Origin of the sequence: Enterobacter sp. R-1.6.2 (assembly GCF_035064085.1) — a bacterium.
In the GTDB taxonomy this organism is placed as follows: Bacteria; Pseudomonadota; Gammaproteobacteria; order Enterobacterales; family Enterobacteriaceae; genus Enterobacter; species Enterobacter asburiae_B.
Map to the genome: position 1 here is coordinate 56,959 of NZ_JASEYI010000007.1, position 57,017 is coordinate 113,975.

Here is a 57,017-nt window from a genome sequence, read left to right on the forward strand (position 1 = left end):
CCCGTGGCGCTGCTGGCCATCGGGATGACGCTGGTCATCGCCACCGGCGGGATTGACCTCTCCGTCGGCGCGGTGATGGCTATCGCCGGGGCCACGGCCGCCTCCATGACCGTGTCCGGACACAGCCTGCCGGTGGTACTGCTGGCGGCCTTAGGCACCGGCGTGCTGGCCGGATTATGGAACGGCATTCTGGTGGCGGTGCTGAAAATTCAGCCCTTTGTCGCCACCCTTATCTTAATGGTGGCCGGGCGCGGCGTGGCGCAGCTGATTACCTCCGGGCAGATTGTCACCTTTAACTCGCTGAGCCTGGCGTGGATCGGGAGCGGCAACCTTCTGTTCTTCCCGACGCCGGTGATCGTTGCCCTGGTCACGCTCGTTGTCTTCTGGCTTTTCACCCGCAAAACGGCGCTGGGCATGTTCATTGAGGCCGTCGGGATCAACATCCGCGCCGCGCGCAACGCCGGGGTCAACACCCGTCTGATGGTGATGCTGACCTACGTGCTGAGCGGCGTCTGCGCCGCCATCGCCGGGGTCATCGTCGCGGCGGATATTCGCGGGGCCGATGCCAACAACGCGGGGCTCTGGCTGGAGCTGGACGCGATCCTCGCGGTGGTGATCGGCGGTGGATCGCTGATGGGCGGGCGCTTTAACCTGCTGCTCTCGGTGATTGGCGCGCTGATCATTCAGGGAATGAACACCGGGATCCTGCTTTCGGGGTTTCAGCCGGAACTCAACCAGGTGGTGAAAGCGGTGGTCGTGCTTTGCGTGCTGATCGTCCAGTCGCCGCGCTTTGTCAGCATCATTAAGGGGATCCGTGGCCATGATAAAACGTAATTTACCGTTGATGATCACGCTGGGCGTGTTTGTGTTGGGGTATCTCTACTGCCTCACCCAATTCCCCGGTTTTGCCTCGACCCGCGTGATTTGCAATATCCTGACCGATAACGCCTTTTTAGGCATCATCGCCGTCGGGATGACCTTTGTGATCCTCTCCGGCGGGATCGATCTCTCCGTCGGGTCGGTGATCGCGTTTACGGGCGTGTTCCTCGCGAAGGCGATCGGCTTCTGGGGCATCTCTCCGCTGGTGGCGTTTCCGCTGGTGCTGGCGATGGGCTGCGCGTTTGGTGCCTTTATGGGGCTGCTGATCGACGCGTTAAAAATCCCGGCGTTTATCATTACTCTCGCCGGGATGTTCTTCCTGCGCGGGGTGAGCTACCTGGTGTCGGAAGAGTCGATTCCGATTAACCATCCGGTGTACGACACGCTCTCCAGCCTGGCGTGGAAAATTCCCGGCGGCGGCCGCCTGAGCGCGATGGGGCTGCTGATGCTGGGCGTGGTGGTGATTGGCATCTTCCTCGCCCACCGTACCCGGTTTGGCAACCAGGTTTACGCCATCGGCGGTAACGCCACGTCGGCAAACCTGATGGGGATCTCCACCCGCAGTACCACCATCCGCATCTATATGCTCTCGACCGGCCTGGCGACGCTGGCGGGTATCGTCTTCTCGGTGTATACCCAGGCGGGCTATGCCCTTGCAGGCGTGGGCGTTGAGCTGGATGCGATTGCTTCGGTGGTCATCGGCGGCACGCTGCTGAGCGGTGGGGTCGGTACGGTGCTGGGGACGCTGTTCGGCGTGGCGATCCAGGGGCTGATACAAACCTATATCAACTTTGACGGCACGCTCAGCTCCTGGTGGACGAAGATCGCCATCGGCATTCTGCTGTTTATCTTTATTGCCCTGCAGCGCGGTCTTACGGTGCTCTGGGAGAACCGCCAAAGCTCACCTGTTACCCGCGTAAACACATCGGTAACAGAGCGATAACACGCTGAATTTGCTTAAAGTCTAAACATTTTCCGGTAGCGGCCGATACTCTTTTTTTATGCCCAGAAATATCTCGCTACCGGAAATAATATCATGCTTAAAACGCTATCGATTCGTACCGGCTTGCTCTCTTTACTGGCCGTTATGACCCTTCTGCTGCTGATTGTCAGCGGCATTGGCATTTATGCCCTCACACAGAGTTCTTCTTCACTGCAGCGTATTAATCACCTTCAGGGTGAGCAGATGGTGCAGCTTAATTCAGGCTACACGCTGATCCTGCGCGCGCGCAATGAGGCGGGTCAGGCCGTCCGCATGATGGAAATCGGCATGCTGGACGATGCGGCCAAAGCGGTAAAAAACATCAATCAGGAAGTTGCCCTGGCCCAGAAAACGCTGAAAGGCGTGATCGACGGCGGCGTGGCTGACGAGCAGGGGCAACAGCTGCTCAATAAAGTGGCGGCCAGCCTGGCGACGTATAGCCAGCAGGGGATCAACCCGATGCTGAAAACCCTGAATGACCAGAGCGCGGACGGGTATTACGATCTGCTGGAGAAGACGCTGATTCCGGTGGCGAAGCAGTTTGATAACGATATGCAGGCGTTTCAGAAATGGAGCGAAGCGCGTGGTCAGGCGGAAGTGAGCGCCGTGCAGGCGAGTAAAACCCGCGTACTGATCCTGATTATCGTCGCAGCGCTGCTGACGGCGGGCATTATCGTGCTCGCGTGGCTGGTGCTGCGCCATATGCTGCTCAAGCCGCTCTCTGCATCGATCGCTCAGCTGGAGAACGTGGCGGCGGGGGATTTAACCCATACGCTGAATGCCCCCGCGAGCCAGGAGTTTAACCGCCTCAATGCGGTGATAGAGGAGATGCGGCAGTCGCTGATGAACTCGGTTATGCGGGTTCGCGATGCCAGCTCGCAAATTGACACCGGTAGCCGCGAGCTGACGCTGGGAAACCGCGATCTTGCCGAGCGTACGGAATCTACCGCCACGTCGCTGGAGCAGACGGCGGCCAGCATGGAACAGATCACCGCGACGGTGAAGCTCAACGCCGATAACGCCGAGCAGGCGCACCAGCTGGCGAAGTCGGTGTCCGACACGGCCGATCACGGCAGCGAAATGGTCTGCTACGTGATTGAAAAAATGCGCGATATCTCGGGCAGCTCGGCGCGCATCGCCGACATCCTGAGCGTGATCGACGGTATTGCCTTCCAGACCAATATCCTGGCGCTTAACGCCTCCGTGGAAGCGGCGCGCGCGGGCGAGCAGGGGCGCGGGTTTGCCGTCGTCGCGGGCGAAGTGCGAAACCTCGCCAGCCGCAGCGCCGACGCGGCGAAAGAAATCCGATCGCTTATCAGTGATTCGCAGACCCACGTTAACGAGGGCAGCGAGCTGGCCCAGCAGGCCGGCGAAACGATGGACGAAATCGCAACAGAAGTGCTGCGCATGACCAAACTGATGCGTGAGATTGCGACCGCGTCTCAGGAGCAGAGCCGCGGCATTGAGCAGGTGAATATTGCGGTGAATCAGATGGACGAAACCGCGCAGCAGAATGCCGCGCTGGTGCAGCAATCCTCCGCCGCGACCCGCTCTCTTGAAGAGCAGTCGCGTCAGCTGATGGAAGCCATGTCATCATTCAAAGTGACGACTCAGACCGCTGCATAATATTATCCAGCCCCGGTACGTTCTGTGCCGGGGTTTTATTTTTTCCGGAATTAACTGCCGCAATATTATCGTGAATTTCACCCATTAATATTTCCAGCGAACTGGTTAAAGCTAACGCTTTTTCCGTCGGTTCAAGATATAAACCTTTGCGGAAAAATAACGGTTCATCAAAGAGTTGATTAAAACGCTTTAGGGCCAGACTCACCGCCGGACGTGACATCTCCAGACGCAAAGAGGCTTTAGCCATGCTGCCGCAGCGGACGATTTCAATAAATACAGGGATAAGATTTAAATCAATGCCGGTATTAGCACGGGAATAATTGTTCATTGCGATTCTGCTCCACGAAATATCTGTCAAACTGTTATGGAAATAATGCAGGAGCAGTGGTGAATATTAAAGCATGTTTTTTATAAACACTTATACGGTAAAATATATAAATGACCAGGGGAGCCAGAACGGCTCCCCTGTAGAGAGGCATTACGCGTCCGGATACTCACGGATAAAACGTTCAACGTCTTCAACCATGTGGTTGTTGCCGACGAAGAATGAACGGCGCTGGTGAAGGCTTTCCGGCACGATATCCAGAATACGCTCTTTACCGTCGCTCGCCTTGCCGCCCGCCTGTTCGGCGAGGAACGCCATCGGGTTGCACTCGTACAGCAGGCGTAGCTTCCCGTCCGGGTGGCTGGCGGTGCTTGGGTAGAGGTAGATACCGCCTTTCAGCAGGTTACGGTGGAAATCCGCGACCAGAGAGCCAATATAGCGGGACGTGTACGGGCGCTGGGTCGCTTTATCTTCTTCCTGGCAGAATTTAATGTACTTCTTCACGCCGTTCGGGAAGCGGATGTAGTTGCCTTCGTTGATGGAGTAGGTGTTGCCCTTCTCCGGGAAGCGCATGCGTTCCTGGCTCAGGCAGAAAACGCCCAGTGAAGGATCGTACGTAAAGGCGTGAACTCCGCAGCCGGTGGTGTACACCAGCATGGTGGAGGAGCCATAAACGACGTAACCGGCAGCAACCTGGTTAATGCCCGGCTGCAGGAAATCTTCTTCGGTCACCGGCGTGCCAACAGGCGTGACGCGGCGGTAGATGGAGAAAATGGTACCGACAGAAACGTTAACGTCGATGTTTGAGGAGCCGTCGAGCGGATCCATCAGAACAACGTATTTAGCGTGTTCACACCCTTCGAAAACAACAATTTCATCTTCTTCTTCAGAGGCGATACCCGCAACGATGTCGCGCGCGCGCAGTGCAGCTTTCAATTTTTCATTTGCGAACAGATCGAGCTTCTGTTGAACCTCGCCCTGAACGTTCTCGGCACCGCTGGCACCCAGGATATCGACCAGACCGGCCTTGTTGATATCGCGGTGGATGATCTTAGCGCCCAGCTTTATTGCCGACAGCAAAGCAGTGAGTTCACCGGTAGCATGAGAGAACTCGTGCTGCTTTTCGACAATAAATTCACCTAACGTTTTCATAACACTTTCCCTGCATCTTTGTGAGTAGAGCGATTGTATGTTCACTAAAACGACTAAAGCCCAACAATCTTAACAAACATTCAAATATTAGCGCAGAGGTGAATCGCGCCAGCAACATACGGATTTACCTGAAATGCGTTTCACAGCCGCTAACATGTGAGTAAAATGTGCGCCACATTGAAGAAGGATAGTGACGTATGCGCATTCATATATTGGGGATTTGTGGCACTTTCATGGGCGGACTGGCAATGCTGGCGCGCTCGCTGGGCCATGAAGTGACAGGTTCGGACGCCAATGTGTATCCGCCAATGAGCACACTTCTGGAGAAACAGGGCATCTCGTTAATTCAGGGCTACGATGCCAGCCAGCTGGATCCCGAGCCGGACCTGGTGATCATCGGCAACGCCATGACCCGCGGCAATCCGTGCGTCGAGGCGGTTCTGGAACGCAATATTCCGTTCATGTCCGGCCCGCAGTGGCTGCATGACTTCGTCCTGCGCGACCGCTGGGTGGTTGCCGTTGCCGGTACTCATGGCAAAACCACGACCGCGGGCATGGCGACCTGGATCCTCGAAGCCTGCGGCTACAAGCCGGGCTTCGTGATTGGCGGCGTACCGGGTAATTTCGACGTTTCTGCGCGTCTGGGTGACAGCCCGTTCTTCGTGATCGAAGCCGACGAATACGACTGCGCGTTCTTCGACAAACGCTCCAAGTTCGTGCATTACTGCCCGCGCACGCTGATCCTCAACAACCTTGAGTTCGACCACGCGGATATTTTTGACGACCTGAAAGCGATCCAGAAACAGTTCCACCACCTGGTGCGCATTGTTCCGGGCCAGGGGCGCATCATCCTGCCGGAAAACGACATCAACCTGAAGCAGACGATGGCGATGGGCTGCTGGAGCGAGCAGGAGCTGGTGGGCGAGCAGGGCCACTGGCAGGCGAAGAAACTCAACGCCGATGCCTCCGAGTGGGAAGTGCTGCTCGACGGTGAAAAAGTGGGTGAGGTGAAGTGGGGCCTGGTGGGTGAGCACAACATGCACAACGGCCTGATGGCTATTGCTGCGGCGCGTCACGTTGGCGTTCTGCCTGCGGATGCGGCCAATGCGCTGGGCTCGTTTATCAATGCCCGTCGCCGTCTGGAACTGCGCGGTGAAGCCCACGGCGTTACCGTGTATGACGATTTCGCGCACCACCCAACGGCCATTCTGGCAACGCTTGCCGCCCTGCGCGGCAAGGTCGGCGGGACAGCCCGCATCCTCGCGGTGCTGGAACCGCGCTCGAACACCATGAAGATGGGCATCTGCAAAGATGACCTCGCGCCGTCGTTAGGGCGTGCCGACGAGGTCTTCCTGCTGCAGCCGCAGCATATTCCGTGGCAGGTGGCCGAAGTGGCCGACGCCTGCATTCAGCCTGCGCACTGGAGTGCGGACGTGGATGCGCTCGCGGATATGGTGGTGAAAGCCGCACAGCCTGGCGACCACATTCTGGTGATGAGCAACGGCGGTTTTGGTGGGATCCATCAGAAGCTGCTGGACGGTCTGGCGAAGAAAGCGGAAGCGGCAGCCGCAGAGTAAAAAAAAGCCCGGTGGCGCTTGCGCTTACCGGGCCTACTTTCCCGTGTTTTCTCCCTCGCCCCTCCGGGGAGAGGGCCGGGGTGAGGGGAAGAGATTACTCGTCGTTCTCAGACAGCTCGCGCAGATACTGGAAAATCAGGCGCGCAGATTTCGGCGGCTTATTCCCTTCTTTCTCTTTCTTCGCGTTGCGGATCAAGGAACGCAGCTGCTGGCGGTCGGCATCCGGCCACAGGTTCAGCACTTCCGGTACGGCATCATCACCCTGTTCAATCAGGCGATCGCGGATCTGCTCAAGCTTGTGGAAAAACGCAACCTGCTGGTTGTGGCGGTTTTTCAGCTTGTCCAGCGCCTGGCGGATCGGATCGACGTCGCGCTGACGCAGCATTTTCCCGATAAGCTGAAGCTGGCGACGACGGCCTTCTTTTTTGATTTTCTGTGCCAGTTCAATGGCATCACGCAGATCCTGGTCGAGCGGGATCTTGTCCAGCGCGTTTTTACCCAGTTCTACCATTTCTGCGCCAAGCTGTTTTAACTCTTCGGCGTCACGTTTAATTTCACTTTTACTGACCCAGATGATCTCATCATCTTCGTCTTCGATGTCATCACCGGGAACGTCGTCGAGCCAGTCTTCGGGCTGCTTAGTCATGTCAGGCTCCTTAAAAAAAGAGGCTAATGTTACCAGTTAAGACGCGCACTGAAAAACGGTTCTCTGTTAGACTTCAGATAACTCTCTCTTACAGTATGGCATTTGCGATGAAAGTAACCTCACAAGTTGAAGCGCAGCGTAAGATTCTTGAAGAAGCCGTCTCCACCGCGCTGATGCTTGCTTCAGAAAAATCAGATGGCGCCGAAGTGGCGGTCAGCAAAACCACCGGCATCAGCGTGAGTACCCGCTATGGTGAAGTGGAGAACGTAGAATTCAACAGCGATGGCGCGCTTGGGATCACGGTGTATCACCAGAATCGCAAAGGCAGCGCGTCATCTACCGATCTCAGCCCGGATGCCATTGCCCGTACGGTGCAGGCGGCGCTGGATATCGCCCGTTATACCTCTCCGGATCCTTACGCAGGCGTGGCGGATAAAGACCTGCTGGCGTTTGACGCGCCGGATCTCGATCTTTTCCACCCGGCGGAAGTAACCCCGGACGAAGCGATCGAACTCGCCGCGCGCGCCGAGCAGGCTTCCCTGCAGGCCGATAAGCGCATCACCAATACCGAAGGCGGCAGCTTCAACAGCCATTACGGCATCAAAGTCTTCGGCAACAGCCACGGCATGCTGCAGGGCTACTGCTCTACCCGTCATTCGCTCTCCAGCTGCGTGATCGCCGAAGAGAACGGTGACATGGAGCGTGACTACGCCTATACCATTGGCCGCGCGCTGGGGGATTTGCAGTCTCCTGAGTGGGTGGGTAAAGAGTGTGCCGAACGCACGCTGTCACGCCTGTCGCCGCGCAAACTCTCCACCATGAAGGCCCCGGTTATTTTTGCCAACGAAGTGGCGACCGGTCTGTTTGGCCATCTGGTGGGCGCTATCGCGGGCGGCTCGGTTTACCGTAAGTCGACCTTCCTGCTCGACTCGCTGGGCAAGCAGATCCTGCCGGAATGGCTCACCATTGAAGAACATCCGCACCTGCTAAAAGGGCTGGCCTCCACGCCGTTCGACAGCGAAGGCGTGCGCACTGAACGTCGCGATATCATCAAAGACGGCATTCTGACCCAGTGGCTGCTGACCAACTACTCCGCGCGCAAGCTGGGGCTGAAAAGCACCGGACACGCTGGCGGCATCCACAACTGGCGCATTGCCGGACAGGGCCTGAACTTTGAGCAGATGCTGAAAGAGATGGGCACCGGTCTGGTGGTCACCGAGCTGATGGGCCAGGGCGTAAGCGGCATTACCGGAGACTACTCGCGCGGCGCGGCGGGCTTCTGGGTGGAAAACGGCGAAATCCAGTATCCGGTGAGCGAAATTACCATCGCTGGAAATTTGAAGGACATGTGGCGCAATATCGTTACGGTCGGTAACGATATTGAAACACGTAGCAATATACAGTGTGGTTCTGTACTTCTGCCGGAAATGAAAATCGCCGGTCAGTAATACCCGTAAAGGCGTTTTAATAATAAAAAAGGAAGTGAGCAATGCGTAAACATCTGTTAGCGATCGTCGCGGCTTCAACGCTGGTTCTTGGCTCTTCTGCGTTTGCTGCCGATCTTGAAGACGACATGGGCATCCTCGGTCAAAATCTGAAGGTGGTGCAGAAAACCGACAATGCGGCTGAAATGAAAGACGCGCTGACCAAAATGCGTGAAGCGGCGCTCGACGCACAAAAAGCGACGCCTCCGAAGCTGGAAAGCAAAGCGGCAGACAGCGCAGAGATGAAAGACTACCGCCACGGCTTTGACGTGCTGGTCGGCCAGATCGACGGCGCGCTGAAGCTGGCTAACGAAGGCAAAGTGAAGGAAGCCCAGGCGGCGGCCGAGCAGTTTGTGACGACCCGTAACACGTATCACCAGAAATACCGTTAACCGATCGCGCATCTGACAAACAAACAGCGGGGGCCAGTGGCTCCCGTTTTTTTTTGACGCGGTAATAAGTAAACCCTATCGCCATCACATTTTTGCGTCACCACGCCTGAACGTTTCGTTTCCCCGGCGCGCGTTTTGCCGCTGGAATACGTGATATTCATCACGCAAATACCGGGATTAATTCAGATTCACCGCATTTATGTGGCACAGATCACTGCTGCGGCTCGCCTTTCCACTTCGAAGTGGAAAACAACTCGCTACAAACAATTCCCCCCCAACGTTAGTTTTATTCCAGAGCCATTAACGGGGTAAGACCAGTGATTAACGGAGCGGTAATGAACGACGTTGGGGAACAGGCAGAGCAAACAGAACAGCTCGCGAACACCATGCTGCAGCAGGTTTATGCCCTGCTGGGTCGAAACAACATCATCCCCAATGCGGTACAGGAGCAGATGCTCACCTCCCACGTGCGCGCAATGGCGCACCGGTCCGTGACCGGCGAGCCGCTGCCGGAGGTTGAAGCAGAGCTGTTTGACGAAATTTCACCGGATTCAATGCGGCTCGCCCGTGAAGTGGTCGCGCAGTTTGGCAATCTTCCTGATGAAGAAGCCTGGCTGCTCTCCGTTCACTTTGAAGTCGCGAAAGACAACCTTTAAGGAGCAACACATGGAACAGATTACAGTCGTGATTGGCGATCGCCTGGGTAAAGGTCAGAAAGTGGCTGCCGGTGTGGAAAAAGCAGGTGGACGCGCGGTGGTTGTACCGGGCATGGCGGCGGACATGAAGCTCGGCGACGTGATGAAAGCGGAAAGCGCCACCTTCGGCATCTCCTTCTGCGGCAGCGGCGGCGCGGGTGCCATCACTGCCCAAACCAAATATGGCTACAAGGCCAAATACGGCATGCGTTCGGTGGAAGAGGGCGTGACCGCCATCAACGAAGGCTGCAACGTGCTGGGCTTCGGCTTTATGGATAAAGAAGAGCTGGGCGAGCGTCTGGTGCAGGCGTGGCAGAAGAAATACGGCGCATAAGCATGAAAGAACAGTTCACAACCACGGTGAGAGTGAAGGGCAAAGGCGACGCCAAAGCGCGCGCCTTTGCCGACGCGCTCAACCACGTTCAGGCCGCGGTGATGAAAGCCTCACCGCATATCTTACTGCGTATTGAGCCACAGGATGTGCAGGTCGTTCAGGCGCAAGAAGCGGTGCGAAAAGAAGCGTTTCTGTTCTTCTTTCTGCGCCGGGAAAGACGCACCTACAGCGTGGAGCTGGATGTGACCGTCAACGTGACCGCTATCAATCTTGACCAGGTGGATTTCGTCACGCAACGCTGATTATTCATAAAAGGGCAGACTGATGTTCTTAATTATATTAATAAAATCGCTCATCATTGGCGGCCTGGTTGGCGTCGGTGTCGGAGCCGGGGCTGCACGCATGTTTCATGCGCCTACCACTCAGGGTATGGGCGCGTTTCGTACGTTGGGGGAACTGAACTCCTGCGAAGGGGATCCGGCGTCCCACTTCTCCTTTGGGTTAGGTTTCTTCTTTAACGCCTGGGCCTCTTCCGTGGCCGCAGGTGCCTTCACACAGGACGTTGACCACCGCATCATCCCGAACTGGGGTGCTGCTGCACTGATGATCAAAAACCGTAACGTCGGCGAAACGCTGCACGACCCGCGCAAAATGGCAATTGCCTGCGGCGTGATTGGCATGCTCGTCGTCACCTTCCTGAACCTGACTGCCTCCTCCGTGCCGGCAGCGCTTCAGGTCACCGCCGTGAAGGTGCTGGTACCGGCGGCAAACCTGCTGGTGAACACCGTGATGCCGGTGATCTTCTGGCTGGCAGCTATCGACGCGGGTAAAAAATCGGGCTTCTGGGCCACCATCTTTGGCGGCGCGGCGCAGCTGATTATGGGGAACGCCGTACCGGGCCTGGTGCTGGGGATCCTGATCGGTAAAGGCGTGGAAGAGAGCGGCTGGAACCACGTCACCAAAGTGATGATGGTGGCGATCGTCCTGCTCTTCGTGCTGAGCGGCTTCTTCCGCGGCTTCGACATGAAGATGATCGAATCCTTCCATCTGACCGTGCCGAACTGGCTCGACATGATCCACAACTCGCTCAGCGGTAAATAACAGGAGCCTCTAAATGGAACAGAATAAAGGTTTTTGGTATGCCGACTGGTCGTTCCCGATCTTCGTTGGCCTGCTCTCCTCCGGCGTTTTCGCCGGGACGCACATGTACTACCTCTACGGCATCGGCGCGTTTAACGAAGTGGCCTTCGTGGCGATGCTGAAAGCGGGGATCGATACCGGGGTTTACGGCGCGGTGGCGGCGTTCGGCGCGAGCTTCCTGTTCGCCCGCATTATCGAAGGGTCGCTGGTGGGTATTCTCGACATCGGCGGCGCCATCCAGACCGGCGTGGGCCTCGGCGTTCCGGCGCTGCTGCTGGGCGCGGGCATCATGTTCCCGGTGACCAACTTCATTGCCGCGCTGATTACCGGCCTGGTGATTGGTCTGGCGATTGGCTACGTCATCATCCTGGCGCGTAAGTTCACCATCAACCAGAGCAACTCCACCTACGGTGCAGACGTGATGATGGGCGCGGGTAACGCCTCCGGCCGCTTCCTCGGGCCGTTGATTATCCTCAGCGCCATGACCGCCTCCATTCCTATCGGCGTCGGTTCCCTGCTGGGTGCGCTGGTGTTCTACATCTGGCAGAAGCCAATCACCGGTGGCGCGATCCTCGGCGCAATGCTGTTGGGCTGGCTGTTCCCGGTCGCCCTTTAATACCCGCGGGCGCTCAGGCGCCCGCCTTATCAGGAGATCCTCATGTTTGATTTACTCCTGCGCCGTGCGCGCCTTGCCGACGATACCCTGACCGATATCGCCATTCAGGACGGGAAGATCGCGGCGCTGGGCGAGATTAACGCCCCCGCGCATAAAACGGTTGAGCTGAACGGCGACGTGTTCGTCAGCGCAGGCTGGATTGACTCCCACGTTCACTGCTACCCGAACTCCCCGATTTACCACGACGAGCCGGACAGCGTGGGCATTGCTACCGGCGTCACCTCCGTGGTGGACGCGGGCAGTACCGGCGCCGACGACGTGGACGACTTCTATGACATCACCCGTAAAGCCTCCACCGAGGTGTTTGCCCTGCTGAACATCTCCCGGGTGGGGCTGATTGCCCAGAACGAACTGGCCAACATGGCGAATATTGACGCCGACGCGGTGAAGCAGGCGGTGAAGCGCCACCCTGATTTTATCGTCGGCCTGAAGGCGCGCATGAGCAGCAGCGTGGTCGGTGAAAACGGCATTACGCCGCTGGAGCGCGCTAAAGCCATTCAGAAAGAGAACGGCGACCTGCCGCTGATGGTGCACATCGGCAACAACCCGCCGAACCTCGACGAAATCGCCGAGCTGCTGAGTTCCGGCGACATCATCACCCACTGCTATAACGGCAAACCCAACCGCATTCTGACGCCCTCCGGCGAGCTGCGCGCCTCCATCACCTCCGCCCTGAAGCGCGGCGTGCGTCTGGACGTCGGCCACGGCACGGCGAGCTTCAGCTTTGAGGTGGCGAAACGCGCCATCGCGATGGGCATTCTGCCGCACACCATCAGCTCGGATATCTACTGCCGCAACCGCATCAACGGTCCGGTCGGCTCGCTGGCAAGCGTGATGTCGAAGTTTCTCGCCATCGGCATGTCCTTGCCGCAGGTGATTGACTGCGTGACCGCCAACGCCGCCGACGGCCTGCGCCTGGCGCGCAAGGGCCGCATCCAGCCGGGTCTCGACGCCGACCTGACGCTGTTCACGATTAAACGCCAGCCGACGGTGCTGACGGATGCCGAAAACGACAGCCTGCAGGCTGAACACATTCTGTTGCCGCTTGCCGCGATCCGCGCGGGCAAGGGCTATATGACCGAACAAGGGAGCACGGAACATGCCTTCGATTTATGAGAAGTACCATTTAAAGCAGGTTATCAACACCTCTGGCCGCATGACGGCGCTGGGCGTCTCCACGCCGCGCCCGGAAGTGGTGCAGGCGGCGATGGACGGCATGAATCACTATTTCGAGATGAAGGATCTGGTCAACAAAACCGGGGAATACATCGCGAAGCTGCTGGATGTGGAAGGCGCGACGGTGGTCTCCTGCGCGTCGGCGGGCATAGCCCAGTCCGTGGCGGCGGTGCTGGTCAAAGACAGCGACTGGCTGCTGGAAAACCTGCACGTGACCCCGATTGAGAACAACGAAATCGTCCTGCCGAAAGGCCACAACGTGAACTTTGGCGCGCCGGTGGGCACCATGGTGGCGCTGGGCGGCGGCAAGCTGGTGGAGGCGGGCTACGCCAACGAATGCTCCGCCGAACAGCTGGCGGCGGCGATCACCCCGCGCACGGCGGCGATCCTCTACATCAAATCGCACCACTGCGTGCAGAAAAGCATGCTCAGCGTCGAGCAGGCGGCGGTGGTGGCGCGCAAGCACGATCTCCCGCTGATCGTCGATGCGGCGGCGGAAGAAGATCTTCATGCGTACTACCGCTCCGGCGCGGACCTGGTGATCTACAGCGGCGCGAAGGCGATTGAAGGCCCAACCAGCGGGCTGGTGATCGGCAAAACCCAGTACGTTGAGTGGGTGAAGCGCCAGACGGCGGGCATTGGCCGCGCGATGAAGGTGGGCAAAGAGGGCATTCTTGGCCTGACCTGCGCCATCGAACACTACCTGACGGCGACCAAAGAGAGCGGGGCCGAGATGGTGGCGAAGATGACGCCGTTTATCGAGGCGCTCAACACCCTGAACGGCGTGACCGCGCGCGTGGTCTGGGACAGCGCCGGTCGCGATATCGCGCGCACCGAGATTAAGTTTGACGAAGCCGCAACGGGCGTCGGCACGGGCGATCTGGTGGCGAAGCTCAAGCAGGGCGAATATGCCATTTACTTCCGTGGCTACAAGGCCAACGAAGGGATTATCGAGGCGGACGTGCGCAGCGTGAATGCTGACCAGCTGAACATCGTGTACCGCCGCATTAGCGAAGTATTAGGACAGGAGAAAAAAGCATGAAACTGACCCCCAACTTTTACCGTGACCGCGTCTGCCTGAACGTGCTGGCAGGATCGAAAGCCAACGCCAGCGCCATTTACGAGGCGGCGGAAGGTCACGTGCTGGTGGGCGTGCTCTCCAAAAATTACCCGGACGTGGCGAGCGCCGTTGCCGATATGCGTGAATATGCCGCGCTGATTGATAACGCGCTCTCCGTCGGCCTCGGCGCGGGGGATCCGAACCAGTCGGCGATGGTGAGCGAGATCTCCCGTCAGGTGCAGCCGCAGCACGTCAACCAGGTCTTCACCGGCGTGGCCACCAGCCGCGCGCTGCTGGGGCAGAATGAGTCGGTGGTCAACGGCCTGGTCTCTCCAACCGGCACCGTCGGGATGGTCAAAATCTCCACCGGACCGCTGAGCAGCAACGCTCCGGACGGCATTGTGCCAGTTGAAACCGCGATTGCCCTGCTGAAGGATTTCGGCGGCAGCTCCATCAAATACTTCCCGATGGGCGGCCTCAAGTGCCGTGATGAGTACAACGCGGTGGCGGAAGCCTGCGCCCGTCACGACTTCTGGCTGGAGCCGACCGGAGGTATCGATCTGGAAAACTATGAGGAGATCCTGCAGATCGCCCTCGACGCGGGCGTGAGCAAAATCATCCCGCATATCTACAGCTCGATTATCGACAAAGCCAGCGGCGACACGCGCCCGGAAGACGTGCGTACGCTGCTTGCGATGACGAAGAAGCTGGTGAAGTAGTATCTGCCCTCACCCTAACCCTCTCCCAAAGGGAGAGGGAACTTTTACCTCCTCTCCCTTTGGGAGAGGGCCGGGGTGAGGGAAAACAAACCGCACAAATATAAAGGAGCCACCATGCACACCCGTACCCTGCTTGTTGCTTCACTCTCAATGCTCGCCACCGCCGCTATCGCCCAGCCGCAGTACGCCTGGGTGGGCACCTACAACCCCAACGGCGAAGGGCTGTACCGCTTTACCGTTGACCCGCAAAGCGGCGCGCTGGCGAATAAAACGCTGGTGAGCAGGCTGCCGAACGCCGCGCAGCTGGCCGTCTCGCACGACGGCAAAACGCTGTATCTGGCAAGTGAAGTGGAGCAGGGCGTGGTGCAGGCGCTGCGGGTGGGGGATAACGGCGCGCTGAGCGAGCTTAATCAGGTGGCCTCCGGCGGCGCGGGGCCGGTTTACCTGTCGCTGACGCCGAACGGTCGACATCTGCTGGTGGCTAACTATGTCAGCGGATCGATCGCCGTTTTGCCAGTCAACGCAGACGGCAGCCTGGGTGAGGCTACGGATAAACGTCAGGATCAGGGCGAACCGGGCGCGGCGAAGCCGGAAGCGGCTGTCGAAGGAAGCTTTGCCATCAGCGATCATAACGGCCCCCACGCGCACATGATCGCCGCCGATCCGAGCGGGAAATACGTGTTTTCCACCGATCTTGGGCTGGATCGCCTCTACCAGTACCGTTTTGACGATCGAACAGGGAAGCTGACGCCGAACGATCCGCCGTTTATCAGCGCCTCCTCAAAAGGCGCCGGGCCGCGCCACTTTGTCTTTACGCCAAAAGGCGATGCCCTGTGGCTGATTAACGAAGAGGCGTCTACGCTCACCCATTATACCGTGAACGCCAACGGCACCCTGAAAGAGGGCAAAACGCTCTCAGCCCTGCCGGAAGGTTACAAAGGCACCAGCTTTGCTGCCGGGCTCGCATTAAGCGCCGACGGTAAACAGCTGTATGTGGCTAACCGTTTGCATAACAGCATCGGGCACTTTACCGTAACAGCGGAGGGCACGCTGACGCATCAGGACGACGTGTGGACGCGCGGCGACTACCCGCGCACCCTGACGCTCGATAAGCAGGGACGCTGGCTGTACGTCATGAACCAGCGCAGCGACAACATTACCCGTTTCCGCGTCGGTCAGGACGGTAAGCTCAGCTTCGAGCCAGACTATACCCCGGTCGGCAGCCCATCCCAGATGGTCATTTCACCTTAAGCTGTAAGAGGACAAGCCCGTGCGATTTCCGAACCAACGTTTAGCGCAACTGTTCGATCTGTTGCAAAACGAGACGCTGCCGCAGGACGAGCTGGCGCAGCGGCTGTCGGTCTCCACGCGAACCGTCCGTGCCGATATCACCGCCCTGAACGCGCTGCTGGCAAGCCACGGTGCGCAGTTTATATTGAGCCGGGGCAACGGTTATCAGCTCAAAATTGATGATGCCCAGCGCTACCAGCAGCTGCAGGCATCCCACCCGCGCGCGCTGCGTATTCCCCGGACCGGGCCGGAGCGCGTGCACTATCTGGTGGTGCGTTTTCTCACCTCGGCATTTTCTCTTAAGCTCGAGGATCTGGCGGACGAGTGGTTCGTCAGCCGCGCCACGCTGCAGAGCGACATGGCCGAAGTCCGCGAGTGGTTTCACCGCTATAACCTGACGCTGGAAACGCGCCCGCGCCACGGCATGAAGCTGTTTGGCAGCGAGATGTCGACCCGCGCCTGCCTGACCGATCTGCTCTGGGAGCTGGCGCAGCAGGACAGCCTGAACCCGCTGGTGACCGACGTGGCGCTGAATGCAGGCGTGGCGGAGCAGATGGTGCCCGTGCTACACGAGGCGCTGACGCGTCATCACATCCGTCTGACCGACGAAGGCGAGCTGTTCCTGCGCCTGTACTGTGCGGTGTCGGTGCGGCGCATCAGCGAGGGCTATCCGCTGCCGGAATTCCATGCCGAAGACGTGGAAGAGAACGTGCGCGAGGCGGCGAAGGATATCGCCGTCACTATCCAGCAGCTGGCGGGCAAAGCGCTTTCACCTTCAGAGGAGAGCTGGCTCTGCGTGCACATTGCGGCGCGGCAGATCCAGGAGATAGCCCCGAGCGCCATTAACGCGGATGACGACGAAGCGCTGGTCAACTACATCCTGCGCTATATCAACACCCACTATAACTACAACCTGCTCAGCGACGCGCAGCTGCACGCTGACCTGCTCACGCACATCAAAACCATGATCACCCGCGTGCGGTATCAAATCATGATCCCCAATCCGCTGCTGGATAACATCAAGCAGCACTACCCGATGGCGTGGGATATGACCCTCGCGGCGGTGTCGAGCTGGGGCAAATACACGCCGTATGTGATCAGCGAAAACGAGATCGGCTTCCTGGTGCTGCATATCGGCGTCGGGCTGGAGCGTCATTACAACATCGGCTACCAGCGCCAGCCGCGGGTGCTGCTGGTATGCGACGCCGGGAATGCCATGGTCCGCATGATCGAGGCGGTGCTCCAGCGCAAGTACCCGCAGATTGAGGTGGCCCGCACGCTCACCCTGCGCGAGTACGAGCTGGCGGATTCCATCGGTGAGGACTTCGTGATTTCCACCGCCCGCGTGAGCGAAAAATCCAAACCGGTGGTGATGATCGCCCCGTTCCCGACCGATTACCAGTTAGAACAGATCGGCAAGCTGGTGCTGGTGGACCGCACCCGCCCGTGGATGCTGGATAAATACTTCGACGCGGCCCATTTCCGCATTATCGACAAGCCCGTTGACCAGCAAACGCTGTTCCGTGAACTGTGCGCGCAGCTTGAAGGCGAGGGGTTTGTCGGCGCGGAGTTCCTGGATTCTGTCGTCGAGCGTGAAGCCATCGTCAGCACCATGCTCGGCGACGGCATCGCGCTGCCGCACTCCCTCGGCCTTTTAGCGCAGAAAACCGTGGTCTATACCGTGCTCGCCCCGCACGGCGTTCAGTGGGGAGATGAAACCGCGCACGTCATCTTCCTGCTCGCCATCAGCAAAAGCGAATACGAAGAGGCGATGGCGATTTACGATATCTTCGTCACCTTCCTGCGTGAACGGGCGATGTCGCGGCTGTGTGGCTGCGGAGATTTTGCCGAGTTTAAGGCGGTGGCGATGGAGAGTTTGAGCCGGTTTTGAGGTAAGGGCGGACGGATAACATCCGCCTTTGTTCATCGCAAATGGTGCACAACCTGGTTGCTGCTGCCGCGCCAGATCAGGGCCGGGTCTTTTAAATCCTGCACGAACTTGCCGTCGACCAGGACGTTAATCAGATCCACTACTTCTCTTTGCTGCGCATTGAGTTCATCCAGCTTATATCCCGTCCAGACCCAAATATCTTTGCCTGCACATTCGCGGCGAATGCGTTTCACCAGCTTCAGGATATCCGGCACGTTTTGCGGGTGCAGGGGGTCGCCGCCGGAGAGGGAAATCCCCTGACGTTTGATGCGCGAATCGTTCAGGTCGTTGACGATCCGGTCTTCCATTTCGGCGGTGAACGGCATGCCGGAATTTAAGCGCCAGGTGCTTTTGTTATAGCAGACGGGGCATTCGTGGACGCAGCCTGAAACGAACAGGGTGCAGCGGGTGCCGGGGCCGTTGACGATGTCGACGGGGTAGTATTGATGATAATTCATAGCGTTAACCTGATGCCCTCACCCCGCCCCTCTCCCACAGGGAGAGGGAGAAAACCGGCGGCCGGCATAATAATGTGCTCGATCGGTTCCCTCTCCCTTGAGGGAGAGGGGTAGGGTGAGGGGGAGAACCCTGCGCAGAACTTACCCGATCTGCCCATTCCCCAAATGCTTCACGCGACGCTTCACCTCTTCCTGCTTGCCGGCGTTAAACGGACGCGCGTCCGGGCTGCCGAGATAGCCGCACACGCGACGGGTCACGGAGACGCGAGCCGCATCGTGGTTGCCGCATTTCGGGCAGGTAAAGCCTTTGCTCGTACACTCGAACTCACCGGTAAAGCCGCACTCGTAGCACTCGTCGATTGGCGTGTTGGTCCCGTAATACGGCACGTGCTGATAGCTGTAATCCCATACGTCTTCCAGCGCCTTCAGGTTGTGCTGAATGTTCGGGTACTCGCCGTAGCAGATGAAGCCGCCGCTGGCGATCGGCGGATAGGCCGCTTCGAAGTCGATCTTGTCGTACGGGTTCACCTTTTTCTCCACGTCGAGGTGGAAGCTGTTGGTGTAATACCCTTTGTCGGTCACGCCTTCCACAATCCCGAACTCGGCGGTATCCAGACGGCAGAAGCGGTCGCACAGGTTCTCGCTCGGCGTGCTGTAGAGGCTAAACCCGTAGCCGGTTTCCTCTTTCCACTGGTCTACCGCGTCGCGCAGGCGCTGAACAATCGCAATGCCTTTCTCACGCAGGGCCTCGCTGTCGTACATATGCGTATCGCCCGCCAGGGCGTTGATGGTCTCGTGAATACCGATATAGCCCAGCGAAATCGACGCGCGACCGTTTTTGAAGATCTCCGACACGTCATCGTCCGCTTTCAGACGTACGCCGCAGGCCCCTTCCATATAGAGAATTGGCGCCACGCGGGCTTTGACCCCTTCAAGGCGCGCGATGCGGGTCATCAGCGCCTTACGCGCCAGCTGCAGACGCTCGTCCAGCAGTGTCCAGAATTCCGCTTCATTGCCTTTGGCTTCCAGCGCGATGCGCGGCAGGTTCAGGCTGATGACGCCCAGGTTGTTGCGCCCGTCGTGGATCTGCTCGCCGTTTTCATCTTCGTACACGCCGAGGAAGCTGCGGCAGCCCATTGGCGTTTTAAACGAACCGGTCACTTTGACGACCTGATCGTAGTTCAGGATGTCCGGATACATGCGCTTGCTCGCGCACTCCAGCGCCAGCTGTTTGATGTCGTAGTTCGGATCGCCAAACTTGTGGTTCAGGCCGTCGCGAATGGCGAATACCAGTTTCGGGAACACCGCCGTTTTGCGGTTTTTACCGAGGCCGGAAATGCGGTTGCGCAGAATGGACTGCTGGATCAGGCGCGATTCCCAGCTGGTGCCCAGACCAAACCCGAAGGTTACAAACGGCGTCTGGCCGTTGGCGGTATGCAGCGTGTTCACTTCATACTCCAGCGACTGGAAGGCGTCGTAGCACTCTTTCTCGGTGCGGGAGTGCGCATAGCCGTCGGCGTCCGGGATCTGCCACTCTTCGGCCGTTTTACGATGCTTGTTGAAGCTTGCCGTCACGAACGGGGCCAGCACTTCATCAATGCGGTTAATCGTGGTGCCGCCGTAAATATGGCTGGCGACCTGAGCGATAATCTGCGCGGTGACGGCGGTGGCCGTGGAGATTGATTTAGGCGGTTCAATCTCGGCGTTACCCATTTTAAAACCGTGGGTCAGCATGCCTTTCAGGTCGATCAGCATGCAGTTGAACATCGGGAAGAACGGCGAATAGTCGAGATCGTGGTAGTGAATTTCACCACGCTCGTGCGCCGACACCACGTCGCGCGGCAGCAGGTGCTGACGGGCATAATGTTTGGCGACGATACCGGCCAGCAGGTCGCGCTGGGTCGGGATCACTTTACTGTCTTTGTTGGCGTTTTCATTGAGCAGGGCGGAGTTGGTCTGCTCCACCAGGCCACGGATCTCCTGGTTCAGACGACCGCGCTTCTCACGCTGCACGTCACGATCGTGACGGTACTCAATGTAGGCGCGCGCCAGCTGCTTGTAGGGCCCCGCCATCAGCTGGTTCTCAACCGCGGTCTGGATCTCACTGATATCGACCTGGCTGCGTTCGTTCATCTGGCTGCTAACGACTTCTGCGACGGTGGCGCAGTAATCTGCGTCATCGACTCCCGCTGCTTTAGCTGCACGCAGAATGGCTTCCTGGATGCGCTCTGATTTAAACGGCACTTTACAGCCATCACGTTTCATCACATGCGGTGTCATGATCACTCCATTTTTTGAAAACAGGTTATCCACAGAGGTGGAGAAGTAATAACCGGGCATATTCCCCGCCGGGCCAAAGACTTCCCGCGTTCCCAGCTCGTGTTATCCACAATTCCGGCCAGCGTAAGCGCCGTCTTGTTGTTGGAATAGTAGACGATAAATACAAGATGTTGGGTCGGCGTGCATTTTAAGTGCTACATATAGTGATTTGCATCAAACATGTTTGCGATTTATTTGATGCAGAACAAAGTAAAAAGACGAGAGTACAAACGACGGGCGCTACAGCGATTGTAAAGGCGCGAGAGAAAAATCTGATTATTTACTCAACAAAAACAGTAAAGTAAGCCGGGTGCTGAGCCGCACCCGGTAGAGAGAATTACTGCTGCAACCACCAGACGGCTTCAAACGGACGCAGCGACGTCGTTTGCGGTGCCGGGTAGTTACTCATCACCACCTGCGACCTATCGCTGAGAGCGTCTGTCTGCCATTCCTGCGGCGTATTACTCAGGTTCGCCGCCACCATCAGCGTCTGCCCCTGCCACTGACGACGGTAGCACCAAAGAGAAGGATGTTCCGGCAGAAGATCCTCATAATCTCCCCACGTCAGCACCGGCAGGGTTTTACGCAGGCCGATCAGCGACTGGTAGGTGTAGAACACCGAATCCGGGTCGTCGAGCGCGGCGCGGGCGTTCACCGTCTCGTAATTGTCGCAGACGCCAATCCACGGCTCGCCCTCGGTAAAGCCCGCATTGTGCGAAGCGTCCCACTGCATTGGGGTTCGCCCGTTATCGCGGGACTTACTCGCCAGAATCGCCAGTAATTCATCCGGTTCGCGGCCGTTGGCGCGTAGTTCTGCGAACATGTTCAGGCTTTCCACGTCGCGATAGTCGGTGATGCGGCTGAAGTGCGGGTTGGTCATCCCCAGCTCCTCGCCCTGGTAGATATACGGCGTGCCCTGCATGCCGTGCAGCACCATGCCGAGCATCTTCGCGGCCTGTACGCGGTATTCCCCTTCGTCACCAAAGCGCGACACGATGCGCGGCTGATCGTGGTTACACCAGAACAGCGCGTTCCACGCCCTGTTGTGCATCCCCTGCTGCCAGTGGCGGAAGAGGGTTTTCAGCGCCACAAAGTCCGGCTTCGCCTTCGTCCATTTTTCGCCGCCGGGGTAGTCCACCTTCAGGTGGTGGAAGTTAAAGGTCATCGACAGCTCGCGTCCGTCGAGCGAGGCGTACTGCTGGCAGTTCTCCAGCGAGGTCGAGGACATCTCGCCCACCGTCATCAGGTTGCGCGGGGTGAAGACGTCGCGGCTCATCTCCTGCAGATATTCGTGAATGCGCGGCCCGTCGGTGTAGAAGCGGCGGCCGTCTCCGGTGTTGTCGTCCGGGAAATCCTGATCTTTCGAAATCAGGTTAATCACGTCGAGACGCAGGCCGTCGACGCCGCGATCGGCCCAGAACTCGCACACCTTTTTCAGCTCGGCGCGCACTTCTGGGTTCTCCCAGTTGAGATCCGCCTGCTCCGGGGCGAACAGATGCAGGTAATACTGCTCGTTCTCGGCGTGCCAGCGCCAGGCGTTGCCGCCAAACTTGGAGCGCCAGTTGTTGGGAAGCTGCTCCGGCGTGCCGTCGCGCCAGATGTAGAACTGGCGGTACGGGCTCGCTTTGTTCAGCGACTCGCGGAACCAGGCGTGCTGCGTGGAGGTGTGGTTAAACACCATATCCAGCACGATGCGGATGCCGCGCTCGTGCGCCCGGGCAACCAGCTCGTCGAAATCATCCAGCGTGCCGTAAGCCGGGTCGATGGCGGTGTAATTCGCCACGTCGTAGCCGTTATCCACCTGCGGGGAGATATAAAACGGCGTCAGCCAGATGGCGTCGATGCCGAGGGTTTTCAGGTAGTCCAGCCGCTGCGTCACGCCGCGCAGATCGCCGGTGCCGCTGCCGGTGGTATCCTGGAAACTCTTTGGGTAAATCTGATAGATGACGCCGTTCTGCCACCAGTGAGGAAGGGTATTCATAATGCGTTCCTGCAAATGCGAAGGGGCGCAACTGCGCCCCGAAAGAAGAAGTTAAACAATCTGCAGCGAGCCCTGACGGAACTTACGCTGGTAAACCACGGTGGTGAGCGCCATTGGGACGATAATCGCGATGGCCATCGCCAGGGCAAACACCTGCCAGTAAGCCGGCTGGATGGAGAGAATGCCCGGCAGGCCGCCGACGCCAATCCCGTTCGCCATCACGCCGTTCAGACCACACACCAGGCCCGCCAGACCGGAACCGATCATCGCGCAGAGCATCGGGAAGCGGTATTTCAGGTTGATACCGTACATCGCCGGTTCGGTGACGCCGAGGTAAGCAGAGATGGCTGCCGGAACGGAGATCTCACGCTCGTTGTGCTTGCGGCTGACGATGATGATGCCGGTGACCGCCGACGCCTGTGCAATATTAGACAGGGCGATAATCGGCCAGACCGGCGTGCCGCCGAGGCTCTGGATCATCTGCATATCAATGGCCAGCGTGGTCTGGTGCACGCCGGTGATCACCAGCGGGGCGTACAGGAAGCCAAACAGCGCGGCACCGATTGGCGCAAAGCTGCCGGTCATCAGGTGACGCACCGCGAAGGCCACGCCGTCGCCGATCATGCGGCCAAACGGACCGATAAAGGCGTGCGCGAGGAACACCGCCAGGATCAGCGAGCAGACCGGCACCACCACCAGGTAGAGATAATCCGGCACGATGCGCTTCAGGCGCGTTTCAATAAAGCCCAGCGCCAGACCCGCCAGCAGGGCCGGAATGACCTGCGCCTGATAGCCCACTTTGGCAATGGTAAACAGGCCGAAGTTCCACACCTCAGGCACCTGCTGACCAAGTAAGTAAGCGTTCATTAACTGTGGAGAGACCAGCGTGACGCCCAGCACGATACCGAGAATCGGCGTGCCGCCCATTTTGCGCACCGCGGACCAGCAAATCCCGACCGGCAGATAGAAGAAGATCGCCTCGCCAATCAGCCACAGGAAATCGTAAACGGTTTTCAGCGCCGGATACATCTGCGCCAGGGTTTTGCCGTCGCTCATCGGCACATCGCCGATGACGTTACGGAAGCCTAAGATTAAGCCCCCGCTGATCAGCGCGGGCAGCAGCGGGAAGAAGATCTCCGCGAAGTGGGAAATCAGCTGCTCGTGCCACTTCATATTCTGGCGCGCGGCCTTCTTCGCCTGCTCTTTATCGGCAGAAGAGTGCCCGGTTGTCGCCAGCAGAGCCTGATAGTAATCGCCCACTTCGGTACCAATAACGACCTGGAACTGCCCGGCGTTGGTGAAGCAGCCTTTGACCATGGAAAGTTCTTCAATGGCCTTCGGGTTGGCTTTGGCCGGATCGTTCAGCACGAAGCGCAGGCGGGTAATGCAATGGCTGACGGTAGCGATGTTTTCGCGTCCGCCGACCAGGACGATCAGCCGATCGATATCTGCTTGTTTGACTTTACTCATCATGAAACCTCATGACAGATGGTGAGGGGTGTAATGACCTGAGCGCAAGCCTACTCCTTCAGCGTGACGGCGAAAATGGGAACGTTCCCGAAATCAGGCGAAGATCACAATAATCTGTTTTAGAGGGGTTACGAAAGGTGAGCGGGAATGACGATCTGACGAGGCTCTGAACGCCCGTTTATCTGCTCGATAAGCTGTGCTGCGGCCTGTCTGCCGGACTCGGCGTAGCCCGGATCGACGGTGATGATCTCCGGGTGCAGGAACTTCATCAGCGGCGTGCTGCCGACGCTCGCCACCTGCAGATTATCGATGCGCTGCTCCTGCAGATATTTGCTGGCACCCAGCGCCAGGGTATCCGTGGCGCACACCAGCGCCGTGGTCTGCGGCGTAAGAACGCTGGCGGCCTGCTCGTAGCCCTGCTTCATGCCCAGCCCCGGCAGGGAGGCCACGGCGGAGAGGTTGTGCTTTTTGCAAAAGGCCAGATAGGCCTCATGCCGACGTTTGCCGGTGGTGACGTCCGCGTGCGGGACGCCGAGGAAGCTGATGTGACGATGGCCCTCGTCAAACAGGCGCTGCATCAGGGTGATAATCGCGCCCTCATCGTCGTAGCAGACGGAGGCAAACCCGTGTGCATCGCGCGCCAGCAGCACCAGCGAAGGCTGCCAGGGTTTCAGCATCTCGTCCTTAATGCCGGTAAAACCGAACAGCACCACGCCATCAATGTTGCGCCGCTGGAGCATCCCCAGATGCTCTTCAACCAGCTGCACAGAGAACTGGCTCTCCATCATGATCGGATCATACCCCTGCTCATAGAAGGCGGGCAGCATGGTCTGCACGGCGAGATTTTCAGACAGAGAGTCCAGACGCGAGACAATGATGGCGACGACTTTGTCACTCTGCCCGCGCATGGCGCGCGCGGAGCGGGAAGGGGAAAACCCGTGCTGATTCATTACCGCCTCAACGCGCTCGCGGGTGCGTTCGCTAACGCCGCTTTCGTTGTTCAGCACGCGTGAGACGGTCGATTTCCCCACGCCGCTTAAACGCGCGATGTCTTTAATCGTAAGGCGGTTCTGCATGCTGTATTCCCTGTAACAACGACGATGTAGTGAATTGAGCCTAATGCTATAGCGCGATTTCGCTATGGGCAAAGTCTGGTTTACGTTCGGTTTATTTGCAGGGGGGTATAATACCGCCCGAATCGTCATAAAGGGTATGCCTAAATCCCTGTACTGCGCGGCGACACCCTACTTTTTACTTACCGGAGGCTTCATGGATCCCGATCCCACACCTCTCCTGAACGGGAGAATGCGTTCTTTCCGGTAAGCCAGCTTTTGCTGTCTCACCGGCGTGAGGCAGCAACGTCTTAAACGTTCCTGCTTGAAAAATTGAGTGCCTCTCAGGTACGGCTTTGCCACGCCTGAAGGAATTGCTGCGTCCGCCCAGGCGGATGCGGAGGAATGACTATGTTTAAAAATATCACCCGGCAGCTGCAGGCCCTGCTGAGCCGCCACCTGCCACACCGTCTTGTTCAGCGCGACCCGCTGCCAAACGCCAAAAACATGGCGGGGGCGGCGATCCCCGCGTCCCTGACCGAACGCTGCCTGAACGTGGCGGCGATGGATGAAAACGAAGTCTGGCGCGCGTTCGGCGGACACCCGGAAGGGCTAAACGCGGCCGAAGTGGAAAAAATCCGCGCCGTGCACGGCGATAACCAGATCCCGGCGCAGAAGCCGTCTCCGTGGTGGGTGCACCTGTGGCTTTGCTACCGCAACCCGTTCAACCTGCTGCTGACCGTGCTCGGCCTCATCTCCTACGCGACGGAAGATCTGTTTGCCGCAGGGGTGATTGCCCTGATGGTGGGCATCTCCACGCTGCTGAACTTTATTCAGGAGGCCCGCTCCACCAAAGCGGCGGACGCCCTGAAGGCGATGGTCAGCAACACCGCGACCGTCTCGCGCGTGATTAACGATCTCGGCGAAAATGCCTGGGTGGAGCTGCCTATCGACCAGCTGGTGCCGGGCGATCTGGTGAAGCTGGCCGCGGGGGACATGATCCCGGCGGATTTACGCATTATCCAGGCGCGCGATCTGTTCGTCGCTCAGGCCTCCCTGACCGGGGAATCCCTGCCCGTTGAAAAGGTAGCGCGCAGCCGCGACCCGCAGCAGATGAACCCGCTTGAATGCGACACCCTGTGCTTTATGGGCACCACGGTGGTCAGCGGCACCGCGCAGGCGATTGTCACCGCCACCGGGGGCAACACCTGGTTTGGTCAGCTTGCCGGGCGCGTCAGCGAGCAGGAGAGCGAGCCGAACGCCTTCCAGAAAGGGATTGGCCGCGTCAGCATGCTGCTGATCCGCTTTATGATGGTGATGACGCCGATCGTGCTGCTGATCAACGGCTACACCAAAGGCGACTGGTGGGAGGCGGCCCTGTTTGCGCTCTCCGTGGCCGTTGGCCTGACGCCGGAAATGCTGCCGATGATCGTCACCTCCACGCTGGCGCGCGGGGCGGTGAAGCTCTCTAAACAGAAAGTGATCGTCAAACACCTCGACGCCATTCAAAACTTTGGCGCGATGGACATCCTCTGCACCGATAAAACCGGCACCCTGACGCAGGACAAAATCGTGCTGGAGAACCACACCGATATCTCCGGCAAAACCAGCGAGCGCGTCCTGCACAGCGCGTGGCTGAACAGCCATTACCAGACCGGGCTGAAAAACCTGCTCGACGTCGCGGTGCTGGAAGGGGTGGACGAGGAGTCCGCCCGCACGCTCTCCGGCCGCTGGCAGAAGGTGGATGAGATCCCGTTCGACTTCGAGCGCCGCCGCATGTCGGTGGTGGTGAGCGAGCAGACGGACGTGCACCAGCTGATCTGCAAAGGGGCGCTGCAGGAGATCCTCAACGTGTCGACGCAGGTTCGCTATAACGGCGACATCGTGCCGCTGGACGACACCATGCTGCGCCGCATCAGGCGCGTCACCGACAACCTGAACCGTCAGGGGCTGCGCGTGGTGGCGGTCGCGAGCAAGTTCCTGCCCGCGCGCGAGGGTGACTATCAGCGTATCGACGAATCCGATCTGATCCTCGAGGGTTACATCGCCTTCCTCGATCCGCCGAAAGAGACCACCGCGCCGGCGCTGAAAGCGCTGAAGGCGAGCGGTATTACCGTCAAAATTCTCACCGGCGACAGCGAGCTGGTGGCGGCCAAAGTGTGCCATGAAGTGGGGCTGGACGCGGGCGACGTGGTGGTGGGAAGCGATATTGAGCACCTGTCCGACGACGAGCTGGCGAAGTTTGCCCGGCGTACCACGCTGTTTGCCCGCCTGACGCCGATGCACAAAGAGCGCATCGTCACCCTGCTTAAGCGTGAAGGGCACGTGGTGGGCTTTATGGGCGACGGCATCAACGACGCGCCCGCGCTGCGTGCGGCGGACATCGGTATCTCCGTCGATGGTGCGGTGGATATCGCCCGCGAAGCGGCGGATATTATCCTGCTGGAAAAGAGCCTGATGGTGCTGGAGGAGGGCGTGATCGAAGGGCGCCGCACCTTCGCCAATATGCTCAAGTACATCAAGATGACCGCCAGCTCCAACTTCGGTAACGTCTTCAGCGTGCTGGTGGCGAGCGCGTTTCTGCCGTTCCTGCCGATGCTGCCGCTGCATCTGCTGATCCAGAACCTGATGTACGACGTGTCTCAGGTAGCGATCCCGTTTGATAACGTCGACGACGAGCAGATCCAGAAGCCGCAGCACTGGAACCCGGCGGATCTCGGGCGCTTTATGCTGTTCTTTGGGCCTATCAGCTCCATCTTCGACATCCTGACCTTCTGCCTGATGTGGTTTGTGTTCCACGCCAACACCCCGGAACACCAGACGCTGTTCCAGTCCGGCTGGTTCGTGGTAGGTCTGCTGTCGCAGACGCTGATTGTGCACATGATCCGCACCCGCCGTATTCCGTTCATCCAGAGCCGCGCCGCGTGGCCGCTGATTGTGATGACGGGCATTGTGATGGCGCTCGGCATCGCGCTGCCGTTCTCGCCGCTGGCAGGCTACCTGCAGCTTCAGGCGCTGCCGCTGAGCTACTTCCCGTGGCTGGTGGCGATCCTCGCGGGCTATATGGTGCTGACGCAGATGGTGAAAGGATTCTATGCGCGTCGGTATGGGTGGCAGTAATTTTTTACCCTCACCCTAACCCTCTCCCTGAAAGGGAGAGGGGACCGCTCGGTGTCGCCTTTCACCCTCGCTCCTTTGGGGAGAGGGGGCTGGCTTTCCTCCCAAATTCAACAACCTGTGATCTCCGTCGGCGCATTCGCTTGACGACAAATTGAGCGCATGTTAACAGAATGTTTTGCCTTTATTTGGCCCGTCAGATAAGGAACATTCATGTTACGGTACAGTCTCTTAACCGCCGGGCTGATGCTCGGCGCCTCTGCGTTTGCCGCCCCGGCAGGCGATCTCCCTTTGATGCCCTGGCCTGCGAAGGTCGAACGCACGACGACCCAGGGCGTGCTGGTGCTCAGCAACAACGTATCCATTAGCGTCAGCGGGGACGATCTCGGTGACGCCGTCAACCGCCTGCGCCAGCGCATCGCCCTGCAAACCGGCTGGACGCTGCAGCCGCAGGCTGAAAAGCCAGACAAACCGACCATCCGCATCGCGATTGCCAAAAAGGTCAAGCCGCAGCCGCTGCCGGACAGCGATGAAAGCTATAGGCTCACGGTGGATGCCGACGGCGTCGATATCTCCGCCAACACCCGCTTCGGCGCGCTGCGCGCCATGGAAACGCTGCTCCAGCTGATGCAGAACGGGGCGGAAAACACCTCGCTGCCGTGGGTCACCATTGAAGATTCGCCGCGCTTCCCGTGGCGCGGGCTGCTGCTCGACTCGGCGCGTCATTTTATTCCGCTGCCGGATATCAAGCGCCAGATCGACGGCATGGCCGCGGCGAAGCTCAACGTCCTGCACTGGCACTTAACCGACGATCAGGGCTGGCGCTTCAGCTCGAAGCGCTACCCTAAGCTGACGCAGCTTGCCAGCGACGGACTGTTCTACACGCCTGAACAGATGCGTGAAGTGGTGCGTTACGCCGCCGAGCGCGGTATCCGCGTGGTGCCGGAGATCGACATGCCGGGCCACGCCTCGGCGATTGCCGTAGCCTATCCGGAGCTGATGAGCGCCCCGGGGCCGTACGCCATGGAGCGCCACTGGGGCGTGCTGAAGCCGGTTTTAGATCCCACTAAAGAGGCAACCTACGCCTTTGCTGACGCGATGGTCAGCGAACTGGCGGCGATCTTCCCCGATCCGTATCTGCATATCGGCGGCGATGAGGTCGACGACAGCCAGTGGAAAGCGAACGCCGCGATCCAGAACTTCATGCGCGACAACAGGCTGGCGGACAGCCACGCGCTGCAGGCGTATTTCAACCGCAGGCTGGAAACGATCCTTGAGAAGCATCACCGGCAGATGGTCGGCTGGGATGAGATCTATCATCCCGACCTGCCGAAAAGCATTCTGATCCAGTCCTGGCAGGGGCAGGACGCGCTGGGGCAGGTGGCGCAAAACGGCTACAAGGGCATTCTCTCGACCGGTTTCTATCTCGACCAGCCCCAGTCCACCGCCTATCACTACCGCAACGAAATTGTCCCACAGGGGCTGAACGGCGTGGATGTGATTGCCGACACCGACAGCGTCCAGAGCTGGGCCTTCTCCATGCCGCGCCTGAAGGGCAAGCCGGTAGAGGGGAGTTTTACGCTGGTGAAAGGGGATTCAGGCTGGCGCGGGTTTATTGATTTTGCCGGGAAATCCCGCCGCGCGGTGCAGGATATTGAATGGCGTGACGACAGCCAGGTGACCTTCACCGTCGACACGTGGATGGGCGAGACGCGCCCGGTGGTTTCCGTCGATAACGATAAACTCACCGGCTATTTCCTGGTGGGGAATACGCGTTATCCAATCAGCGGCACGCGTCTGGACGCGGTGCCGAAAGGCATTCCGCCCGTCGTGCCGGACGTGGCGAATCAGGCCAACCTGCTCGGCGGGGAAGCCGCGCTGTGGGCGGAAAACGTGGTGGCGCCGGTGCTGGATATCCGCCTGTGGCCGCGCACCTTCGCGGTGGCGGAGAGGCTGTGGTCCGCGCAGGACGTCAACGACGTCGACAACATGTACACCCGCCTGCAGGCGATGGACAGCTGGTCGACGGTGTCTGTCGGGCTGCAGCAGCATACCCAGCAGCAGGTGCAGTTCACGCGCCTCGCCGGTAATGCCGACACGCTGCCGTTGCAGATCCTTGCTCAGGCTGTAGAGCCCGCGCAGTATTACACCCGCCAGCACCTGAAGTTCCAGGCGGGAAATTATCATCAGTTCGAACCGCTCAACCGCTTCGCCGATGCGCTGAACGCCGAAAGCGCCACCGTGCGCCAGATGAACAAATGGGCGGACCGCCTGGTGAGCGATGCGGAAGACGCGGAAAGCGCCGACGCGCTGCGCCACGTCTTTAACCGCTGGCAGAGCAACACCAGCGACGCGCTGGCGCTAAGCGAAAACAGCTATCAGCTGAAGGCGATGAAGCCGGTGATCCAGGAGGTGGATAAGCTGGCCTCCATTGGCCTGAGGCTGACGGATCTGGTGGCGCGGCAGGGCACGCTGGATGATAAAGAAATAGCGTCAATTCAGAGCGAGCTGGATAACGCAGCGAAGGTTAAGGACGAGGTGGTGATTGCGGCGGTCTATCCGCTGGAGACGCTGCTCAGGGCGACGCGGAATCAGTAGCAAGCAACAAAAAAGGCAGCCTGGGCTGCCTTTTTTTATCGCCAACGCGAATTAGCGACGTACTGCAATCGCTTCGATTTCAATTTTCACGTCTTTTGGCAGACGGGCCACTTCCACGCAGGAGCGCGCCGGGAAGGTGGCGTTGTGCTCGGTGAAGAACGCTTCGTAAGTGGCGTTAACGGTCGCGAAATCGTTCAGATCCTTCACGAAAACGGTGGTTTTCACGATATCGCCCACTTTCAGACCGGCAGATTCAACGATAGCCTGCACGTTTTCCAGCGACTGACGGGCCTGTGCCGCGACGTCTTCCGGCACCGCGCCGGTTTTTGGGTTCACCGGGATCTGACCGGAAGTGATGATCATGCTACCCAGATCAACGCCCTGAACGTAAGGGCCGATAGCCGCTGGTGCATTTTCCGTCGCGAGTACTTTGCTCATGTTTTCTCCAGAATTACAGCGTTAAGAATGTTCCCGGCCATTATAACAGCCGGGATTTCATTACCAACCTCAATTAGTTGGCCAGCACCACATAATGAGAAAACTCTTTTTCGCAGTATTTGCATTTGAGCGCGATGTCATCGGCGCGTTTTTTCACTGCAAAGCTGGAAGAAACCGGCTCAGCATGACTGATGCAGTTGCTGTTTGGGCAGACCAGCACGCTTTCAATGCGATCCGGCAGGCTCGGACGGGATTTGCCGACCACTTCATACTCGTCGATGCGGTTGACGGTGGCGTCCGGCGCGTACAGCGACAGCTGGTTGACCTGCTCGTCGGTCAGGAAGGTGTTCTCGATTTTAATCAGGTCTTTGCGGCCCATCTCGCCCGACGGCAGGTTCAGGCCGATGGTGATGCGCTGGTCGGTTTCGGTCAGTTTGAACAGCGTCAGCAGCTTAAAGCCCACCTGCGCAGGGATGTGGTCAATCACGGTGCCGCGCTTGATGGCTTCAACCTGGAGTTTGTTATCGTGTGTCATGGTCGTTTCCCCTTACAGTGCCAATTCGCGATTCAGAACCAGTGCCAGTAACGCCTGGCGGGCGAAGATGCCGTTCCCGGCCTGCTGGAAGTACCAGGCGTGCGGCGTCTTATCCACGTCTGTGGTGATCTCATCGATGCGCGGCAGCGGATGCAGCACCTTCATGTTGTCGCGCGCGCCCTCGAGGTCGCTGGCGCGCAGCACGAACTGTGCCTTCACGTTGGCGTATTCGGACGGATCCAGACGCTCTTTTTGCACGCGGGTCATGTAGAGAATATCCACGTGGCTCATCACCTCTTCGATGCTAGCGTGCAGGCTCCACTGAATGCCTTTTTCGTCCAGCATGTCGAGAATGTACTGCGGCATCGCCAGCGCGTCCGGGGCGATGAAGAAGAAGCGGTTGCCGTTAAATTTCGCCAGCGCCTGGGTCAGGGAGTGGACGGTGCGGCCATATTTCAGGTCGCCGACCATGGCGATATTCAGGTTCTCGAGCTTGCCCTGCGTCTCCTGAATGGTGAACAGATCCAGCAGGGTCTGCGTTGGGTGCTGGTTGGCACCGTCACCGGCGTTCAGCACCGGAATGCCGCCGGAAAACTCGGTCGCCAGGCGCGCCGCGCCCTCCTGCGGATGACGCATCACAATCGCGTCGACGTAGGTGCTGATCACTGAAATGGTGTCCGCCAGGGTTTCGCCTTTTTTACCCAGCGACGTGTTGCTGCTGTCCGAGAAGCCCACCACGCTCGCGCCCAGGCGGTGCATGGAGGTTTCAAAGGAGAGGCGGGTGCGGGTCGAGGCTTCGAAGAAGCAGCTCGCAATCACCTTGTGCTTCAGCAGCTCCGGTTGCGGATTGGCCTTCAGTTTTGCCGCGGTTTCCAGAACCAGTTCCAGCTCTTCGCGGCTGAGGTCGTTTATGGAAATGATGTGTTTTTGATAAAGCGGATTCATGTTTATCTCCTGACGCCGGGCAAAAAAAAGCCCCTCAAATGAGGGGCTCTGGGAATAGGTTTAGCAACGGGAAGAAAAACGGCAGGCCAGCGTCTGATTTCAGACGCGGTAAGACGTTATGTCGTACACGCTTGACCATGCTTCCTCCCGGCAAATTGTCGGGCATTATACGCAGCTCGCTTTTCGGATCAAGCGATTTAATGCACGCTTTACTCAATGCAAACGGTTCTTTATGAATATTAATGCGTTCTGAGTAAATAATTAATTTGCTTATGCACCAGTGCGGTGCGCTTCACGACCCGGGGAGCGACCCAGACGATACTGCTACCGGCCACCACGCCTAAAATTTCCGGCAGCTGGTGATAATCCAGAATACGCGCCACCGCGCGGCCATATCCGGCGACGGTATGAACAAGGATAAACTCGCTATTGTGCTCGACGCTGACCACCATTTCGGACACGGTACGCGCGGCGTCGGGGGCAGGGCGCAGCTGGGGATTCAGCGAATAAATCTTTAGCCCTTTGGCATTTCGAATTTTTATGACGCCGAGCAATTTAAGCAGACGTGAAACGGTGGACTGGCTGATGGTCTCAAAACCACGCTCCTGCAAATCCCGGCGGATCTCCTCCTGAGAGAGATAGCTTTTTTCTGCGATCAGGCGCTGGCAGACCGTCAGCTGTAGTTGCTCTTTGGGAGAGTACTCTTCGTAATCCATCATAGTTCCCATATCAGTTCCTGAAATAACCGGTGGCACCGCACCGATCCGTAGGCCGGATAAGCGCAGCGCCATCCGGCAAATCACAACAAGGCACCCAGACTTAACGCCACCATAATCACCACCGTTAAAATGCCCAGCAGCGGCGCCACCCATTTCAGATAGCGCACGTAGGGCACGCGGGCGATAGCCAGCCCGCCCATCACGACGGCAGAAGTGGGCGTGACGAGGTTAACGATGCCGGAGGCCGACTGGTAAGCCGTCACCACCAGGTCGCGGTTGACGTTAGCGAAATCGGCAAGCGGCGCCATGATCGGCATCGTCAGAACGGCCAGGCCGGATGAAGAAGGCACAAGAAACGACAGCACAACCTCCAGCCAGTACATCACGTTGATAAACGCTACCGTGGACAACCCGCTGACCAGCCCTTCCGCGCTGTGCAAAATGGTGTGGGTAATCATGCCCTTATCCATGATGACTACGATACCGCGCGCGATGCCGATAATCAGCGCGACGCCCAGCAAATCTCGCGCGCCGTTGATAAACGTCGACGTCAGCTCCTCTTCGCTCATGCGGGCAATCAGGCCGACGATAATCGCGCTGGCGAGAAACACCGCCGAGATCTCCGCCATCCACCAGCCCAGCACCGCCACGCCGTAGATCATCACCGCAAAGGCGAGGGCGAAAATCACCAGGATGATTTTGCGCACCGGGGTGAATTCCAGCGACTGTTCGCCCTTGTCGCCCAGGAAATGGGCGCGGTTCTCTTCCTGTTTGTCTGCGACGATCGACAGCGACGGATCCTGGCGCACCTTACGGGCGTAGCGCATCACCCACGCCACGCAGATGATCCAGCCGATGACCAGCAGCGCCACGCGCAGGGCGATACCGTTGGTGAAGGGGATCCCGGCGGCGTTGGCGGCGATCACCGTGGCAAACGGGTTGATGGTGGAGCCGAGCGTGCCGATCCCCGCCCCGAGCAGCACCGTGGAGGCGGCGACAACCGGATCGAACCGGGCGGCCATCATCACCGGCACCAGCAGGGTGTAGAACGGCAGAGACTCTTCGGCCATGCCGTAAATCGTGCCGCCCGCGGCAAACAGCGCCATCAAGATCGGGATCATCCACTCCTCGCGCCCGCGCAGCCGCGTAGTGACGCGTTCGATCCCCGCATCAATCGCCCCGGTTTTGGTGACGATCCCGAGAAAACCGCCGATGATCAGGATAAACAGCGCGACGTCGATCGCCCCGGCCTGGCCGGAGACCGGATCGTACAGCCCGGCGATGGGCGCCATCAGGACGGAAACCAGCCCCTGTGGATGTGCCGCCACGTGCGCGTACGTTCCGGCAATCGGGACTTCTTTACCGAGGGTTTCGTTCATCGCCATCTGGTACTGACCGGCGGGGACGACCCAGCTCAGCGCCGCCACAACGGCAATCAGGAAAAAGAGAATGGTGTAAGCGGAGGGAAACTTAAACTTGCCCATGATGTTCTCCTTAAACCCGGCGCACCCCGCGGCGCGCCGGGCGGTGATTAGTCGCCGAGTGTCGCCACCATGACCGCTTTAATGGTGTGCATGCGGTTCTCTGCTTCGTCGAAGACGATGGAGTTCGGTGATTCGAAGACCTCTTCCGTCACCTCCAGCCCCTTCAGGCCGTAGGCCATCTCGATCTCGCGGCCCACTTTGGTGTGTTCGTTGTGGAACGCCGGCAGGCAGTGCATAAACTTGACGTTCGGGTTGCCGGTGGCCTTCATCACGTCCGCGTTGATTTGATACGGCTTCATCAGGCTGACGCGCTCGGCCCAGGCCTCCTTCGGCTCGCCCATGGAGACCCACACGTCGGTGTAGAGGAAATCGGTCCCCTGCACGCCTTCTTCCACGTCGTCGGTGAGGGTGATGCGCGCGCCCGTCTCTTTCGCGATGGCGCGGCACTGCTCAACCAGCCCGGCTTCCGGCCAGAAGGATTTCGGCGCGACGAGGCGGATATCCATCCCCATCTTGGCCGCGCCGACCATCAGCGAGTTGCCCATGTTGTTGCGCGCGTCGCCCAGGTAGGCAAAGCTCAGCTCCGGCAGGGTTTTGCCCGGCGCGTGCTCCAGCATGGTCATCAGGTCGGCGAGGATCTGCGTTGGGTGGAACTCGTCGGTCAGGCCGTTCCACACCGGCACGCCCGCGTATTCGCCCAGCTCTTCGACGATGGCCTGGCCGTAGCCGCGGTATTCGATGCCGTCATACATGCGGCCCAGCACGCGGGCGGTGTCCTTCATCGACTCTTTATGGCCGATCTGCGAGCCGCTTGGGCCGAGATAGGTCACCTGCGCGCCCTGGTCGAACGCGCCCACTTCGAATGCGCAGCGGGTGCGGGTGGAGGTTTTTTCAAAAATCAGGGCGATGTTTTTCCCGACCAGGGTTTGCTTTTCGCGCCCGGCTTTTTTGGCGGCCTTCAGCTCGATGGCGAGGTCGATCAGGTACTGGATCTCCGCCGGGGTGTAGTCCAGCAGTTTCAGGAAGTTGCGGTTTTTCAGGTTGATGGTCATGGGTAAATCCTTTTTTAAAATTAGTGTCTAAAACCTTACCCCTCACCCCAGCCCTCTCCCCAAAGGGGAGAGGGTGTTTCAAGTCCCCTCTCCCCTTTGGGGAGAGGGTTAGGGTGAGGGGAGAGTGTGCTCAGTTACGAATCAACGTGCCTTTCTCGCCCGCCAGGATCTCCGCGCCGTCGGCCAGCGCGCCGATCCCGGCAATGCCGTTGCAGGCTTCTACAAACTCGCGGCAGGCGGCCACTTTCGGCCCCATCGATCCGGCGTCGAACTGCATGCCTCTGAGCAGCTCCGGCGTCACCTGCGCCAGCGGGCGCTGGGTCGGCTTGCCCCAGTCGAGGTACACCGCGTCGGCATCGGTCAGGATCAGCAGGGCGTCGGCCTCGATCTGGCGCGCCAGCAGGGCGGCGGAGAGGTCTTTGTCGATCACCGCCTCAATGCCGCGATAGCCGTTGGCGTTCTCCACTACCGGCACGCCGCCGCCGCCATTGCAGATCACCAGGTGATCGCGCTGGATCAGCGCCGTGATGGCGTCGCTCTCGACGATGCGCTTCGGCTGCGGTGACGGCACCACGCGGCGGACGTAGCTGCCGTCGGCCTTGAACACCCAGCCTTTTTCCGCGGCCAGCATTTTTGCCTGGGCTTCGCTGTACACCGGGCCGATGTACTTGGTCGGGTTGCTGAAGGCCGGGTCGGCGGCGTCCACTTCCACCTGCGTGAGCAGGACGCTCACCTCGCGCTGCGGCAGATTGTTTTTCAGCGCCTGCTGGAGCATGTAGCCGATCATTCCCTGGCTTTCGGCGCCGAGAACGTCCAGCGGGTAGGGCGTGACTTTGTCGTAGGCGCTGTTCTGCAGCGCCAGCAGCCCGACCTGCGGCCCGTTGCCGTGCACCAGCACCACGCGCCACTGTTCTGTTAATCCGGCGATGGTGCGGGCGGCCTGCTCGATGTTCTGGCGCTGGATTTCGGCTTCCAGCGGCTCGCCGCGCTTGAGCAGCGCGTTGCCGCCCAGGGCCACAACCAGCGTGGGTTTTCGTTCCATGATGGCTCCTTTAAATTCCGTCGCGTTCCAGCGGGCAGCTCATGCAGCGCGCGCCGCCGCGGCCGCGTCCGAGCTCATCGCCCGGGATAGGCAGCACGGTGATGCCCGCTTTGTCGTACTTCTCGTTGGTCCAGACGTTGCGCTCGTAGCCGATCACCACGCCCGGGCGAATGGTCAGCACGTTGTTGGCGTCGTTCCACTGCTCGCGTTCGGCTTCAAAGGCGTCGCCGCCGGTGGTGATCAGGCGCACCTGGTTAATGCCGAGCGCTTTCTCGATGGCGTGCAGCAGGTCGGTTTCCTGGGTGCGCAGCAGGCCGCCGCGTCCGTCCGGGGTGAGCGTCCAGCACTGGGCGTCCTTGCGCACCACTTCCGGGTAGACGGAGAAGGTGTCCACGTCGATGTGGGTCATGACGGTGTCGAGGTGCATGCAGGAGCGGTGTTTTGGCAGCTCAACGGCGATCACGCGCTCGGCCTGACGATGTTTGAACAGGCTGTTGGCGAGGAACTCCACGCCCTGCGGCGTCGTGCGCTCGGACATGCCGATTAATACCGCCCCGCGGCCAATCACCAGTACGTCGCCGCCTTCTAGCGTGGCGTGGTCGTAATTAATATTCTCGTCGCCGAAATACTTAATAAAATCGCCGTCGGCAAACGCCGGATGCCAGCGATATATTGCCCGCAGGTTATTCGTTTCACGCTGACGGGCCGGTTTCGCCATTGGGTTAATAGAGACGCCGTTATAAATCCAGCACGAGGTATCGCGGGTAAATAAATGGTTCGGCAGCGGCTTCATAATAAAATCATTCGCCGTGTGGGTATCCACCACAATATTTTTAATGGCCGCCGGAATTTCGCCGTAGGTTAATCCGCCGCTTAATCTGCGCGCCAGTTCGCGGTGCGGCATATCCGCCAGCCAGCCGCGCACGTCGCCGGCAAAGGTTGGGCCGAGGCGGTAGTCGGAGATTTGGGTATCCAGAAGCCAGGCTTTCGCTTCTGCAATATCAAGGGTTTGTGTCAGAAGGTCGGTCAACAGCAGGACTTCCACACCCTGCTCGCGCAGCGTGTTTGCGAAGATGTCATGCTCCTCACCCGCCCGCTCAACCGAGAGCACGTCATCGAAAAGCAGCTCCTGACAGTTTGATGGCGTTAAACGTTTCAGACTTAAATTAGGACGATGCAGCATAACGCTACGCAATTGACCAATTTCAGAACCGACGTAATGCTTTTCCATAATTATTCCTTTAACTGTTTTTCAGAATAAAAAGGGCATGCGCCATGTGATGTGTTTAATTTCATGGCGGCTAAGCTCAATTGATTTCGTGATTCATACTAGGCAGTTAAATAATCCGTATTGTGATATCGCTCACGCGAAACTGGATATTAAGGGGTTTGTTTTCATTTGCATGATTCGCGTCAGATAATGATTGATTTCATATTATTGAGGGGTGAATAGCTAAGCAGGATCCGCTGGCATTATTCGAGTTTGTTATTATTTTGTAGATTTTAATCTTCTGAAATACATTGTTATGCATCTGATTTTAAATGAAAAACATCATGAGCAAGAATGGCTATGCAATTAACGTAATTAACTATTTTCGACTTAAGGAAAATCAATAAATAATTATGGTTTTTTAGAGCAAATTATCAAAACAGTAAAGTGTGAGACGGCAACGGGTTTTGTTAATTAGAGAGCATGATCAAGAGGTTAGAAGAGCCTGACGATAAGCGCTGATCGAGGTTATGCATAACCCCTGCATAATTGCCTGGACAGGATTAACAGTGGGTTAACACCTTTCCCGATAAACATGCGCTCGCGCAAACCTCTTCGAAACAGGGCTGGTATGGCAGTCTTAACTCTCGTATAAAAGATAAAAATGAAACGTTGTTTTACGTAGAGGGATTTCACATGATTATCGGCAACATCCACCATCTGCAGCCCTGGCTGCCTGACGCGCTGCGCCAGGCCATTGAGCACGTTAAAGCCCACGTCACCGACGCTACGCCGCTCGGCAAGCACGACATCAACGGCAGCAGCCTGTTTTATCTGGTCTCGGAAGATATGACTCAGCCGTTCGCCGAGCGCCGCGCCGAGTACCACGCGCGCTATCTGGATATCCAGATCGTGATGAAGGGGCAGGAAGGAATGACGTTCAGCACCCTGCCGCACGGTACGCCGGACACCAACTGGCTGACGGACAAAGACATCGCGTTCCTGCCGGAAGGCGAGCAGGAGAAAACCGTGGTGCTGAGCGAAGGGGATTTTGTGGTGTTCTGGCCGGGTGAAGTGCACAAGCCGCTGTGCGCGGTGGGCGCGCCTGCGCAGGTGCGCAAGGTTGTGGTGAAGATGCTGATCGGCTAAACGAGTTTACTCCCTTTCCCACAGGGAGAGGGCCGTATCGGTGCTTGATTTGCCCGGTGGCGCTGCGCTTACCGGGCCTACGATTATTGATATCGTTGCACAAAGTAGGCCGGGTAAGCGCAGCGCCACCCGGCAAGAAAGGCGCACTGAACCACTAGAGTGATAAGAACTTTGTTTGGCTCATTTAGAGATAGCCAGATTTCTTGAAAAATCCGCATTAGAAACTGACTGTACCTTCCATAAGTTGTTTTCTTTAACCATGCAGTCTATGACTACGTGCTCCTGCTTTTTGCCAAATGCAATGTATACGTTGACACAAACTGGATCGGTATCCCCGGCTATGGCTGTTACATTCTGGGGCCAGTCATCGCCAACGTATTGCGCTTTTAAAAACATATCGGCTTCGTAAAACTCTTCGTCGGCATAACGCGGATCCTGCGTATGACGGAGTTTTTTCATTGTTGATGCTGTGACATATTTATCTATTTCGTTTCCATCAGTAATGGGAAATGCATCTTTGTTGATTTGATTAACGTACCAGCTGTTAAATTTTACAGCACGCTCAATCGGGTCAGAGTGGCCAGCCATTACAGAGAAAGAAAATATGAAGAGAAGCAGTAATATATTTTTCATATCAGTAGTGCCTGTAAAGGATGATTTTTGGCTGTATCTTCCGATATGTCTGGCCGGGATAAAGGCTGTTCTGTTTAAAATCTGAATACCAGGTACCCGATCCGTCGTAGATACATGCATGCCCATTCTGATGCGCACCTGGTAATGCGTCAATTACTGCGACATCACCCTCAATGGGTGTGCCGTACACCTTGCTGAATCCTGCCTTCTCAAGAGAGCGCCAGAAGTTTTTTGCATCAGCACCATCAATTTTCAAACCTCCGGCACGAATAGCTGCAGCGACGGCGCGAGCGCAGTAACCCGTACTGTTATGATGTGCGTGGCTGCGGGCATATGACACAGCTTCATGCTTATTCCATGACATAAAATAATCCTTATTTTATTAACGAAACGTAGTAATAAGGAAACATTACACCGGATATTTACAATGGTTTGTAATTGATAATGATCTAATATTAACCATCATCAATCTAATAAATAATGGTTAATAAAATTATAAATACATATTATGGTTGATGCTTATCTGAAGATGCGTCAGTAAAATGATTTTTTTGCGCGTAAACTGGAAATGATTATCTGCTGAAAAATAATTCAGCAGATAATCACCATCTCAAGGTAAGAGAGAGGCTCACTCCTCAAGCGTCGCCACCATCACCGCCTTAATCGTATGCATCCGGTTTTCCGCCTGGTCGAACACGATGCTCGCAGCCGACTCAAACACCTCGTCCGTCACTTCCATCCCGCCGTGCAGGTCGAACTCTTTCGCCATCTGCTTGCCGAGCGTGGTCTGGTCGTCATGGAACGCCGGCAGACAGTGCAGGAACTTCACGTTCGGGTTGCCGGTCAGCGCCATCATCTGCGCGTTCACCTGATACCCGCGCAGCAGCGCAATCCGCTCCGCCCACTTCTCTTTGGCTTCGCCCATCGACACCCACACGTCGGTGTAGATAAAGTCCGCGCCCTTCACGCCCGCCGCCACGTCTTCCGTCAGCGTGATCTTCCCGCCGTGCTTCTGGGCCAGCGCGCTGCACTCCGCCACCAGGCTCTCTTCCGGCCAGCAGGCCTTCGGGGCCACCAGGCGCAGATCCAGCCCGGTCAGCGCCGCCGCTTCCAGCATCGAGTTGCCCATGTTGTTGCGCGCGTCGCCCGCGTAGACCAGCGTCATCTCGTTAAACGCCTTGCCCGGCAGGTGCTCCTGCATGGTCAGCAGGTCCGCCAGCAGCTGGGTCGGGTGGAACTCGTTGGTCAGCCCGTTCCACACCGGCACGCCCGCGTACTGCGCCAGCGTCTCGACCACTTCCTGGCCGTGGCCGCGATACTGAATGCCGTCGTACATCCGCCCGAGAACCCGCGCGGTGTCCTTAATTGACTCTTTATGCCCAATCTGGCTGCCGCTCGGCCCTAAATACGTGACGCGCGCGCCCTGGTCAAATGCGGCAACTTCGAAAGAGCAACGGGTACGGGTCGAGTCTTTTTCGAAGATGAGCGCGATGTTTTTACCGTTAAGCTTCTGTACTTCCTTGCCATTTTTTTTATCGGCTTTGAGCTGTGCGGCAAGGGTCAGCAGAGAAGTGAACTGTGCAGGGGTAAAGTCGAGCAGTTTCAGAAAGTGTTTCTTGTATAAATCGGACATTTTATCCTCGCATGGCGAACGCCACTTATTGAATTAAAATTCACTTTATATGTGTAATTATTCATTTGCAACCCCGTTTCACAAATCTTTCTTACAAAGGTGGAGGCAAACCCGTCCGTGTGTGAAAATAGAAGTATCTGCCGCACTTTAAAGAGGATTGAGCCATGGCAAACCCGGAACACCTGGAAGAGCAACGCGAAGAGACGCGTCTGATTATTGAAGAACTGCTGGAAGACGGTAGCGATCCGGACGCGCTGTACACCATCGAGCACCATTTCTCTGCGGATGATTTTGACGCGCTGGAAAAACTGGCCGTGGAAGCCTTCAAGCTGGGTTACGAAGTGACCGAGCCGGAAGAGCTGGAAGTAGAAGAGGGCGACACCGTCATCTGCTGCGACATCCTGAGCGAAGGCGCGCTGAAGGCGGAGCTGATCGACGCGCAGGTAGAACAGCTGATGAACCTGGCCGAGAAGTTTGAAGTGGAATACGACGGCTGGGGAACCTACTTCGAAGATCCGAACGGTGAAGACGGCGAAGAAGGCGACGACGAAGATTACGTCGACGAAGACGACGACGGCGTGCGTCACTAAGCGTTTCAGGCGGTGGCGCGCGCCACCGCTTTTTCAAGGCAGAACCATGGATTACCCGCAGATACTCGCCCCCGTACTCAACTTCCTCCAGTGCCCGACCCCGCAAGCATGGATTGATAAAGCCCGCGACCCGGCGAACCTGCCGCTGCTGCTCACCGACCACATGGTGTGCGAGCTCAAGGCCGCCCAGACCGCGCTGCTGCTGGTGCGTAAATACGTCGCCGACGAAAGCTGTGCCGACGCGCTGCTCGACTGGCTCAAACCCTACGAACAGTTCACCTTCCGCGACGGCCCGGAGCCGGACTTCATCGCCCTGCACAGGCAGATTGGCAAAAGCGTGATGCCCAAAACCGACGACCCGTGGGGCCAGGCGCTGATCGACAGCATGGTGCTCCTGATTAAAGAGGAGCTGCACCACTTCTGGCAGGTGCGCGAGGCGATGCTGGCCCGCGACATTCCGTACGTCAAAATCACCGCCAGCCGCTACGCCAAAGGGATGCTGAAGGACGTGCGCACCCACGAACCGCTGACGCTGATCGACAAGCTCATCTGCGGCGCTTACATCGAAGCACGCTCCTGCGAACGCTTCGCCGCGCTGGCCCCGTTCCTCGACGACGATCTGCAGAAGTTCTATCTCTCGCTGCTGCGCTCGGAAGCGCGCCATTATCAGGACTACCTGACGCTGGCCCAGCAGGTGAGCGACGACGATATCTCTCCGCGCATACAGCATTTTGGCGAAATTGAAGCCACACTTATCTCGACACCGGACCACGAGTTTCGCTTCCACAGCGGTGTGCCGGTGTAAACCGGCATAATTCAAGGATAAGGATGCGAGATGAATAAAACGTGGACCCGTACCGTGATGGTTGTTGTGGTGGCCGCCGCCGTGGCGTTCTGGGTGTTCTTCGACAGGCAGCGCGCTCCGGAACGGCAGATGGATTCTGCCCTCAACGCGATGCCCGCCTGGCAGGTGATTAAGGAGCAGGAGCCCGCGCTGCATCAGCGCATCCTCGACCAGATGGCCGCCCTGCAAAAAGCGGGCGAGCCGGAGCAGCAGATTATCGACACCATCCAGCCGCAGATCCTGCATCTGCAGATGTCGCGCCTGCAGAACGCCCCGGACGCCAACGTGGTGAACTACATGACCATCAACATGGAGCAGACCGCCGCCATCCAGAAGGTGAGCGACGACGCCTGCTTCCGCTTCCTCTACCCGACGGTGAAGGGCGGCGTGAACCCGATGCGCATGCTGGATAAAGACCTGATGGCGCGGCGCATGCAGGCAGACGCCGACATGATGCGCGCGGCCTACGGCAAAAACCGCCACACCGTGACCCCGGCCGAACGCGAGGCGGCTGTCGAGGACGTGCGACCGATTATGAAGGAGCTTGCCGATAAGTACGGCGAGGACATCCAGCTGCTGCAGATGCCGGAGAAGGCGGCGGGCAAAGAGAAGCTCTCCTGCGATATGGTGCAGGAGATGTGGGCGAAGGTGCTGGCGCTGCCGGAGCAGAAGGCGGCGGGGGTGATTCGTCTGGCGGTGTCTGAACTGGAGTGACGAAGGGCGCTGGTTTTTTGGGCACTTAGCGCGGGTTTAGCGCGTCGTCGCTTGCATGGCGGCGCGCGACAGGTATAATCCACAACGTTTCCGCATCCCCTTCAGTGCCGAAGTGGCGAAATCGGTAGACGCAGTTGATTCAAAATCAACCGTAGAAATACGTGCCGGTTCGAGTCCGGCCTTCGGCACCATTAGTATTCCCAAGATCATCCGAGAAAGTCCCATTATTCCTTTTAAGTCAATGCTTGCAGCGATTTTTACGTCCTGACTCGTCTGAGGTTGTCCGTTGAAATGCGAATGTCATTAGGGGCATCTTAACTTCGATTAGAAATGTGCCTCAAAATGAAGCTCATCGCCAGGCAGGTCGAGACTGCAAAGCCAAAAGACAAAACCTACAAAATGGCCGATTGTGGCGGTTTATATCTTGAGGTTTCGGCCAAGGGTTCAAAATATTGGCGCATGAAATACAGATGCCCTTCAGACAAAAATGAAGACCGCCTCGCTTTTGGTGTTTGGCCTACTGTGACGCTTTGCTCAGGCAAGAGCAAAGCGTGACGAAGCGAAAAAAGCTGTTAGTGCAGGGCATTGCCCCAAAAAGCGAGCACAAAGAAGCTCAGGCCGAGAATATACTTTCGAAACAATTGCTCGTGAATGGCATGCCGGTAACAAGCGATGAAGTGAAGACCATCGATCGCGCATTCTTCGCTATCTTGAGCTTTATATATTCCCTCACATCGGTTCGTCCGACATTCGCCAGCTCAAAACCAGCCACCTGTTAGCCCTGATTAAAAAAGTTGATGCCAGTGGCAAACATGACTTAGCGCAGCGTGTTACAGCCATTATGCGTTATGCCGTACAGAACGATTACATCGACTCTAACCCTACCAGTGATATGGCTGGTACTTTATCAACAACCAAAGCACGACATTATCCTGTTTTACCTTCTAGTCGGTTCCCTGAGTTTCTTGCTTGTCTTGCTGCATATCGTGGTCGTGTAATGACGCGGATCGCGGTTGAGCTTTCCTTACTCACTTTTGTTCGTTCCTGTGAGTTACGTTTTGCGCGTTGGGATGAGTTCGACTTCGATAAATCTCTCTGGCGAGTACCTGCAAAACGAGAAGAAATTAAAGGTATGCGTTACTCATACCGTGGCATGAAGATGAAATAGGAACATATTGTTCCGCTTAGTCGGCAGACGGTGATTTTGTTGGCTAACTTAAAGCAGATTATTGGTGATAAAAAGCTGCTTTTTCCGGGTGATCATGACGCAACTAAGGTTATGAGTGAAAACACATTAAACAGCGCATTGCGTGCGATGGGATACGATACAAAAACCGAGGCCTGCAGGCATGGATGTAGGTCGATGGCGCGTGGTGCGTTGGGGGAGTCAGGTCTATGGAGCGATGATGTGATCGTGCCAATTGAACCACTCAGAGCGTAATAATGTACGCGCTGCTTATATTCATACCTCTGAGCATTCGAATGAGCGTCGTTTGATGGTGCAGTGGTGGGCTGATTATCTTCAAGCTAATACTATTAATCTTGTATCTTCCTTTGATTTCGCCAAAAATAAAATAAGTCATATAAATCAATGGCTTATATGTGGTATTGGAAGGGCAATCTGCTAGTGGTGGTGATTCATAGATTGTGGAATTTAAGTTGCATCAAGATGTCATTGAATCGCCGAGAATTTTATATATATTAAATGATAAAATGTTTGAAGGGTTATGTTTTGGAAGAGTTGCTAACGTCTTGTAAAGGTTGTTTAATGAGTTTTGAGAGCGATATCTCAAAATTTATGTTAAGTTTATTAGCGCGCTATACGACATTAGCATTTTTTAGTCTGACTTTTTGTGAAAAGGATCTTGCATGAAAATCGAAGTTGCTGTTGATGCTACTGCAACAACGAAAGAGAAAGGTGATCTTCTTGAAAATCTTTCTTCTAAACTCCTTTCTGCTCAATCATATTCAGTTATTAAAGAAATAAGACTTACCGCTGTTGAACTTGATTTGCTCTGTAAAAATCAAATAAACGGTAAGGAGATATATGTAGAGTGTAAGGCTTATAGGGGAAATATAGATGCAAATATACTTAAAAATTTGTTGGGAACACTTCATTTAAAGGAGTATTCTGAGGCTTGGCTAATTAGTACTGGAGAGTTTGGGAAAGAAGCGAGAGGGTTTATTGAGGAATGGAAAAAGAAGCCAATTGAACTGGCTAGTAAATTAAGTTTTTTTGGTCCAGACCAGCTCATAGAGGCACTTATATCTTCAGGGATAATTAAAAGAGCCCCTGAGGATAAAGCTGTTGATTTTTTAGGAAGTGTTAATTTATTAGGTCAGTGGATTTTACTTGTCACTAAGTTTGGTAATTTCTGGGTTGCTTCAGTATTATCCGGAGGTATCCCTAGTGGAGTCATCTGTTATTATGCATCTAATAATGAGTTAGTTGAGGATGACGCTCTTCTTGCAAAGATTGCTGATACTGATAGTAGTTTTAATAATCTTCCTTTCGATGTTCCTGCTAAATTTAAGCATTATAAAGTTGATGTGACTACAACTCCATTTACTGACGTTGTAGAAGTTCAGACTGGACAAAGTTGGAGTGACTATCGTCCAGCCAGGCCTGAAGATTTTGTTGGCCGCGTTAAAGATATAAATAACATTTTTGACTTTTTTAAAAACATAAAAGAAGGTGTTACAAATACCAGAGTATTCGCTATAACAGGTAATTCTGGTATGGGGAAAAGTTCTCTTATCGCTAAGTTGCGAGAAAAAGCTAATAACTTACACAATAAAAACAAATATTTTGTATTTCCTGTCGATGTCCGAGCTGCAACAGGCCCTGAATACATTTATTCCTCAGTGTTAACAGCACTTAAATTAGCTCAGAAAAATGGTTTTGGTGACCCTCATATAAATTTAATAGTAACAAATGTTAGTAGCCCGCTAAGTTCTGATAGCATCAAATATTATCTTGAATCCCTGATTAAGAAAAAACAGATAATATGTGTCATTTTTGATCAGTTCGAAGAGCTGTACTCCAAGCAAGAGCTTTATGAAGTATTTGAAAGAGCAAAGGAATTGCTGCTAAATGCTGCTGCCTTACAACTTAATTTTTGTCTGGGTTTTGCATGGAAAACTGATAGCACTACTCATAGCGAGCATCCAGCTTATTTCTTTTGGCATCAATTATCCGATTATAGGATTACAAGAAAACTTAGCCCGTTCACAGATATTGAATCAGGTGTGGCAATAAGTATATTTGAAAAGGAAATTAATCAGAAATTGCATATGGACTTGAAACATAATTTGATTGTAAGTAGCCAAGGTTACCCTTGGTTATTGAAAAAGTTATGTATACATCTTTACGAAAAAATAGAAAATGGTGTTGCGCAAAAGGATCTTTTGGAGAATAAGCTTGATGTGTCATCCTTATTTAAAGAGGATATGGATGAGTTGAGCCCGGCAGAAAATACATGCTTGAAATTAATTGCTCAGAGGGCGCCAGCTGATTGGTTTGAAGTAGTTGATATTTCTGGCCCAGCCACGCTTGAATCATTAATAAATAAAAGATTTGTGATTCGAAGTGGCGATAGATTAAATATATATTGGGATATATTTAGAGAGTATATACTGACTTCTACAGTTCCTGTAATTGCTTTGCGCTATTTGCCTTCGACAGAGTTTTCTTCTATTTATAAAGTGGCTAAGCATCTAAATCACACTGAGAAATTTTTGGTGCAAGATTTAGTTGATAAAACAAAGTTGTCTGAGGGTACAGTTCAGAACATTGGCACTGATTTAATTAACTTTGGCGTTGCGGTCAGAGAAGCCGGATATTACTCTCTCAGTACTGATGTCGTGAAATGTGATGAAATGGCCGTTCTTCGCTTAATTCGAGATAAGTTTAATAGGCATTCTCTTACTTTAGCATTGAAAGAAAAGGCTGCGGTAATGACTCTATCATCACTTATAGACATGTTGAAACATATCTATCCGAATAATAATTACGCTGATAAAACATGGCGAACTTATACGGTAAGGCTGTGTCGGTGGTTGGAACTGTGTGGCTTTATTGTGCAGTCAAGTAATGGTTGGCTGTATCGTGATATAGGTGATGTAGTATTTGATGCATCAGATACTAAAAGAAGACGGCTGAAAAGTGGTGTTTTTACCGCACCATCATCCCCAGAAATTGTACTCCAAACATTGCATTGGCTTGTAGATAAAGGCAGTTTGTTGAAATCAGAGGATAAACCAAAAGGTTACAGAAACGCCTTAACTGTTTTGAACAGGTTTGAGTTGATATCTATCGTTGAAGATAACTATATTATTAATTTAGAAAAACTGGAAAAATATTCCGGTTACGAGGAAGCAATTTGGATTTCTGCATCTTCTGAAGCGACCATGTTGGAAGCGTTGAGGATTGTATCAAGAAATCCAAACATTACCGGAGTGGAGTTAGGTTCATATATCGCAGACAAATTTAGTATGGAGTGGACCCAATCTTCCATGCTAAGAAACGGAAGTTCAATAAAAAAATGGGTTACTTGGATTAATGATGTGAAAAATAAAGCCTATAGTAAAAACATCAAAGGTGTAAATTAAGTAGTAGGTTGAATATACGATATCTGTAAATCCTTTCTCTCCGAAGTTATCGGCAGAGAGAGGCTTTATATTAAATCCATCTATCTTTTCTTTAACTTAAAGTTGAGGAGAGAATTATAACAATTTTCATCAGCGTGCGCAGCCCCACCCGCCTGTCCGCTTCACTTAACAGAGTGGTTCTCATACACCCTGTAAATCGCACTAGGAGCCATCACACAAGGGCTATTGCGTCAATTCTAACGCATGACTGTCATGCGTTTTCATGCAGCATAGACATGCACTGAGGCGAGAGACATCAAAAAACCGGCACAGGCCGGGCTTAAGTGATCTTTTCCGTTCAGATCAAAACAGTTTTCTTTTTTTTCTGCCGTCATATGATCCTGATACCGGTGCTGAACCGGTCAGGCTCATCACGTCGTCCCGAAATCTCAACGGCAATATTTCATTCGTCCACTTCAGCATTAGATTCAGGATAAATTCACGATACAGCGTATCTGCATCATTTGTGCCTTCAATAATGCCCGATAAGCCACCATATGGCTAAGCACTAGCGAGGACTGAAACGCAATATCCCCCCGTGTTTTGGCGCACACTTGGTTCAGGAAGGTCACCGCCTGCACTATCTGGCTGACCGTGCCGGTATCTCGGGAACTTTCAGTGACTCGAATTATGCCATCTCGACCATGCATTTCCGCTGCTGATTAAGCAACTTGAACTGATGCTGACCAATGGTGAACTCACTCCCCGTCATTAGCACTGCGTTAACCGGTGCACATTTGCCCATCGACTTCTATTTGCAACAATATTTCAACATGTTTATTGCTGATTTTCATTGGCCCATAAAAATAGTCATAGTCTAGATTGCGAGAGACATCTGTACTTGAGTTGGCATTGCAGCTCGACGCCAAAGCCAAGCGTCGAATTCTCGACGCGAAAGAGAGAGAAGGTCTGCGGCGAAGCAAAAAGACTCACGCAAGAAGTGATAGTCATCATTTTTGACACCAATTGCTTTCGCGAATGTGCGAACATGCCGATCAACCGCGATGGAGTCAATGCCGACAAGACATCCCATATAATCGACCGTCTTCGGGCCGATACCATTTATAGTTTGAATTGCATCGCAGAATTCATTGGATGCCAGACTCATACGTAGATCCTGTACGTCCTCAATTCCAGCTCTTTGTAAGAAAGCTACTAGTGCCTCGAAACGGCTAACCTTCTCATGATGGCGCCAGTTCAAAAATGTACCTGTTTCTCCGCTCTGAACTAGCGAGACCAATGAGGAAATTGTGACGTGATTCGGATGTATCCGCAGGATAGTCTGCACCCGAGGATGCACAACCGTCATATAATTAAGTCCAGCCTGGAGCACTGAGTCCGCGAGAACGGCTCCGAGGTGATCACAGATATCACGAGGGGACCTTACCTCAAAGAGTGCGCCTTGATTTTTCGCATGATTAGCGATGCTACGCGCTACTTGCAAAATCTCGATGGCGGAATTACTCATACTAACTTTGCCTCTTTTAATGCACTCAGGCGTTCTACACAGTTCGGGCAAGCACCGCAAGGAAACTGTGCGGACGCCTGGCATGAATAAGTTCGTCCGATAGGAACACCAAGCTCAGCAGCAACCCTAGCTACATCAGCTTTGGACGAATAGCGGAATGGCGAATGAAAGCGAACGGGACCGATAGTTGATGTAAGTTCGTCGAGATTGTTCATAAATGCAGCAGTACAGTCAATTTCTTTGGCGTGGTTGCTATTGATGAATCCGGTATAGACATTCAAGATGCCGACAATCTGTGCGCGTGCCGCAGCAGCAGCGAAAAAAAGCATTGTCCGATATGGGATGTACAAATCGTCGTCCTTGATATCCTCAGTCCAAAGATCTGCTTCGCGAATTAGCCGCGATTGCGAGCCGCGGAAGATATCAGATATATCAAAGCGCTCAGGTCGTTGCATTTCGGAAGGCAGGACTTCATTTACCCTAGTCCATTCAGTTTCTACACAATGTTGCCCATAGTTGAAAAAAATCGGTACAACTTCGATACCTTCTGCTGCAAGCTGGTATGCAACAGTTGTTGAGTCTAGGCCACCCGAAGCTAAAAGGAGCACCTTATTTATCACGATTTGGCCCTCAATTCAGCAATGACACTAAACATACCGTTGAGGCACGTATCAAGGTCAGAAGAATATACTGAACTTCCGACAACTACCATCGTGTTCTCATTCTCATGCCGCGGATCATAAGTGATAACCGGCTTACCCATCGCGATTGCCATACCGATTTCCACAAGCGTGCCAGGGTCTCGGTCGAGAGGGACAGCGAAGATTGCGTCACATTCCTTTAGTAGATGGTAATCCATGTGATATGTACAGCGCAGCTCACCATTACTTGCGGGTCGCTTCAACTCTCCATTTTCAAGAACGGGACGACGCACTTTGAAATTGTGATACACCAGACTTTCAACAGCATGGTCGAGTTCCTGTTTTTCAACGTATGAGAAATCTGGACCAGCAAGGTAAATTGAGTAACTCTGCCGGTCATGCCATGGGAGCACTGTCCCTTGGAGAGCTTGCAGTACATCCAGCGAAAGCCGGAATCCGCGTTGCAAATCTCGTTTGATGTCGTCAGGAAACGTCGACTGTGAGTATGCCGTCGCAGCTTGGCATCCACGCCATGCAGCTTCAATCCACCCCTTTTGAGAGAGGCCAACCATAACGCTCGAATAAACATCTCCAACGCCGACTGAGTTTACGGTATTGCCCAACGTTGCTGGTATTTCTTCGACACCGTTATTACGCAAATCAAAAAGTCGACTACCGCCACGATTTTCTTTAAGCAGAAATACGTCTGCCGAAAGTGCCCTCACTTCATTTAGAAGTCCACTGATATCGTCTTTTCCAAGTTTCATAAACAATGGGGACGATGTCGAGATAATGACAGCTTGCACGCGCCCACAGAACTCTTTAAGTGAAGATAGATCCACAAGGTCATACGCTATATCGAACGAAAATTGTGCGTCTTCAGTAAATGCGTTAGCGAGTACATTGATATCGAATCGACCAGGGAAGACTACGATTTTCTTATAAGCTTCGAGACATGGCAACGGGTCATTAACTTTCACTACTTTAGTATCGCTCATTAGGTCTTCGTAGCCTTGATGCGAAACTTCTGTCACGTCGCCAATAAGGATAACGTTCGGAGCACCTATGACATCACCAAGCCAGATGAACTCTTCACACCCAAACTCATCCAGATAGTGACTGGCTTCATCAACAAGGTATTGAGGACAGAAAGCCGCCACTGAATATTTTAGCCCTGCCGCCCACATCCCCCTTGCCGCATGAGCAATTCCTCCCAAACGAAGCTTGCACATTACACCACGCTGAGCAAGCGTATAGTCGATAACAAGCTCCCCAACAATTAAAACTGTATCTTTGCAATTCATGATTATCTCGGCACAAAGTCAGCATTTACGGTAGGAACGGGCGATGCTGCGGAGAAACTCACCAAGCCCACGTAAGTTACACCATCTTCGAGGCACGCTACGAGATAATTGAATGAAGTAGGAAGTGCCCCGACCTTTACACCCTGCACATCCACCGCGAAAACGCGTTTCTTATCAAAAACAATACCAAGTTGATCGCCAACAGCAGGCACATTTCTGAACCGTGAATAAAAATCACTGTTTCCAACGTCTTCCAATACAGTGTGAAATGCCTGTTTACACCTATCGACCCCGCTAGCACCGCCCTCTATGCCAGTCCCATCTCCTACTACTTTCTTGGGTTTTGTACCTGGATAATCTGAAAAACGCCCCGATCCTGAGCTCCCCATCGCATTGCTCCTACGTGGTTAATAAAGCCTTTTCTTATTAAGGATTCGCACAGACCGCTCTCCTAACATACAGGTCAGTGCTACCATCAGATCAATAGCAGTTATTATATAATTTTTTGTGGGATTTTGTTATCCGGACTTCTTCTTGCTCCCCTGAATTCCCAAGCAATAGCTATGAACGTTTCCGATTTATGCGAGTTAAGCATCACCGCATCAACGGCTTCGCCGTAAGTTTGCTCTGCTGGGCAGCGTAACGTTCGAGATCAGCCTTGAGGCTAACCGGACAGGTGAACGTCAGCTTGACACTTGTGGTATCGGGCTGCGGCCCCAGTCGCAGCTTGCGTGTCGTACTCATCGAATGCCTACACTTTGATAGAACAACGGCTGAGACGGCCGCAACACCAGCTCCCGGTTAATTGAGCTTTGTTGTTAGCCAGATGAGTCTGAGGACGAAAGTGATGACGATATCAGTCAGTTGAACGCATTTTTTGACACTCTGGAATCAGAGCCGGAATCAATAGAGCGATATCAGTTAACCGATATAGATGGAGAAGATGCTTTTATCCGCATTGGTTCTATCGCGATGGTGCAAGTACCACTTGATGCGCTGGAGCCTGTCGAGGAAGATGACGAGTAACAGAATTCGGCATCTCAACCAAGCCATACTTGTCCTGGTTCGATGCCGAAAATCAATGGATTTTCGTGTTGGTATCTGTGTTGGTATAAAATGAAAGTATTTTTTATTAACTATTTTAAATCATGGAGTTGAACAATATGTTAGAGTCCGGCCTTCGCACTTATCCGCTAAAAACCTCCCTCCGATGCCATTCCACAAACCCTTCCCTTGGATAATTCCCTTTCACCATCGGCAAAGCAATCTGCCTCCCGGCAAAATCCCAAAAAAGCCTCCCAACAATCCCATTCCCATTCACCGCCTCAGACACCAGCACCCGCATACTCTCATCCAGCCCAATCGATCCTTTATCAAACGCCTTATGATGAATCGCACACAGCGCCAGTCCATTCGGGATTTCACACGGTCCACCAAACTGCTTCCACTTGATATGCGCGGCTTCAAGTCCAACAGAGGCGTTATCATGTCGCATGTTAAACCCGCAGATTGCACACTCATAGTTATAAGCCCGCAGCACCTGCTGGCGGAACAGCGGATCGCGAACCTTACGGATCTGCCGGATATCAAAACCCATCTCATCCGCGATCTCTTCCTGAATGCTTTCCGGAAAATGCCCTTCAAGGATCTGCTGCGCCAGCGAGCCGATCAGGTTTTTGTTCTTACTCAACAACGCAAAATGTTCTTTATCAAACCCGCCTGCGACGTTATGTTCCACAAGTTCTTTAACAGGCGGTTGCTTACTGCCAGTGGTTGAACAGAACTCAGTGTTCTGAAGATCCCAAAACCCGTCCCCCTTGAGCCGCCAGAAGGGCATATTCGGATAATGCGCCTTCCGCTGTGGGCCAAAGCGTTCTAACAGGCTAAGAAGCTGCTCATGGACCTCGGTACCATAATCAAATAGTCTCGCATGCCCCTGCTGATATTTCGCCAGCACGTACAGAAGCAATAACGGCTTATGCGGCGCACGCTGTTCGCCTTTGCGCCAGATGGTGATGTCGGCAATTGCCTGTTCGAGAGTTTTGCTGGAAGCCATCGCGTTACGGTAGAAGGTAAATAATTGCGATGATGCTCGCAAAACCCAGACCAATCAACCCGCAACTAACAAAAACATGACCTTACCGTGCATAACATTATTTCCTGAACCTCCCTCGCAAATTCCAAATTTACCCCACCCCAAACCGCTGTATTTATATTCAGCCCTGTATAATGAGCATCAGAAATTACGCCGAAAGGCAAAAGAAGTACCACAGAGAATTTAACGAGGAATTCGCGATATGAAGGTGCTGCAACACCCCCATACCGCTAACCACAAACAACTATGAAGGAGTTGAAAATGGCTGCGACGAATTTTAAGCCAGAGTTTACTATTTGCAAAACAGAATCAGATGCTTTCACCGGCATGATTGAAAACCGCGAGCTGGTACGCAAAAACAGCGCCCGCCGTCTGCACGGCAACCCGCCTGATACCGCGCCCGTTCATCCCCGCGCAGAAACGCCGCAGGACAGTGCCGCCTGCTGCGAACTCTATGCACGCATAGACATGAAATATCTTCTGCTGGGCGGCGACTGGTTAACCCGTGCAGGCTTTATCAACGGCATGCCCGTAAAAATTCGCGCCATGAAAGACTGCATTGTGATTACGCCGCAGCATACAAGAGAATTATGGGGGTGCCTGGAAGGGATGAGCGTGGTGAATATCAATAAGCAGAAAGTCGCGCAGTGGTTAAAAACGTTTCCGGGAGCGCTAAATGATACCGGCGATATACCGGCTGTTAAGCGTGGAACAGGGCAGGCGATTTCGGAGTAACCGTGCTTCCCACCTCATGTAATCCTTGAAGCAATAAAACGATACGGGCATGTCATCCCATGCCCGTTTTAAGTAAAAATCAATCGTGCTTAACCTGCTCTTTCACCGCGTTAACCAGCGCAGCGTGAAGTTCACCCACAGTTAAATCACGTATAACAGGTTCGGGTATGCCACGTACCCAGCGCATAAACCGACAGATACCAAAAAAATCTATACCCTCACCCGTAAACAGATACTCGTTCTCAGCAAGAGAGAACGTTTTCATATAGCCATTTTCTTCCGTGGCAAGCTGAACACCAAAAGCTTCTTCGCAGTCTTCCAGTAGGTCTTCGCCATCGATACCGCAAATATGCAAATCGGCCTCAATCCACGTATTCCTATCGATAGGTTTACGATGCTCGCCTGAGGAGTTTCGAACAACCTCAATGACTTGTGAGAGAGTGGGTTCCATCATGATCCTCTCCTTTAATGCGGTGGAAATAATCTCCAGTGCTTCCCGGCGGTGCTCCGCTTGATCGGACCGACAAGCACAACGTTACCTCGGCCCGAGAATTTTTAAAGTAAGTTCAGGCTATCGCCATATGATTCCAGGCATCTCTGTAAACTATATTCCCGTCACAGTGTTTCCAGGTGATTGCCTCATATCTTAGCTCGATCGTCTCTGTATGTGTTCCTGTTCCAGAACCGGGGAACAGATTTGGCGTGATACCCGTGATTTTTACATTCTCCAGGATAATGTTGAAATATTCTCTCTCGATTCCTGCATCATCAATTTGATACATTTTGATCGTAGCCGATTTTAGCGTTTGGTTTTCACACAGTGCCTTGATGAGAATCGGTGTCGTTTTATCAAATTCTTTCTGAACGGCAATCGGTGTATGTACACGGGTACCTGTTAGTCGGCCTGTATTTCCACTCACAGGAATGGTGAGGTGATGAGCGACCGCCTTTAATTCAATAGCGCCTAACCTACCGGACACCATGGAACCTCCTGGGACTGGTGAGCCATTAGCATCGGTTAACCAAAGATATGCTGGATTTGACATGATTATTCCTCATCTATTTTTACAAAAGAAGGTAGGTGCAACATCGCCACGACCCATATGAACAAGCCAATAAGTTTCAGAGGCCATGGTTCAAGGACAGCTATACAAGCAAATGCACCTACGACGAGCAAAGGGCCTGATAATACATCAAGGATCCCACCAAAAATATATATCCTTCCTGGCAGGAATTTATTCATTACTAATGAAATAATGTAGGAGCTTATGGTAGTGATGCAAAAGGCGATTGTTTTATCATGCCAGGTTTCGAATTCAACCCAGCTAAGGGTATAGGCTAAAACTAAATATGAGCAAAGAAGCAGGTTTATAATTGGGATGATAAACTTATCCATACACACCTGCCATAGTGTGTGCATTTAGTTTTTCATTAACTTTCTTCATGATTTGATTAAATACAGGTTTCCCTTCTGAATAACCTGCATGGATAGCATCTACAAAGGGTTGGACGGCATCAGCGAACAGAAAATAAAATAGGTCATAGTCTCTGTGTCTCAGAAGTTCATATACCTCCGGTGCATCTGATTTGAGTCTGTCAGATGTTCTAATTGATCGTTCAGCCATCCCCCCAAACAAAAGGAGTGTGCTCAGTGCCGTGATTGGGTTGCCTTTCCCTTTAAAAACAACAAACGTAAAAGACGTTCTTTCAATAACATGCTTCGCGATAGTTGATGCGATAATATTTGTTGATATTCTACCTGCAATTGAAGTTATTATAGTTCTGTATAATTTATCTTGCTCCGCTTCAGTTAAATATCTATCAAATTCTTTAAATATGATTTTTACAGCGTTGACTATATTCTCATAATTCAAAATGTCGTTTTTTATGGCAGTGAACATTCGTATTCTTTGAGTTTCACGAGCATATCTTGTATCCGTGTCAAAGATACCATAAACCAGATATCCATAATCTAACGGTACAGATAGCCCTCCATTTATAAGCCCAGTAACTGTATCAGGAGAAGCGATTATGTTGCATAACCTTCGGGCTATATCT

The 57,017-nt window shown here is 55.0% G+C and carries 54 protein-coding genes, 1 tRNA gene and 5 pseudogenes (2 of these 60 only partly in view); 29 read left to right on the forward strand and 31 right to left on the reverse strand.

Features of this window, described 5'->3' with window-relative positions; translation table 11 throughout:
• From ytfT to QMN93_RS09660, 3 genes are all read left to right on the forward strand, one after another.
• Positions 1-834, forward strand: partial view of a galactofuranose ABC transporter, ATP-binding protein YtfT gene (gene ytfT / locus QMN93_RS09650; protein ID WP_193138795.1) — the 3' portion only. It extends 192 nt beyond the left edge of the window; the window shows 834 of its 1,026 coding nt (coding positions 193-1,026); the start codon falls outside the window, past its left edge; it ends in the stop codon at positions 832-834.
• Positions 821-1,822 (forward strand): galactofuranose ABC transporter, permease protein YjfF, encoded by a 1,002-nt coding sequence (gene yjfF, locus QMN93_RS09655; protein ID WP_023293434.1) that lies wholly within the window; start codon positions 821-823, stop codon positions 1,820-1,822. The genes ytfT and yjfF overlap by 14 nt, the downstream gene beginning before the upstream one ends.
• Before the next feature lie 93 nt (positions 1,823-1,915).
• On the forward strand, positions 1,916-3,487 hold the full coding sequence (locus QMN93_RS09660) for a methyl-accepting chemotaxis protein (RefSeq protein ID WP_193138796.1): 1,572 nt from the start codon (positions 1,916-1,918) through the stop codon (positions 3,485-3,487).
• Here QMN93_RS09660 and QMN93_RS09665 read toward each other — a convergent pair.
• Together QMN93_RS09665 and fbp are read right to left on the reverse strand one after the other, a co-directional pair.
• On the reverse strand, positions 3,459-3,815 hold the full coding sequence (locus tag QMN93_RS09665) for a LysR family transcriptional regulator (protein ID WP_193138797.1): 357 nt from the start codon (positions 3,813-3,815) through the stop codon (positions 3,459-3,461). The two genes, QMN93_RS09660 and QMN93_RS09665, sit on opposite strands and share 29 nt — an antisense overlap.
• Positions 3,816-3,965: 150 nt before the next feature.
• Positions 3,966-4,964 carry a class 1 fructose-bisphosphatase gene (fbp, locus tag QMN93_RS09670; protein ID WP_023310178.1) on the reverse strand — a complete coding sequence of 333 codons (999 nt, stop codon included), beginning with the start codon at positions 4,962-4,964 and terminating at the stop codon, positions 3,966-3,968.
• A 197-nt stretch (positions 4,965-5,161) separates the two neighbouring features.
• On the opposite strand from fbp, the gene mpl reads away from it, so the two are divergent.
• On the forward strand, positions 5,162-6,541 hold the full coding sequence (gene mpl, locus QMN93_RS09675; RefSeq protein WP_029739256.1) for a UDP-N-acetylmuramate:L-alanyl-gamma-D-glutamyl-meso-diaminopimelate ligase: 1,380 nt from the start codon (positions 5,162-5,164) through the stop codon (positions 6,539-6,541).
• Positions 6,542-6,635: 94 nt separating this feature from the next.
• On the opposite strand, the gene yjgA is transcribed toward mpl, so the two are convergent.
• Positions 6,636-7,187: a ribosome biogenesis factor YjgA gene (yjgA, locus tag QMN93_RS09680; RefSeq protein WP_042713463.1), complete on the reverse strand. Its 552-nt coding sequence runs from the start codon at positions 7,185-7,187 to the stop codon at positions 6,636-6,638.
• A 95-nt stretch (positions 7,188-7,282) separates the two neighbouring features.
• Between yjgA and pmbA the strand changes: the two genes are divergently transcribed.
• The 12 genes from pmbA to QMN93_RS09740 all read left to right on the forward strand — a co-directional run bounded on the left by pmbA (position 7,283) and on the right by QMN93_RS09740 (position 18,044).
• Positions 7,283-8,635: a metalloprotease PmbA gene (pmbA, locus tag QMN93_RS09685; protein WP_023310180.1), complete on the forward strand. Its 1,353-nt coding sequence runs from the start codon at positions 7,283-7,285 to the stop codon at positions 8,633-8,635.
• Between the two features lie 41 nt (positions 8,636-8,676).
• The gene (gene cybC, locus QMN93_RS09690; protein WP_023334302.1) at positions 8,677-9,063 is read left to right on the forward strand and encodes a cytochrome b562; all 387 of its coding nucleotides are present in this window, start codon (positions 8,677-8,679) and stop codon (positions 9,061-9,063) included.
• Positions 9,064-9,380: 317 nt separating this feature from the next.
• On the forward strand, positions 9,381-9,719 hold the full coding sequence (locus QMN93_RS09695) for a glycine dehydrogenase (protein ID WP_155739949.1): 339 nt from the start codon (positions 9,381-9,383) through the stop codon (positions 9,717-9,719).
• A 10-nt stretch (positions 9,720-9,729) separates the two neighbouring features.
• Positions 9,730-10,092 carry an SFCGS family glycine-rich protein gene (locus tag QMN93_RS09700; protein WP_094935143.1) on the forward strand — a complete coding sequence of 121 codons (363 nt, stop codon included), beginning with the start codon at positions 9,730-9,732 and terminating at the stop codon, positions 10,090-10,092.
• A gap of 2 nt (positions 10,093-10,094) precedes the next feature.
• On the forward strand, positions 10,095-10,394 hold the full coding sequence (locus QMN93_RS09705; RefSeq protein WP_006810338.1) for a DUF4312 family protein: 300 nt from the start codon (positions 10,095-10,097) through the stop codon (positions 10,392-10,394).
• 22 nt (positions 10,395-10,416) lie between these two features.
• On the forward strand, positions 10,417-11,193 hold the full coding sequence (locus QMN93_RS09710) for a DUF4311 domain-containing protein (RefSeq protein ID WP_119917027.1): 777 nt from the start codon (positions 10,417-10,419) through the stop codon (positions 11,191-11,193).
• Between the two features lie 13 nt (positions 11,194-11,206).
• The gene (locus QMN93_RS09715) at positions 11,207-11,848 is read left to right on the forward strand and encodes a DUF4310 family protein (RefSeq protein ID WP_023310183.1); all 642 of its coding nucleotides are present in this window, start codon (positions 11,207-11,209) and stop codon (positions 11,846-11,848) included.
• A 42-nt stretch (positions 11,849-11,890) separates the two neighbouring features.
• Positions 11,891-13,024 carry an amidohydrolase/deacetylase family metallohydrolase gene (locus tag QMN93_RS09720; protein WP_193138799.1) on the forward strand — a complete coding sequence of 378 codons (1,134 nt, stop codon included), beginning with the start codon at positions 11,891-11,893 and terminating at the stop codon, positions 13,022-13,024.
• The gene (locus tag QMN93_RS09725) at positions 13,008-14,126 is read left to right on the forward strand and encodes a DgaE family pyridoxal phosphate-dependent ammonia lyase (RefSeq protein WP_193138800.1); all 1,119 of its coding nucleotides are present in this window, start codon (positions 13,008-13,010) and stop codon (positions 14,124-14,126) included. Before QMN93_RS09720 ends, QMN93_RS09725 begins: the two co-directional genes overlap by 17 nt.
• Positions 14,123-14,863: a KDGP aldolase family protein gene (locus QMN93_RS09730; RefSeq protein ID WP_033144496.1), complete on the forward strand. Its 741-nt coding sequence runs from the start codon at positions 14,123-14,125 to the stop codon at positions 14,861-14,863. Before QMN93_RS09725 ends, QMN93_RS09730 begins: the two co-directional genes overlap by 4 nt.
• Positions 14,864-14,977: 114 nt before the next feature.
• Positions 14,978-16,114, forward strand: coding sequence for a lactonase family protein (locus QMN93_RS09735; RefSeq protein ID WP_064673138.1), 1,137 nt, complete (start codon positions 14,978-14,980; stop codon positions 16,112-16,114).
• 19 nt (positions 16,115-16,133) lie between these two features.
• Positions 16,134-18,044 carry a transcription antiterminator gene (locus QMN93_RS09740; protein ID WP_193138801.1) on the forward strand — a complete coding sequence of 637 codons (1,911 nt, stop codon included), beginning with the start codon at positions 16,134-16,136 and terminating at the stop codon, positions 18,042-18,044.
• A gap of 32 nt (positions 18,045-18,076) precedes the next feature.
• On the opposite strand, the gene nrdG is transcribed toward QMN93_RS09740, so the two are convergent.
• From nrdG to treR, 5 genes are all read right to left on the reverse strand, one after another.
• On the reverse strand, positions 18,077-18,541 hold the full coding sequence (gene nrdG / locus QMN93_RS09745; RefSeq protein ID WP_193138802.1) for an anaerobic ribonucleoside-triphosphate reductase-activating protein: 465 nt from the start codon (positions 18,539-18,541) through the stop codon (positions 18,077-18,079).
• Positions 18,542-18,682: 141 nt separating this feature from the next.
• Positions 18,683-20,821: an anaerobic ribonucleoside-triphosphate reductase gene (gene nrdD, locus QMN93_RS09750; protein WP_032662478.1), complete on the reverse strand. Its 2,139-nt coding sequence runs from the start codon at positions 20,819-20,821 to the stop codon at positions 18,683-18,685.
• A 376-nt stretch (positions 20,822-21,197) separates the two neighbouring features.
• Positions 21,198-22,841: an alpha,alpha-phosphotrehalase gene (treC, locus tag QMN93_RS09755; RefSeq protein ID WP_193138803.1), complete on the reverse strand. Its 1,644-nt coding sequence runs from the start codon at positions 22,839-22,841 to the stop codon at positions 21,198-21,200.
• Between the two features lie 51 nt (positions 22,842-22,892).
• The gene (gene treB, locus QMN93_RS09760) at positions 22,893-24,311 is read right to left on the reverse strand and encodes a PTS trehalose transporter subunit IIBC (RefSeq protein WP_029739268.1); all 1,419 of its coding nucleotides are present in this window, start codon (positions 24,309-24,311) and stop codon (positions 22,893-22,895) included.
• Between the two features lie 128 nt (positions 24,312-24,439).
• Positions 24,440-25,387, reverse strand: coding sequence for a trehalose operon repressor TreR (treR, locus tag QMN93_RS09765; RefSeq protein ID WP_047174646.1), 948 nt, complete (start codon positions 25,385-25,387; stop codon positions 24,440-24,442).
• A gap of 387 nt (positions 25,388-25,774) precedes the next feature.
• Here treR and mgtA point away from each other — a divergent pair, with 387 nt between their 5' ends.
• Both mgtA and QMN93_RS09775 read left to right on the forward strand, forming a co-directional pair.
• Positions 25,775-28,483 (forward strand): magnesium-translocating P-type ATPase, encoded by a 2,709-nt coding sequence (gene mgtA / locus QMN93_RS09770; protein ID WP_264884778.1) that lies wholly within the window; start codon positions 25,775-25,777, stop codon positions 28,481-28,483.
• Between the two features lie 210 nt (positions 28,484-28,693).
• Complete coding sequence (locus tag QMN93_RS09775; RefSeq protein ID WP_193138805.1) at positions 28,694-31,078, forward strand: beta-N-acetylhexosaminidase; 2,385 nt, start codon at positions 28,694-28,696, stop codon at positions 31,076-31,078.
• 51 nt (positions 31,079-31,129) lie between these two features.
• Here the strand turns inward: QMN93_RS09775 and ridA are convergent, their stop codons facing one another.
• The 4 genes from ridA to QMN93_RS09795 all read right to left on the reverse strand — a co-directional run bounded on the left by ridA (position 31,130) and on the right by QMN93_RS09795 (position 33,135).
• Positions 31,130-31,516, reverse strand: coding sequence for a 2-iminobutanoate/2-iminopropanoate deaminase (gene ridA / locus QMN93_RS09780; RefSeq protein WP_008501391.1), 387 nt, complete (start codon positions 31,514-31,516; stop codon positions 31,130-31,132).
• A 73-nt stretch (positions 31,517-31,589) separates the two neighbouring features.
• Positions 31,590-32,051, reverse strand: coding sequence for an aspartate carbamoyltransferase regulatory subunit (gene pyrI / locus QMN93_RS09785; protein WP_023310197.1), 462 nt, complete (start codon positions 32,049-32,051; stop codon positions 31,590-31,592).
• Between the two features lie 12 nt (positions 32,052-32,063).
• A complete protein-coding gene (gene pyrB / locus QMN93_RS09790) occupies positions 32,064-32,996 on the reverse strand; it encodes an aspartate carbamoyltransferase (RefSeq protein ID WP_023310198.1) in 933 nt (310 codons plus the stop codon).
• Between the two features lie 34 nt (positions 32,997-33,030).
• Positions 33,031-33,135, reverse strand: a complete 105-nt coding sequence (locus QMN93_RS09795; protein ID WP_022646880.1) for a pyrBI operon leader peptide — start codon at positions 33,133-33,135, stop codon at positions 33,031-33,033.
• On the opposite strand from QMN93_RS09795, the pseudogene QMN93_RS09800 reads away from it, so the two are divergent.
• Positions 33,115-33,239 (forward strand): annotated as a pseudogene (locus QMN93_RS09800) (hypothetical protein). The gene QMN93_RS09795 and the pseudogene QMN93_RS09800 sit on opposite strands and share 21 nt — an antisense overlap.
• Here the strand turns inward: QMN93_RS09800 and QMN93_RS09805 are convergent.
• The 5 genes from QMN93_RS09805 to arcA all read right to left on the reverse strand — a co-directional run bounded on the left by QMN93_RS09805 (position 33,236) and on the right by arcA (position 38,524).
• Entirely contained in the window at positions 33,236-33,715 is a 480-nt protein-coding gene (locus tag QMN93_RS09805; RefSeq protein WP_029739272.1) for an arginine repressor, read from the reverse strand. The pseudogene QMN93_RS09800 and the gene QMN93_RS09805 sit on opposite strands and share 4 nt — an antisense overlap.
• 80 nt (positions 33,716-33,795) lie before the next feature.
• Entirely contained in the window at positions 33,796-35,199 is a 1,404-nt protein-coding gene (locus tag QMN93_RS09810) for a YfcC family protein (protein ID WP_193138806.1), read from the reverse strand.
• A 47-nt stretch (positions 35,200-35,246) separates the two neighbouring features.
• Complete coding sequence (gene argF / locus QMN93_RS09815; protein ID WP_032647051.1) at positions 35,247-36,251, reverse strand: ornithine carbamoyltransferase; 1,005 nt, start codon at positions 36,249-36,251, stop codon at positions 35,247-35,249.
• A 130-nt stretch (positions 36,252-36,381) separates the two neighbouring features.
• The gene (arcC, locus tag QMN93_RS09820; protein ID WP_023334319.1) at positions 36,382-37,293 is read right to left on the reverse strand and encodes a carbamate kinase; all 912 of its coding nucleotides are present in this window, start codon (positions 37,291-37,293) and stop codon (positions 36,382-36,384) included.
• Between the two features lie 10 nt (positions 37,294-37,303).
• Positions 37,304-38,524, reverse strand: coding sequence for an arginine deiminase (gene arcA, locus QMN93_RS09825; protein ID WP_069303571.1), 1,221 nt, complete (start codon positions 38,522-38,524; stop codon positions 37,304-37,306).
• 675 nt (positions 38,525-39,199) lie between these two features.
• Here arcA and QMN93_RS09830 point away from each other — a divergent pair.
• Positions 39,200-39,652, forward strand: a complete 453-nt coding sequence (locus QMN93_RS09830) for a YhcH/YjgK/YiaL family protein (RefSeq protein ID WP_193138807.1) — start codon at positions 39,200-39,202, stop codon at positions 39,650-39,652.
• Between the two features lie 180 nt (positions 39,653-39,832).
• On the opposite strand, the gene QMN93_RS09835 is transcribed toward QMN93_RS09830, so the two are convergent.
• From QMN93_RS09835 to argL, 4 genes are all read right to left on the reverse strand, one after another.
• Positions 39,833-40,285, reverse strand: coding sequence for a DUF3828 domain-containing protein (locus QMN93_RS09835; RefSeq protein ID WP_069303573.1), 453 nt, complete (start codon positions 40,283-40,285; stop codon positions 39,833-39,835).
• A 1-nt stretch (position 40,286) separates the two neighbouring features.
• Positions 40,287-40,649, reverse strand: a complete 363-nt coding sequence (locus tag QMN93_RS09840; protein WP_193138808.1) for a CHAP domain-containing protein — start codon at positions 40,647-40,649, stop codon at positions 40,287-40,289.
• A 264-nt stretch (positions 40,650-40,913) separates the two neighbouring features.
• Positions 40,914-41,918 carry an ornithine carbamoyltransferase gene (gene argF, locus QMN93_RS09845; RefSeq protein ID WP_193138809.1) on the reverse strand — a complete coding sequence of 335 codons (1,005 nt, stop codon included), beginning with the start codon at positions 41,916-41,918 and terminating at the stop codon, positions 40,914-40,916.
• Entirely contained in the window at positions 41,888-41,983 is a 96-nt protein-coding gene (argL, locus tag QMN93_RS09850; RefSeq protein ID WP_213328991.1) for a putative translational regulatory protein ArgL, read from the reverse strand. The genes argF (QMN93_RS09845) and argL overlap by 31 nt, the downstream gene beginning before the upstream one ends.
• A 99-nt stretch (positions 41,984-42,082) precedes the next feature.
• Here argL and rraB point away from each other — a divergent pair, with 99 nt between their 5' ends.
• From rraB to QMN93_RS09885, 7 genes and pseudogenes are all read left to right on the forward strand, one after another.
• Positions 42,083-42,508 (forward strand): ribonuclease E inhibitor RraB, encoded by a 426-nt coding sequence (gene rraB / locus QMN93_RS09855; protein ID WP_029739283.1) that lies wholly within the window; start codon positions 42,083-42,085, stop codon positions 42,506-42,508.
• A gap of 46 nt (positions 42,509-42,554) precedes the next feature.
• Positions 42,555-43,313 (forward strand): tRNA isopentenyl-2-thiomethyl-A-37 hydroxylase MiaE, encoded by a 759-nt coding sequence (gene miaE, locus QMN93_RS09860; RefSeq protein ID WP_193138810.1) that lies wholly within the window; start codon positions 42,555-42,557, stop codon positions 43,311-43,313.
• Positions 43,314-43,343: 30 nt separating this feature from the next.
• Positions 43,344-44,066: a hypothetical protein gene (locus tag QMN93_RS09865; protein WP_032662492.1), complete on the forward strand. Its 723-nt coding sequence runs from the start codon at positions 43,344-43,346 to the stop codon at positions 44,064-44,066.
• A 106-nt stretch (positions 44,067-44,172) separates the two neighbouring features.
• Positions 44,173-44,257, forward strand: a tRNA-Leu gene (locus QMN93_RS09870).
• Between the two features lie 151 nt (positions 44,258-44,408).
• A pseudogene (locus QMN93_RS09875) lies at positions 44,409-45,694 on the forward strand (tyrosine-type recombinase/integrase).
• Between the two features lie 241 nt (positions 45,695-45,935).
• Complete coding sequence (locus QMN93_RS09880) at positions 45,936-48,677, forward strand: restriction endonuclease (protein ID WP_062936001.1); 2,742 nt, start codon at positions 45,936-45,938, stop codon at positions 48,675-48,677.
• Positions 48,678-49,234: 557 nt separating this feature from the next.
• Positions 49,235-49,428 (forward strand): annotated as a pseudogene (locus tag QMN93_RS09885) (type IV toxin-antitoxin system YeeU family antitoxin); the annotation flags it as partial.
• Between the two features lie 105 nt (positions 49,429-49,533).
• Here the strand turns inward: QMN93_RS09885 and QMN93_RS09890 are convergent.
• The 5 genes and pseudogenes from QMN93_RS09890 to QMN93_RS09910 form a co-directional block, all read right to left on the reverse strand.
• Positions 49,534-50,184, reverse strand: a complete 651-nt coding sequence (locus QMN93_RS09890; RefSeq protein ID WP_062935999.1) for a hypothetical protein — start codon at positions 50,182-50,184, stop codon at positions 49,534-49,536.
• Entirely contained in the window at positions 50,181-50,804 is a 624-nt protein-coding gene (locus QMN93_RS09895; RefSeq protein WP_264884779.1) for a 7-cyano-7-deazaguanine synthase, read from the reverse strand. Before QMN93_RS09895 ends, QMN93_RS09890 begins: the two co-directional genes overlap by 4 nt.
• On the reverse strand, positions 50,801-52,129 hold the full coding sequence (locus tag QMN93_RS09900) for a nucleoside 2-deoxyribosyltransferase (protein WP_062935998.1): 1,329 nt from the start codon (positions 52,127-52,129) through the stop codon (positions 50,801-50,803). Before QMN93_RS09900 ends, QMN93_RS09895 begins: the two co-directional genes overlap by 4 nt.
• 2 nt (positions 52,130-52,131) lie before the next feature.
• Positions 52,132-52,518 carry a hypothetical protein gene (locus tag QMN93_RS09905; RefSeq protein ID WP_202815506.1) on the reverse strand — a complete coding sequence of 129 codons (387 nt, stop codon included), beginning with the start codon at positions 52,516-52,518 and terminating at the stop codon, positions 52,132-52,134.
• A 104-nt stretch (positions 52,519-52,622) separates the two neighbouring features.
• Positions 52,623-52,873 (reverse strand): annotated as a pseudogene (locus QMN93_RS09910) (DUF2274 domain-containing protein).
• 57 nt (positions 52,874-52,930) lie between these two features.
• On the opposite strand from QMN93_RS09910, the pseudogene QMN93_RS09915 reads away from it, so the two are divergent.
• Positions 52,931-53,155, forward strand: a pseudogene (locus QMN93_RS09915) (transcriptional regulator); the annotation flags it as partial.
• Positions 53,156-53,315: 160 nt separating this feature from the next.
• Here QMN93_RS09915 and QMN93_RS09920 read toward each other — a convergent pair.
• Entirely contained in the window at positions 53,316-54,185 is an 870-nt protein-coding gene (locus tag QMN93_RS09920; protein ID WP_182382986.1) for a phosphorothioated DNA-binding restriction endonuclease, read from the reverse strand.
• Positions 54,186-54,485: 300 nt separating this feature from the next.
• Between QMN93_RS09920 and QMN93_RS09925 the strand changes: the two genes are divergently transcribed.
• Complete coding sequence (locus tag QMN93_RS09925; protein ID WP_073001057.1) at positions 54,486-54,959, forward strand: SymE family type I addiction module toxin; 474 nt, start codon at positions 54,486-54,488, stop codon at positions 54,957-54,959.
• 79 nt (positions 54,960-55,038) lie between these two features.
• On the opposite strand, the gene QMN93_RS09930 is transcribed toward QMN93_RS09925, so the two are convergent.
• The 4 genes from QMN93_RS09930 to QMN93_RS09945 all read right to left on the reverse strand — a co-directional run.
• Entirely contained in the window at positions 55,039-55,410 is a 372-nt protein-coding gene (locus QMN93_RS09930) for a hypothetical protein (protein WP_193139944.1), read from the reverse strand.
• Positions 55,411-55,525: 115 nt separating this feature from the next.
• Positions 55,526-56,005 (reverse strand): type VI secretion system tube protein Hcp, encoded by a 480-nt coding sequence (locus QMN93_RS09935; RefSeq protein ID WP_069303598.1) that lies wholly within the window; start codon positions 56,003-56,005, stop codon positions 55,526-55,528.
• 2 nt (positions 56,006-56,007) lie between these two features.
• Complete coding sequence (locus tag QMN93_RS09940; protein ID WP_069303599.1) at positions 56,008-56,355, reverse strand: hypothetical protein; 348 nt, start codon at positions 56,353-56,355, stop codon at positions 56,008-56,010.
• Positions 56,348-57,017, reverse strand: the 3' portion of a protein-coding gene (locus QMN93_RS09945; protein ID WP_193138813.1) for a hypothetical protein. The gene runs 14 nt beyond the window's last position; 670 of the gene's 684 nt are visible here — the last part of the coding sequence; the start codon falls outside the window, past its right edge — the gene reads right to left on this strand; the stop codon is at positions 56,348-56,350. The genes QMN93_RS09940 and QMN93_RS09945 overlap by 8 nt, the downstream gene beginning before the upstream one ends.

Coding starts and splice junctions, on each gene's coding strand:
- yjfF (WP_023293434.1), top strand. CDS start 821: ATGATAAAACGTAATTTACCGTTGATGATCACGCTGGGCGTGTTTGTG.
- QMN93_RS09660 (WP_193138796.1), top strand. CDS start 1,916: ATGCTTAAAACGCTATCGATTCGTACCGGCTTGCTCTCTTTACTGGCC.
- QMN93_RS09665 (WP_193138797.1), bottom strand. CDS start 3,815: ATGAACAATTATTCCCGTGCTAATACCGGCATTGATTTAAATCTTATC.
- fbp (WP_023310178.1), bottom strand. CDS start 4,964: ATGAAAACGTTAGGTGAATTTATTGTCGAAAAGCAGCACGAGTTCTCT.
- mpl (WP_029739256.1), top strand. CDS start 5,162: ATGCGCATTCATATATTGGGGATTTGTGGCACTTTCATGGGCGGACTG.
- yjgA (WP_042713463.1), bottom strand. CDS start 7,187: ATGACTAAGCAGCCCGAAGACTGGCTCGACGACGTTCCCGGTGATGAC.
- pmbA (WP_023310180.1), top strand. CDS start 7,283: ATGGCATTTGCGATGAAAGTAACCTCACAAGTTGAAGCGCAGCGTAAG.
- cybC (WP_023334302.1), top strand. CDS start 8,677: ATGCGTAAACATCTGTTAGCGATCGTCGCGGCTTCAACGCTGGTTCTT.
- QMN93_RS09700 (WP_094935143.1), top strand. CDS start 9,730: ATGGAACAGATTACAGTCGTGATTGGCGATCGCCTGGGTAAAGGTCAG.
- QMN93_RS09705 (WP_006810338.1), top strand. CDS start 10,095: ATGAAAGAACAGTTCACAACCACGGTGAGAGTGAAGGGCAAAGGCGAC.
- QMN93_RS09710 (WP_119917027.1), top strand. CDS start 10,417: ATGTTCTTAATTATATTAATAAAATCGCTCATCATTGGCGGCCTGGTT.
- QMN93_RS09715 (WP_023310183.1), top strand. CDS start 11,207: ATGGAACAGAATAAAGGTTTTTGGTATGCCGACTGGTCGTTCCCGATC.
- QMN93_RS09720 (WP_193138799.1), top strand. CDS start 11,891: ATGTTTGATTTACTCCTGCGCCGTGCGCGCCTTGCCGACGATACCCTG.
- QMN93_RS09725 (WP_193138800.1), top strand. CDS start 13,008: ATGCCTTCGATTTATGAGAAGTACCATTTAAAGCAGGTTATCAACACC.
- QMN93_RS09730 (WP_033144496.1), top strand. CDS start 14,123: ATGAAACTGACCCCCAACTTTTACCGTGACCGCGTCTGCCTGAACGTG.
- QMN93_RS09735 (WP_064673138.1), top strand. CDS start 14,978: ATGCACACCCGTACCCTGCTTGTTGCTTCACTCTCAATGCTCGCCACC.
- nrdG (WP_193138802.1), bottom strand. CDS start 18,541: ATGAATTATCATCAATACTACCCCGTCGACATCGTCAACGGCCCCGGC.
- nrdD (WP_032662478.1), bottom strand. CDS start 20,821: ATGACACCGCATGTGATGAAACGTGATGGCTGTAAAGTGCCGTTTAAA.
- treC (WP_193138803.1), bottom strand. CDS start 22,841: ATGAATACCCTTCCTCACTGGTGGCAGAACGGCGTCATCTATCAGATT.
- treB (WP_029739268.1), bottom strand. CDS start 24,311: ATGAGTAAAGTCAAACAAGCAGATATCGATCGGCTGATCGTCCTGGTC.
- treR (WP_047174646.1), bottom strand. CDS start 25,387: ATGCAGAACCGCCTTACGATTAAAGACATCGCGCGTTTAAGCGGCGTG.
- mgtA (WP_264884778.1), top strand. CDS start 25,775: ATGTTTAAAAATATCACCCGGCAGCTGCAGGCCCTGCTGAGCCGCCAC.
- QMN93_RS09775 (WP_193138805.1), top strand. CDS start 28,694: ATGTTACGGTACAGTCTCTTAACCGCCGGGCTGATGCTCGGCGCCTCT.
- ridA (WP_008501391.1), bottom strand. CDS start 31,516: ATGAGCAAAGTACTCGCGACGGAAAATGCACCAGCGGCTATCGGCCCT.
- pyrI (WP_023310197.1), bottom strand. CDS start 32,051: ATGACACACGATAACAAACTCCAGGTTGAAGCCATCAAGCGCGGCACC.
- pyrB (WP_023310198.1), bottom strand. CDS start 32,996: ATGAATCCGCTTTATCAAAAACACATCATTTCCATAAACGACCTCAGC.
- QMN93_RS09795 (WP_022646880.1), bottom strand. CDS start 33,135: ATGGTCAAGCGTGTACGACATAACGTCTTACCGCGTCTGAAATCAGAC.
- QMN93_RS09805 (WP_029739272.1), bottom strand. CDS start 33,715: ATGATGGATTACGAAGAGTACTCTCCCAAAGAGCAACTACAGCTGACG.
- QMN93_RS09810 (WP_193138806.1), bottom strand. CDS start 35,199: ATGGGCAAGTTTAAGTTTCCCTCCGCTTACACCATTCTCTTTTTCCTG.
- argF (WP_032647051.1), bottom strand. CDS start 36,251: ATGACCATCAACCTGAAAAACCGCAACTTCCTGAAACTGCTGGACTAC.
- arcC (WP_023334319.1), bottom strand. CDS start 37,293: ATGGAACGAAAACCCACGCTGGTTGTGGCCCTGGGCGGCAACGCGCTG.
- arcA (WP_069303571.1), bottom strand. CDS start 38,524: ATGGAAAAGCATTACGTCGGTTCTGAAATTGGTCAATTGCGTAGCGTT.
- QMN93_RS09830 (WP_193138807.1), top strand. CDS start 39,200: ATGATTATCGGCAACATCCACCATCTGCAGCCCTGGCTGCCTGACGCG.
- QMN93_RS09835 (WP_069303573.1), bottom strand. CDS start 40,285: ATGAAAAATATATTACTGCTTCTCTTCATATTTTCTTTCTCTGTAATG.
- QMN93_RS09840 (WP_193138808.1), bottom strand. CDS start 40,649: ATGTCATGGAATAAGCATGAAGCTGTGTCATATGCCCGCAGCCACGCA.
- argF (WP_193138809.1), bottom strand. CDS start 41,918: ATGTCCGATTTATACAAGAAACACTTTCTGAAACTGCTCGACTTTACC.
- argL (WP_213328991.1), bottom strand. CDS start 41,983: ATGAATAATTACACATATAAAGTGAATTTTAATTCAATAAGTGGCGTT.
- rraB (WP_029739283.1), top strand. CDS start 42,083: ATGGCAAACCCGGAACACCTGGAAGAGCAACGCGAAGAGACGCGTCTG.
- miaE (WP_193138810.1), top strand. CDS start 42,555: ATGGATTACCCGCAGATACTCGCCCCCGTACTCAACTTCCTCCAGTGC.
- QMN93_RS09865 (WP_032662492.1), top strand. CDS start 43,344: ATGAATAAAACGTGGACCCGTACCGTGATGGTTGTTGTGGTGGCCGCC.
- QMN93_RS09880 (WP_062936001.1), top strand. CDS start 45,936: ATGAAAATCGAAGTTGCTGTTGATGCTACTGCAACAACGAAAGAGAAA.
- QMN93_RS09890 (WP_062935999.1), bottom strand. CDS start 50,184: ATGAGTAATTCCGCCATCGAGATTTTGCAAGTAGCGCGTAGCATCGCT.
- QMN93_RS09900 (WP_062935998.1), bottom strand. CDS start 52,129: ATGAATTGCAAAGATACAGTTTTAATTGTTGGGGAGCTTGTTATCGAC.
- QMN93_RS09905 (WP_202815506.1), bottom strand. CDS start 52,518: ATGGGGAGCTCAGGATCGGGGCGTTTTTCAGATTATCCAGGTACAAAA.
- QMN93_RS09920 (WP_182382986.1), bottom strand. CDS start 54,185: ATGGCTTCCAGCAAAACTCTCGAACAGGCAATTGCCGACATCACCATC.
- QMN93_RS09925 (WP_073001057.1), top strand. CDS start 54,486: ATGGCTGCGACGAATTTTAAGCCAGAGTTTACTATTTGCAAAACAGAA.
- QMN93_RS09930 (WP_193139944.1), bottom strand. CDS start 55,410: ATGGAACCCACTCTCTCACAAGTCATTGAGGTTGTTCGAAACTCCTCA.
- QMN93_RS09935 (WP_069303598.1), bottom strand. CDS start 56,005: ATGTCAAATCCAGCATATCTTTGGTTAACCGATGCTAATGGCTCACCA.
- QMN93_RS09940 (WP_069303599.1), bottom strand. CDS start 56,355: ATGGATAAGTTTATCATCCCAATTATAAACCTGCTTCTTTGCTCATAT.